This is a genomic window from Hahella sp. KA22, assembly GCF_004135205.1.
In the GTDB taxonomy this organism is placed as follows: domain Bacteria; phylum Pseudomonadota; class Gammaproteobacteria; order Pseudomonadales; family Oleiphilaceae; genus Hahella.
In genome coordinates this window covers 4217324-4274994 of the sequence record NZ_CP035490.1, presented here as the reverse complement: position 1 = coordinate 4274994, position 57671 = coordinate 4217324, and the positions used below count along the sequence as shown (strand labels likewise).

Sequence of the window (57671 nt, the reverse complement as noted above, 5' to 3'; positions counted from 1 at the left end):
AAAAGGCGCCGTCTCTTTCAAGCGAATCCAATATGGTCAGTAATTCTATTAGGACTGTTCACACCTAATACCCCGACGGCGCCACCCCAAACGCCTGTCTGAAACTCCGGTTAAAGTGGCTTTGGTCGTAGAAGCCGACGCGTTGGGCGATGTGTGCGATGGAGAGGGAGCCTTGGGTCAGCAGGGCGCAGGCTTGTTCCAGGCGGAGTCGCAATAGCCAGGCTTGGGGCGTCATGCCTACAGTGCGCTTGAACTGGCGGAGAAAGAGGAAACGACCCAGGCCGCATAGGGTCGCTAAATCGTCCAGGGTGATTTTTTCGGATAGATTCGCCAGACAGTAATCATGGATGCGTCGCCACTGTGCATGGGAAAGGGTATTGGGATCGCGTCTGGGCTTGATGGCCCGCGTCTGCGTGAATAATGCGTCCAGCACTGACAGCCATTCTGACTGTATCGCCAGCGTGGAAACTCTCTCTGAGCACATGGCGTTGTGCAGATGGAACAGACGCGTCGCAGTCGCTGAATCCTCAATGACATTGCCAAACAGTTCCGGGCCAAGATGCGCGTCGCTGAGTTCTGCGCTGGCTTCCTGCATCAAGTCCTGTGAGACCCGAAAGGTTCTCAATGTGTAGGCGTCGCTATCGCAGGCGCCATCAGTGAAATAAAACCGGGGCCCAGAACCTGTGTCTCCCCCTTATATTGCTGACGCTGCACGCCTTCCGTGACGATGCCGATGTGATAATCGAGATGGTAATGGCGGCCGAAATCAAACTGGGCGAAGCGACCTGCGCCGAGCACCAGTCCGGGGATGTCGGCGCAGCGTTGATACTGAATGCTGTCATTCATGGGCGATTGGAAAAGTTGGAGTCAGACGTGAAACCTACGGAGCAAAAGGACTATAACAACCCTTACCATCTGCGGGAAGGCCGGGCCAGGCGTCAATATTTTACAAGGCAGGAGTTTCTTTCTGAGCTATCGTCGGATCGGGTCGGTCGTCACGATCTCACTAGTGGCCTGACAGGATTATTTTCCATACAAAATCACAAGAAGATGAGGGGAGCATAATGAGCCTGCATATCGAAACGCCTTTGCTGGAATCGCGGCCATTGAGCGTGGCGTCGCAACGTTCGATCTGGTTAAAGCTGGAGGCGTTGCAGCCGCCGGGCTCTTTCAAGATTCGCGGCGTAGGCGCCGCCTGCGAGCATCACAAAAAGCAGGGTGCGCAACGTTTTATCAGCTCCTCCGGCGGCAATGCAGGATTGGCGGTCGCCTATGCGGGGCGTTGTTTGGGCGTTCCCGCCCTCGTGGTCGTGCCGGAAACCACGACCGCGAGAGCCAAAGAGCTGCTGCGTCAGGAACAGGCGGAAGTGATCGTTCACGGCGGAAGCTGGCAGGAGGCGAATGAGCATGCGCTAGCGCTGGTTGGCGCCACGGACGCCTTTATTCATCCCTTCGATGATCCTCTGCTGTGGCGGGGACATGCGACCATGATAGATGAAGTCGCTAGAGCGGGAATGAAGCCGGACGCGGTGCTGCTCTGTGTGGGGGGAGGCGGCATGCTCTCTGGCGTGGTCGAGGGCTTGCAGCGTAATCAGTGGGCGGATGTTCCCGTTATCGCTGTTGAAACTCAAGGCGCAGCGTCCTTTCACGCGGCGTTGGAGGTGGGACATAGCATAGAGCTGGAGCGTATCGACAGCATCGCTACGTCCTTGGGCGCCAAGCGGGTATCGGCGAGAGCCCTGGAATGTGCGAAGCAACATAGTATTCTCAGCGTTGTTGTTTCTGACCCCAGCGCGTTATCCGCCTGTGAGCGGTTTCTGACGGATCATCGCATTTTGGTCGAGCCGGCATGCGGGGCCAGTCTGGCGGTTGTGTATGAAAACCATCCTGTTCTGGCGACATTCGACAGGATTTTGGTGATTGTGTGCGGCGGGGCGACAGCGACGATTGATCAGATTCGCAAGTGGGCGGAAACGGGATAAGTTTGTCGCTCTGGGAGGCCCTTCGACAGGCTCAGGGCGAACGGGGTTGCCTAGTCGATTAGTCTTCAGGATGGCTTCGACAGGCCTAGGGCTATACTCGGGTAGTCTCTCAGGATGGCCTTCGACGGGCTCCGGGCGAACAGGGTGTCGTTTGTGGTTTGCTTACGTGTCCTCTCCTTTATCGGAAAGGCGGCAGTGATCTGGCTGTCTGGATAATAACCACCACCAAGAAACCGTTCGCCCTGAGCTTGTCGAAGGGCGGCAGTCTCGCAGTGGCCTTGAACCAAAACTGACCCAACGAGAAATAACGTCCACTTGAGCCGACTGGGTTGGAGGCGCTCTGGAAAGCCCTTCGACAGGCTCAGGGCGAACGGGGTTGCCTAGTCGAGTAGTCTTCAGGATGGCCTTCGACGGGCTCCGGACGAAAGGGGGGGGGCGTTTGTGGTTTGCTTACTTGTCCTCTCCTTTATCGGAAAGGCGGCAGCGATCTGGCTGTCTGGATAATAACCACCACCAAGAAACCGTTCGCCCTGAGCTTGTCGAAGGGCGGCAGTCTAGCAGTGACCTTGAGCCAAAATTGACCCAACGGGAAATAACGTCCACTTGAGCCGACTGGGGTGGAGGCGCTCTGGGAGGCCCTTCGACAGGCTCAGGGCGAACAGGGTGTCGTTTGTGGTTTGCTTACGTGTCCTCTCCTTTATCGGAAAGGCGGCAGCGATCTGGCTGTCTGGATAATAACCACCACCAAGAAACCGTTCGCCCTGAGCTTGTCGAAGGGCGGCAGTCTAGCAGTGACCTTGAGCCAAAACTGACCCAACGGGAAATAACGTCCACTTGAGCCGACTGGGGTGGAGGCGCTCTGGGAGGCCCTTCGACAGGCTCAGGGCGAACGGGCGCTCTGCGCAGTTGAGTAGTTTTTCAGGGCTGACCAGATTCAAGTTCGGTATACCAATTGTGTTCGCAATGGGGATCAATACGCCTTCGTATTCGGGCTGCAAGCAGGCGGTCCCGCCGGTTTGATTGCTGTAAATCACCCCGGATTTACAACCGATAATGATGGCGGTTCCGACAGAATCGTATAAGGTGATTTTCATGGTTGTGCGGCGTCTCCCCAGCGCTTCTTCGACGCAGAATACTGTTTCGCCAGATTGCGAATGCGTTTATTGGCTCCGTGCTCCGCAAGTGCTTTCATCATGTCCTGGTCCATATCGCTACGTTTCAGCAGGATTTCATGAAGGCTGGAATCCTCCAGTTGCAAACAATCTCGAAAAAGGGACGGGGTTAAGCCGCCGGTTCTCAGGCGTCGCATCAGGGCGACCCGCTCAACCTTGTCGGTTGTCCAGTTTCCCAACTCCTGCGCCCGGCGACTGAGCAAGTCGAATTGCGGGTCTGTCAGCCAGGACGCCGACAGTAACTGAATAAACGCGCTTCCTCCCATCATGCTGTCTGGGTCACTCAGCGTCAGTTCCACGAAGTGGTTGAGCGCCTCATCCGGGGCGGCGGCTCTGGTTGCGATCCAGTGCAAAAAGGCTGCGTAGCGATAGTGCTCTGTATGGCTGTCGCCGTTTTCCTCATAGGCTTGGCATTGTTGTTTGAATAGCTCTGGATCGAGAATCTGATATGCCAGCCACTTTTCGTCATATCCCAGCTTATGTAATTCCATTATTGAGCGCCCTGAAAAAGAGGAGGGATTCTATCACTTCCAGGCGATCAGGGCCCTGTCGTTGTTAAGTTAAATGAAAATGTCAGCGACAAAAGTTCAAGCATAACTCAGCGAAAACGTTAGAAATTCTTAAAACAAATCCCTTTGCAAATTAGGTAGGATTGGCGGTGACGCCAATAAAAATCAGGCGCAGGAAACAAGATAGAATATTACCTATAAGAGTATCCCTATGAGCATAGAATCCCTTGTTGGCACATGGCTGCTGGATGGAAGCATTTCTGTCAGTAGCGACATCGCACAGGAGCCGGGCGGCGTGCATGACGACAGAATCAAATCAGGGCTGCGCGGCTCTGGCGAAGAGTTGGTTGATAGCGTCGCTCCTGCTAGCGGGCTGACTTTAACCATAGAAGAAAACGGTTTCTTTACTGAAGAAAAAGAGGGCGAACCCGAGGTTAAATGGTTCGACACGGACGGTGTTTTGACGCCTCAAGTGGTTCCATTCAGTGGCGTGGTGAAAACACACAGGTCCGGCGTGTTTCTGCAGGCGGACGATATTCCCTCGTGGGCTGCCCCAACCAACCGATATTCAGTCATTCTCCGCTATGACGATGGCGACACCACTATCAGCGATCAGATCTATCGCGTGGACGATAAACTGGTGCGCACGGTGAATGTAGTGACCGATGAAGCCTATCTTGACCGCACGGTGATTGTTTACAGCAGACTCTAAAAAGCAACGCGACGACCATCGATGAACAACGGTCGTGGCGAGCTTGTCACTCATCGAAGAAGGGATGCTTCGATGGAACTAAAAATGCGCGCTTATAACTGTGCGGCTTAATTTCCGCGTTATTGGATATTTGCCTCAATGTCCGCATGCGTCTACTTTTTAATCGATAGCCTGAGTGCAATAACAAACCCTAACTGATGAAGCGGGAGGTTGGTATGAACGTTTCAACAGAAGTCCAGGCCGCTATTCTTGCGGCGGAGAAGGTGTTTATGAACACTTTCAGCCAGGGCGACGCCGCTGGCATCGCCGCCTGCTACACGGATAACGCGCAACTGATGCCTCCCCACGCCGACTTTGTGGAAGGGCAGCCGGCGATTCAAGGCGCGTTTCAAGCCTTCATGGACATGGGCGTTAAGGAAATGAAACTGGAAACCCTCGAAGTAGAGGGATATGGGGACGCCGCGTCGGAAGTCGGTAAGTTCGCGCTTGAAGGCGAGGGCGGGCAAGTGCTCGATCAAGGTAAATACGTCGTTATCTGGAAAAAAGAAGCCGGGAAATGGAAGCTGCATCGGGACATTTTTAACAGCAGCGTGCCGGTTCCTCAGTAATCCGCCAGCCGCTTAAATAATGATCAATAAGGGCGGTTGCGTTTATGCGTGACGCCCTGATTTTATGCCCCTGCGTCATTCCATATTTCAGACTGAGCTGTCCAGGCTTATCTCTCCACTTACGCCTATGTCGGCGATAAAGTCCTGATCATGGCTGACCACTAATAAGCTCCCAGTAAAGTCGCGTAGGGCTTGAGCCAACATCAGCCGGGAATCCAGGTCCAGGTGATTGTCCGGTTCATCCAGCAACAACAGAGTATCGCCGGGTTGATGACTGATCGCCAGCATAGCGACTTTCATTTTTTCGCCGCCACTCAAAGTGGCCACTGCCTGATCCGCTCGCTCTCTTCTTAGTCCAATCCCCGCCAATAGCGTGCGCTGATCTGTTTCCGACAGATGAGGGCAGAAATGCGCAAGGTTTTCCTGTGCGGACTTGGCGCTATCCAGCAGGGTGAAATGCTGATCCAGGTAGCACAGGCCAGCGCGCACCTGAATATCTCCTTGAAGGGGCGACAGGCGGCTGGCGATCGCTTTCAGCAAGGTGGACTTACCGCTGCCATTGGCGCCGGACAGGCGGATTTTTTCTCCGAAATCGACAGAGAAGGTGATGTCGTTTTCCTGTTGGATATAAGGCAGGCGCAATTCGGTGATATCCAGAATGCGGGAGACGCGTTTCTCTGTTTTGCCCAGAGACAGGCTCTGCTGTTTGAGCATTTCATGCTGCTTATTCAGCTTGCTAAGCTGGTCCTGCACCTGCGCCATTTGGCGATTCTGGTTACTTTCTCGGGCGCCGCCGGCGCGTTCTGCGTCCTGCTTTTTGCTGTTCAGTAGAACCTTCGCCTGACTGCCCGAACGCGCAACCTGTTTGCCTTGACCAGCTCGCTGTTGGGCTTTCTCACGATTTCTTTGCATGGTTTGGCGCATCTGCTTGATCTGCGTCTTTGCATGGTCGATGCGTCGTTCCTGGCTGGCCAGCTCATTGGCGCGCTGTTCGGCGTAAATATCGTAGGCTCCGCCGTAGTGACGCACGCCGAGGCTGTTCAGTTCCAGAATGTCATCCACGCAACGCAGAATATCGCGATCATGACTGATGATCAGAACGCCGCCGTGGAAGCGCCGCATTTGTTCGATCAACCAGTGTTTGCCCTGTTCATCCAGATGGTTGCCTGGCTCATCGAGAATGAGATAGCCGTAGTCGGATTGGAAAAGCTGATGTAGCGCGAGTCGGGTCAGCTGACCGCCGCTCAGGGCCTGACAAGGCAAAAAGGGGTCTACAGGCAGCCCCAGCGCCAGCAGTTGCTGCTCTAGTTCTTCCCGCAGCAGCCAGCTATCGCCGATCAATTCAAAGTCATGAGGATCGCATCCGCCTGCAGCGACTCGGGAGAGGGCTTCGAGCTTGGCGCGAACGCCTAGAAAGTCGCTGACAGTCTCATATTGCACAAGCTTTTCTTCTGCGCCAATCTGACGCAACCCGCCCACCCGGCAGAAAGTGCTGACCGAACCGGAATAAGGCGTCTTTTCCCCTGTCAGCAGCGCCGCCAGGATGGATTTACCCGCCCCGTTGCGGCCCACCAGACCAGTGATTTTATCGTCCAGGGTAAACGTCAGATCGGAAAACAGGGTGTCGCCGTTATCGAAGCGATAAGTTAAGTTTTGCACGCTGATGCTGGCCATAAAACCTCCTGTAAATGGCGGAAAGAGACGCGCCTTGAGATAACGTCCGGAATAGTTCGCGCGAATGAGGACAGGGCGAAAATGGCGTTGGGCGGCGCGTGGGAAAAACCGGAAGTAGAGTAGCTTAAACCGGTTTTGGTTGCTATAGCTAACTCATTAACAAATATAGATATTTCATTTATAAATGGCGGCTCAGCGTGTCGCCTCTACGACAGGCAAACTGTCGACAAACTGCTCAAAACAGACGATTTTTCCCTGCTTCAATGTCCAAAGATGCATGACCCGGGCGATAAAGTGTTTACCGCTCTGTTTATGGACCCCGGAATAACTTCCATAGGCTGCGACTTTGTCATCCTGCGCGACATAGCCTTCTACGGTGAATTGATAGTTATCCCAATCCGCCGCCAAACGCTTGAATACATTCTCGACGATCGCCTCAGCGCCAATGTAAGTGCCGGCATAAGGAAACCCGGCGGCCTCCGTCCATCTGACATCCACCGCCAGATACAGCAACAAATTACGGCCATTTTCCTCTGAATTCGCGCCTTCATAAGTGCTTTTGATGATATCCAGATTGGTCATAAACCCTCCGCCTGTATTCTGGGTTAATCGGTATAAATTCAAATCAGGGGAGGGAGTTTAAATTGCGTAAAAGATAGGAAAAACCGGGGAATCGTCAATTCACTGTTGCGTAGAGTGAGCAGGTTAACAGGCTGAAATGAGGAGAAGGATTACTTGCTTCTCTCATTTTTGGAACGTCGCGATGCTGCCCTCACGACTTGTCGCCGACAGCGACAAATACCGCGTCGTCGAACCTCCCGTTGAAATACCGGGTTTTGAAATGTCCATGTTCTGGCATGAACGTTCGCACAGAGACCCCGCGCATGAGTGGTTGCGGGGGTACTTCGCCAGGGAAATGGGGAGGACAACAAAACAGTGACGTTTGCAGGCGCAAGAAAAATGGGCGCTTGGCGCCCATTTCGCCAAGTGCTTAATTGCGTTGAGGAAACACGCCGTCTAGCGCAATGCAAAATGGTATGGACAGAAAGGGCTGTTTATTTTCATGTCCTGCCGATGCGCCAGTGACTGCAAGCATCTGGTTGGACATGGTAACCAGCGTGCCCAAAGGAGGCTGCTTGTAGTCTGGCTGGGCGTCACCTCCCTGATACGCAAATAACTGGTTTCCGGGCTCAGGTGTGGTTCCTGCGCTGGTCACCGCGTTTAACGTATGATTATGAGAAGGGATTTGACTGGATGTCAGCTGGATCGTAGAGGCGCCGCCGCTTTGCCCTGGTTGGTAACTACTTAGCCCGACACCTGTCCCCCAGGCGACTGGGGCTCGCCCCTCCAAGTTTGGAAGGCCGAAAGTACTGCTGCCATTTCCTCCGTAAAGAGTGCCAATGACGGCATATAACCCAGGGTTTTGGCTAATCGGATATATTTGTCCGCTGCAGTACGCCCAGTTTGCAGGTGCGAATTGATAGGTGAACATGCGGATTTCGCCGTAAAACGGTTCAGACATGGCTCCTTGCTCCTATGTTTAGTTGCGGGTCGGGTATGTTCCGTTCATGGAAATTATAAAAGCCAGTGCGAGATAGGGCATGATGTTGGAGTGTGCTCCATCTCCGCTGTTGTTGCCGATCGCTTGCGGCGATAAAGTTGTAATGCTTGTCGGGTCTGTCGTCGTTGTATAGAAACTGACGTCTGTGACTCCTGTCACCTGGTTCGACGGACTGACATTCGTCGTCACTGCGTTGTTAGACGCCTGCAGGGCGTGCGTATGAGAAGGGATATTCGCCATGGTCAGCGTCACTGTTTCCGTACCCGTGGCGTTGCCTATTGGTCGAGTGGTCAACCCCGGTCCGGTTCCAGTGTGAATGGGCGCGCGCCCTCGCATGTCCGGTAGCGCAAAACTTACTGTTCCATCTCCTCCGTAGGCTATCCCCAGCAAGCTGAATAGGGCGGACTGCTGAGCAATGGTAAGGACTTGTCCGTTACAAAAGCTCCACTGCACCGGAACAAAAGGTCCTGCGAATATTCTGATTTCACCAAGAAACGATTCTGACATGATGCATCTCCTTTGCTGTGACTAATTACGTGGAGGAAAAACGCCGTCTAGCGCTATGCAGAAGTTAATTGTTAAAGATGGCTGCATATTCGCGTGAGGCGTTGCGCTGCCATTACTTCCGCCATTAAAGCCGACCGCTTGCGAGTTCATCGTTGTCAGATTGTCTGGAGAGCAGTAAATATCTGGCGTTTCAGCCAGTATGCGGTCGTTTTTCGGGCCGCCTTTATCTGCGGGAGAGGATGAGGCGTAAACGGGGTGAATGTGAGCCCCCATGGTGGACTCGGTGATAGTAACCTGCTCTAAACCACCGGCCACACCCACCTGAGAAGAGTAGGACGCGCCGAGGTGAACCGGCGTTCGGCCACGCAGGTCTGGTAGCGCATAGGTGGATGTGCCATTGCCGCCAAAGCGCGTGCCTACGAGCGCAAATAACGCTTGGTTTTGGGTGATTTGTTGGATCTGGCCATTGCACTGCGCCCAGCTTTCAGGCGGAAAGCCAAATCCCATCATGCTTATTTGTCCGAGATACGGAGTCATTGAAGCGTCTCCTTGTTTGATCCATGTACAGCCCCGTTGCGCCGACAGGACGCCAGCCAACAGGGGGTATCGAGAGTACTAAACAGCCGGAATGGTCTGCATTTTAAGTAAATGCGTATCAGCAAGGTTAGTTGACGTTTTTTTAGGCGGCAAGAAAGTCGACGTCCGTCTGTGGAGTACATGTCGCTGCCTATCCTGGTCGTAAGTCGACTTTGTAACCCCTCCTTCGTCATTTGGTAATTTCTTTTTACCGTTCCATTGCGAAATAGCTGGGTGCTCTATACTTGCTCATAATCTGAACACAATAAAAGTCAGGTCGAGATGGTTTGCCGGCGTTCTCAGATGAGACGTCAAATCTCGCTCTCGGGTTGGGAGACAGTGCTTATATCATGGAAAGCCAGGTTCACTTCATCGCAGGCCTGCCTCGGTCAGGGTCTACGCTTCTATCCGGTATTCTCAGACAAAACCCTCGCTTTTACGCCGCCATCAGTAGCCCGGTCTGCGCGTTGATGAACGGATGCCTGGAGCAAATGGGAGCGGAGTCGGAGTTTTACACGCTGTTTGACGCAAACCGGCGCAAGCTGATCTGTCGCGGCATTTTTGACTCGTATTACCAACCGCACTCTGATTTTGCGGTGATTTTCGACACCAATCGCATCTGGCCCTCCCGTCTGCATCAGTTGATAGAGTTGTTCGATGACTTCAAAGTGATCTGTTGCGTGCGCAACCCCGCCTGGGTTATGGACAGCTTCGAAAGGGTCTATCGCGCCAATCCGTTTGATTACAGCCGGATGTTTACGCCGCAGAGTCGACAGACTGTCTATACGCGGTGTGAAGCGCTGGCGGCTGAAAATGGGTCGCTGGGCATGGCGTTGATGGCGCTGAAGGAAGCGTTCTACGGCGAATTTTCGGAACGCTTGCTACTGATCGACTATGACCTGCTGACCCAATACCCGCAAAAGGCGGTCGCTCTGCTGTACCAGTTTATTGGCCAGCGAGAGTTTTCCCATGATTTTGACTGTGTTGAATTCGACGCTGATGAGTTTGACCACGCCATTGGCGTAAAAGGTCTGCACAGGGTGAACAAGAAAGTGGAATTTCGCCCCAGACCCAGCATTTTACCTCCCGATCTCTTCAAGAAATACAGTGAATTGGCGTTTTGGCTTGATACCTCAGGGACCAATGCGAGTTGCATCGCGCCCAAGCAATAGCGGCGTCAGGCGAAGGCTTATGGATTACACAGACATCCGTGATGTCCGATAGCGAGTCAGGCTTATGAGCAGATTTCTGTTGAATGGATTAACCTCCGTCTTTGTTTCACTGGGTCTAAGCAGCGCCTCACATGCCGGCCTGGCGACAGGCGGTGGATATTCCTATCAGGGGGCGCGTAGAGCGGGCGCGGGCGGTTACGCCGGGACGATGTTCGCCTCCCTCGCGACGTTCCCTGGCGCAGAACCGAAGCCTTCAAAGTGGGCGCGCGCGGAGGCCACATCCACAAAAATCGAGCAGCTGGAAATCGCCAACGCAACTGCTATCCGGGAGTTGGTGATCATCGACGCCGCCGTGCCGGAAAAACATCAAATCTATGAAAAGCGGGAGCCAGGCGTGGCGTTTGCGACGTTGCGCGCGGGCGAGGATGGATTGGCGCAGTTGAGAGCGATTTTATCGCGCTATCGCGACCTGCGGGCTCTGCATGTTTTTTCTCATGCCGAAGACGGTGCGTTTTACCTCGGCGACAGCGTGGTGACCAAGGTTACGTTAAGTCGGGAGATCAATACGCTGGCGTCTCTGGATCAGGCCATGCAGGACGGCGCCGACGTCATGTTCTACGGTTGCAATCTGGCGCGCGGCGCAAAAGGCGAAGCGCTGCTGGAGCTGGTGTCCGCCGCCGCTCATGTGGATGTCGCCGCCTCCAATGACCTTACTGGTTCGGAACGGCTTGGCGGCGACTGGGACCTTGAAATCAAAAAAGGCGATATTGACGCCAAACCGCGTTTCGATTCCATCGCCATGGTGGATTTCACTGCCGTATTGCCCTATACCGGCACGCTGGGGCTGGGCAGCGTAACTCCGGGGTACGCCAACGCCAAGAGCTATACGATCGGCGGCACTTCTTACACCATAAAATTCAAATCCGGCGGCAGCGGCTCCAAAGATCTGTACAACTACAGCGCAGGGTATATTTACATCGGCACCAGAGACTCCACGCAAACCTCGTCGAGTGTCTATTTCACCAGTGGAGAAACGTTCTCCCTTAACAGCCTGTACGTCTATCACGGTTTCGGCGCGCCGACCAAAACCATCAGAGTTACCTCCAGCAAAGGAGGAACTCAGGACTCGACTGGCCCGGTGGCGGCCAGCTCAGGGGCCACAATCAATTTTTCCGGCGCACAGTGGACGGACATCACCAGTTTTACGGTGCAATATTCAGACAATGCGAGTCTGGATTGGCTGAAGCTGGATAACATCAGCATCGCCAATCTTCAGAGCAGTATGGACTCTGACGGAACCCTCGTCGCCTCCGCAGTCGTGACGGAGCCGGTCGGCTTGAACTCGACCGTAGATACGACTGGCGAGGCGGTCGATCTGTTTGACTTCACTCTGACGGACGGCGGCGGCGGCGACTCCCTGCCCATGACCGTCAGTCAGATTGTGATTAACGTCTCCGGAACCAGTACGGATACGGAAAGGGATAATATTGTCTGGCGTTTGAATGGAAATGACGCATCCAATGTCACTGGCGTCTATGACGGCGCTTTTGACACCATTACGTTTTCCAGCCTGAGCATTTCCGTTGCGGACAATACTAGCGAAACGTACACCGTCAATGGTTATTACGGTACGCCCTCCGGGTTAACTGAAGATCACACCGTTATCCTCAGTGTGGATGGCGATAGCGATCTGGTCGTGGGATCTTCCGGTACGCAGATGGCGAGCGGGCAAAGCGCCGTCACCAATGGCTCCGGCACAACCTTGGATGTCACTGCTTCCCAGCTGACGTTTTCGACGCAGCCAGCAGGTTCCACCTCTGGCTTGGCGCTGACCACGCAACCGGTAGTGGCGGCGACGGATATTTTCAGTAACGTGGATGTGGATTACGTCAGCGACATCAGTCTGTCGGAATCCAGCAGCGGCATTTTGTCCGGCACAACGACAAAGACGCCCGTCAGTGGCGTAGCCACTTTCACAAATGTGGTCTACACCGCTTCAGCGGACCAGGAAGACTTTGCTTTGACCGCCGCCGCTTCCGGGCTTAGCGATGGGACGTCCAATACCGTCACTTCAGATGTGGTGGCGACCCAGCTGAGATTCTCCACACAGCCGGCGCCGACCAGCATAGATAGCGGCTCTTCCACCAGCTTCACAACGGTTCCGGTGGTGCAGGCGGTGGATGGCTCCAATACGTTGGATGCCGGCTACAGCACGGATATTGTCCTCAGCGTGACGGACCCCAACGATAGCGTATTGGATGGGACCGTCAACAGCATGTCCGGAACCGGCGATGGCGACGGCTCCGGAACCACGGTTACGCTCACACCCAGCAGCGGCTCCGCCACCTTTACCAATCTGGCGTTGCAGTACACCAATGGCGGCGCGACCGATACCATTGCGCTGCAAGCCGCCTCGGGCGGGCTGAGCAGCGCAAACAGCTCGGCCATCACTTCCACCATCAATAACGCACCGGTCATCTCCAATCTAAACGGCGATGCCGTTTCCTGGGCTGGCGTCGGGGGAACCGTGAATCTCGACTCCGGGGGCGACGCCAGCGGCAGCGATACGGAGCTGGATGCGCTCAACGGCGGCAATGGAGACTACTCTGGCGGGACATTGACCGTACAGCGGGTTGGCGGCGCCGTCACCAGCGACCTGTTCGGGTTTGACACCAGCGGCGCTGCGTTTACGGTCAATGGGAGTGACCTGCAATCCTCGGGGCAAAGCTTCGCTTCATTCACCAACGCCAATGGCGTCTTGTCGATCACGTTTAACAGCGCCAGCACTACCGCGACGACGGCGCTGGTGTCGAATGTCATGAGCCGGATCACCTACCGTAATGATACGCCCGGAGGAGACGCTTCGGTCCGCTTCACCTTAAGCGATGGCTCCAAATCCACCACGGCGGACGCCAGTGTGCAGTCCGACAGCATATACATCACCAACACCACCGATACGGCATCTATTGATCAGACCGATGGGGTAAGTTTCAGCGAAGCTATCGCCATCGCCAATGCGGACGCAACGGGGACTCAAACCCTGATTCTCGCCAGCGCCCTGGCGGGGCAGACGATATCCGCCACATCCGCTTCCAGTCTGGCGGAGAGTCTGACTCTGGACCTGGATTCCGCCACCGGCGCGACTATTTCTGGTGGAACGCTGACCCTTGGCGGCGGCGTTACGCTGACAATGAATAACGGCAGCGGCGACACCGGCGCCATCGGAACCCTATTTGCGGGAACCGGCAGCCTGAGCAAGACCGGCGCGGGCGCGCTAACGCTGACAGGAGTTCAGACTTACAGCGGAACCACCACGATCAGCGCAGGCGCGCTCAGCATAGCGTCTGACAGCAATGTGGGAAGCGGGCAGCTGGTGTTGAACGGAGGGACGCTGGCGGTGACCGGGTCGACCACGATCAACAACGCCATCAATATTGCTGCGGACAGTACACTCAGCGTCAGCACTGATATAACAGCGTCCGGTTTGTTTTCCGGCTCTAACACATTGACGAAAACCGGAGCGGCGAAGCTAACTTTGACGAATACCGGTAATGAGGCCTCATACAGTGGCGCGATGACTGTGTCGGCGGGAACGCTGTCGATTTCCAGTGATGAAAATTTATCCAGTGGCGTCATTACCCTGGATAGCGGGACGCTGACTTTGTCTGGCGCAACTTTTACTGTCGATAACTCCATCGTACTCGGCGCCGGAGGCGGCACAGTGGGGGCGGTGAGTGGCGCCAAAGTTCTGTCCGGCGTGATTTCAGGGAGCGGCAGTTTCGGCAAAATCGGCGGTCCCGCATTGACTTTGTCAGGCGCCAATACTTTCTCAGGCGGAGCGTCCGTTAACGGAGTAAACGGCTTGATTATCACAGATAGCTCCAATCTGGGATCAGGGAATGTGACATTAAAACTTAACAGCCTTCTCAGTGTGACAGGGTCGGGCGTCACCATCGCCAATAATCTGACCATGGAAGACAACGCCACGTTGAGCAACGCTAACGATATTACCTGGTCGGGTGTGATCAGCGGCTCTGGAACTCTGAGTAAATCCGGGGCGGGAACGCTGACGCTGTCGGGCTCGCAGACGCAGACTGGCGGGCTAAACATCACCGCAGGAAGCGTCAGCATCGCCGGAGACGGCAACCTCGGGTCTGGGACACTGACGCTGGATGGCGGCTCTCTCATCGTGACCGGGTCCGGGATAACTGTCGACAACGCTCTCAGCCTGGGCGCCAGCAATGGGACGATCAGCCACGCCAACGCGCTAACCTGGTCCGGCGTGATCAGCGGCTCCGGCGGACTGACTAAAACCGGAGCGGGAACGCTGACGCTGAGCGCAACCAATACCAATACCGGCTCCATTGCGCTGTCCGCTGGAACCCTGGATGTCAGCGGCGCTGTTGGAGGCGCAGTCAACGTCGCCAGCGGAACCACCTTGCAGGGCCAGGGCTCCATCAGTGGTCTGGTGACTGTGAACAGCGGCGCTACACTACAAATAGGAAGCTCCCCCGGCGATCTCACCCTGGGCAACGGCCTTACCGTTAACAGCGGCGGCGCGTTGGTGGCGCGCATCAATGGAACCACCGCCGGTTCCGGCTATGACCAATACAATGTCACCGGCGCAGTCACGTTGGGAGGCACGCTCAGCGTTCTCGGCAGTTATTCGGGCAGCGGCGGAGACAGCTTTACGATTATCAGCAATGACGCCAGCGACGCTGTCAGCGGTATTTTCAACGGGCTGTCGGAAGGGGATAAATCCACAACGCTAAATGGCGTTCCGCTGACCGTGAGCTATCTCGGCTCCAGCGGCAACGACGTCACGCTTTCTGTGATCCCGCCAACGGTCACTGACGCCAAGATTTCTATATCCGGCGCCTCAGGAACCAGCGGCGCTTATAAAATCGGCGATACTGTCACCGCCACATGGGACGATACTGGCTCCGGCGACAATAATGGCGATATCACTGGCGTAAACGTTAATTTCTCCGCATTCGGCGGCGGCTCTTCCGTCGCCGCCAGCAATTCGGCGAATACCTGGACCGCGACGTATATCATCACGGCAGGCGCCGTTGATGGAACCAATTTGAATGTCTCCGTCACAGCGACGGACTCGGACGGCGTCAGCAAGACCACGGCGGATACCACCAATGCGACCGTGGATAATATTGCGCCGACGGTGACCTCCGGCAATATTTCCCTGTCAGGCGGCTCTGGAACCAGCGGGGCGTACAAGACTGGCGATATCGTCACCGCCACTTGGAACAATACGACGGGTGGCGAGAATAACAGCGATACTATCAGTGGCGTGAGCGTTGACTTCTCCGCCTTTGGCGGCTCTTCCGTCGCCGCCAGCAATAGCTCCGACACCTGGACGGCCACCTATACCATTCTTGCCGGCGCGGTCGACAGTACCAATCTCAACGTATCGGTGACGGCGACAGACAACGCGGGCAACACTAAAACTACATCAGGGTCGGATAATGTCACCGTGGACAACATCGCGCCGACACTGACCGACGCCAAGGTCTCAATCTCGGGCTCCAGCGGAATCAGCGGCGCCTACATAATCGGCGACATTGTCACCGCCACTTGGGATGACACCGCCGCCACCGGCGACAATAACAGCGACACGATCAGCGCCGTAAGCGTCAACTTCACCGCTTTCGGAGGCGGCGCAGCGGTCAGCGCCTCCAACAGCAGCGACACCTGGACGGCGAGCTACACGCTGGTTGCCGGCGCCATCGACAGCAGTAATCTGAATATCTCAGTGACCGCCACTGACAATGCCGGCAACACCGCCCTGGTAGCGGACACCAGCAATGCGACCGTGGATACCCAGGCGCCGACGGTTTCCTCCGTCACCTCTTCAACCGCCAATGGGTCTTATAAAGCGGGCGATGCCGTATCTATCCAGATCTTGTTCGACCAATCCGTGATCGTCTCCGGCGCGCCGCAATTACAGCTGGAAACCGGCGCAACGGATCGAAACGTCAGTTACGCCTCCGGTTCTGGCGGCGCCACGCTGAATTTCGCCTATACAGTGCAGTCCGGCGATACCAGCGCGGATCTGGATTACACCGGAACCGGCGCGCTCGGCTTGAATGGCGGGACGATCGTCGATGATGCAGGCAACGCAGCGACCCTGACCCTGGCCGCCCCGGGCGCGGCCAATTCCCTGGGCGCCAATAAGGCGTTGGTGATAGACACCACCGCGCCCAGCTTGAGCCTGATTACGCCCGTCACGACCCCCACCAGCGACAATACGCCCGATATCACCTTCAGTACGGATGAAGCGGGCGCACTCAGTCTGGGCGGCAGTTGCGGAACCAGCAGTTCCACCACAATCAGCAGCACTGGCAATCACAGCATTACGCTGACCCAGACCGACAACAGCAGCGCATTGGGAGATGGGACCTATAGCGACTGTACGGTCACAGTCACTGACGCGGTCGGCAACGCCAGCACGGCTTTGGCGATTACGGCGTTCACGGTCGACACCACCGCGCCCAGCGGGCACAGCGTCAGCCTTGATGACAGCACTGTCAACGCCAGCGAAGCCGCCAGCCAAAGCTTCACCTTCGCCAGTGCGGAAGTGGGCGCGAGCTATAGCTACAGCATCAGCAGCTCCGGCGGCGGAACAGCGGTGACCGGAAGTGGAACCATCGCCAGCGCCAGCCAGCAGGTGACCGGGCTCAACCTGTCTGGACTGAACGATGGGACATTAACCCTGTCCGTGACCTTGACCGATCCCGCCGGCAACGCCGCTACAGCGGTCACGGACACGGCGACAATGGATAAAACTGCGCCAACGGGGCATAGCGTGAGCTTTGACGACGGCGTGATCAGCGCCACTGAAGCAACCAGCCAAAGTTTTACCTTCGCCAGCGCGGAGGTGGGCGCCAGTTACAGCTATAGCATCAGCAGCTCCGGCGGCGGAACGGCGGTGACTGGCTCCGGCTCGGTGACCGGCGCCAATCAGCAAATCGCCAGTCTGGATCTGTCTGGTTTGAACGACGGAACGCTCACGCTGTCAGTGACCCTGACCGATACCGCCGGCAACGCCGCCATGGCGGTCACAGATACGGCGACGCTGGATAAAACCGCGCCCAGCGGCCACAGCGTGAGTTTTGACGACAGCACGATCAGTTCCACTGAAGCGACCAGTCAAAGTTTTACCTTCGCCAGCGCGGAGGTGGGCGCCAGTTACAGCTATAGCATCAGCAGCTCCGGCGGCGGAACGGCGGTGACAGGCTCCGGTTCGGTGACCGGCGCCAGTCAGCAAATCGCCAGTCTGGATCTGTCTGGTTTGAACGACGGAACGCTCACGCTGTCGGTGACACTGACCGATACCGCCGGCAATGCGGCCACGGCGGTCACAGATACGGCGACGCTGGATAAAACCGCGCCCAGCGGCCACAGCGTGAGTTTTGACGACAGTACGATCAATGCGACGGAAGCAGCGAGTCAAAGCTTCACCTTCGCCAGCGCGGAAGTGGGGGCCAGTTATAGTTACTCCATTTCCTCCAGCGGGGGCGGAACCTCGGTGACTGGTTCTGGAACAGTGAGCAGCGCAGGGCAGCAGCACACAGATATAAATGTATCAGGTCTCAATGATGGAACGTTGACCCTGTCCGTGACCTTGACCGATCCCGCCGGCAACGCCGCTACAGCGGTCACGAACACCTCCACGCTGGATAAATCGGCTCCGACGGGGCACAGCGTGAGCTTTGACGATAGCGTGATTAACGCCAGTGAAGCCGCGAGCCAAAGTTTTACTTTCGCCAGCGCGGAGGTAGGGGCGAGCTACAGCTATAGCATCAGCAGCGCGGGAGGAGGAACGCCCGTCACAGGATCTGGATCAATCAGCAGCGCCAGCCAACAGATTTCCGGTATTAACCTCAGCGGGCTGTCCGACGGAACTCTGACTCTGTCCGTCACTCTTACTGACGCTGCCGGCAACGCCGCCACGGCGGTCACCAATACGGCGTCTCTGGACCAGACTGCGCCCAGCGGACAGAGTGTAAGCTTTGACGATAGCGTTATTAACGCCAGCGAAGCCAGCAGCCAAAGCATTACTTTCGCCAGCGCGGAAGTAGGGGCGAGCTTCAGCTACAGTGTTTCTTCCAGCGGCGGCGGAACCCCTGTTACCGGTAGCGGTACCGTGACCAGCGCCGGTCAACAGGTTTCCAGTCTAAACCTGTCCGGCTTGAACGATGGAACGCTCACGCTGTCAGTGACCCTGACCGACACGGCCGGCAATGCCGCCAGCGCGGTCACCAATACAGCGACTCTGGACCAGACCGCGCCCAGCGGACATAGCGTCAGCTTTGACGACAGTACGATTAACGCCAGCGAAGCCAGCAGCCAAAGCTTTACTTTCGCCAGTGCGGAGGTGGGCGCGAGCTATAGCTACAGCATCAGCAGCTCCGGCGGCGGAACGGCGGTGAACGGGAGCGGAACCATCGCCAGCGCCAGCCAGCAAATCGCCAGTCTGGATCTGAGCGGTCTTGCCGATGGAACCCTGACCCTGTCCGTCACTTTGACGGATACCGCCGGCAACGCCGCAACGGCTGTCACTAATACCGCTGCGCTGGATGCAACGACCCCCAGCGGGCACAGCGTCAGTTTTGACGATGGGACAATAAACGCCACGGAGGCCGCCAGTCAGAGTTTCACTTTCGCCAGCGCGGAGGCGGGCGCGACATTCAGCTATAGCATCGCCAGCTCTGGCGGCGGTGCCAATGTCACAGGAAGCGGCTCCATCACCAGCGCGGCGCAACAGGTGACCGGTGTAAATGTGAGTGGACTCTCCGACGGGACATTGACCCTGTCTGTGGTGGTCACTGACGCCAGCGGCAACGCCGCTACCGCCGTAACCGCCAACGCTACGCTGGATGCGACAGCCCCGACCCTGGCGGAAACCACCGCCGTGGTGACGCCGACCTCCGACACGACACCGAATGCAGGTTTCTCCACTACCGAAGCCGGCGCCCTGGCGGTAGGCGGCAGTTGCGGCAGCGCAGCGGAAGGCGCTGCGCCTTCGGGAACGCAGACGATCACTTTGACGGGAACGGATAACAGCAGCGCTCTGGCGGATGGAACCTATTCCGACTGTACGTTGACGGTGACCGACGCCGCAGGCAACGCCAGTTCGGCGCTGACCTTAACCAGCTTCACCGTTGACTCCACCGCGCCCTCCGGGTTCTCGGTAGCCTTCAGCGACACGATAATCAACGCCAGCGAAGCCAGCGCGAGCGCCTTCGCATTCACTTCCGGTGAAACCGGCGCAGACTATAACTACAGCGTGACCTCCAGTGGCGGCGGAACCGCCGTGACTGGATCTGGAACCCTGAGCAGCGCAAGCCAGAGCATCGCTCTCGCCAGCCTGTCCGGGCTGAGCGATGGCGCGTTGACGCTGTCCGTGACGCTGACGGACGTCACCGGTAATGTCAGCGCAGCACAGACCGCCGCCGCCACGCTGGACACCACTGCGCCGGCGCCGAGTCTCAGCAGCACGGCCTCTGCCCCCACCAATGCGGCGTTCACCGTCGCCATCAGCTTTGGCGAGACCGTCAGCGGCTTCGTTGTCAGCGATATTGTCGCCGGCAACGCCAGCCTGAGCGGTTTCACTGACAATGGCGGCGGCAGTTACAGCGTGACGGCGACGCCATCCGCAGATGGAGCCGTCACGCTGGACATTTCCGCCAGCGTGGCCCAGGACACGGCCGGCAACAATAATGCGGCGGCGACCCAGTTCAGCATCGTCTACGACGGCACAGCGCCGACGCCGGTGATCAGCTCTTCCGCCAGTAATCCGACAAACGCAGCGTTCACCGCCGCCATTGCATTCGGCGAAAGCGTGAGTGGATTTGCGGTTAGCGATATCGTCGCCAGCAACGCGAGTTTGAGTGGGTTTACTGATAACAGCAGCGGTAACTACAGCGTCACCGTTACACCGACCGCGGATGGTTCCGTCACCCTGGATATCGCCGCCAGCGCGGCCCAGGATAACGCTGGCAACAATAGCGCGGCGGCGACTCAGTTCAGCCTCAGTTACGATGGCAGCGGACCCACACTGGCCAGCTCAACGCCGGCCAACGGCGCCGTGGACGTGGAATATAACGCGACCCTGTCCCTGACCTTCGACGAGGAGGTTGCCATTGGCGGCGGTTCTGCGACACAGATCAGCCTCTATCGCTCCGCCGACGATGAGCTGGTGGAGGCGATTGAAGTCAGCTCTGCTCAGGTGGTGATCAGCGGCGCCACAGTCACCGTTGACCCGACCGATAATTTCACGCCAAACCAGGGCTACTATGTACGTATTGGCGCGGAAGCATTGACTGATACTCTGGGCAACGCCTACGCCGGTTTGACCAGCGGACTCTCTTTCACTGTAGGCAATCATGTCCCGGAAGCAGCGGCGGATACGGCGACGACGGATGAAGATGTCGCCGTTTCCATTAAGGTGCTGGATAACGACAGCGATTTGGACAGCCAGCTCAACCCGGCCAGTGTCCTGGTGACGGTGGCGTCGGAACATGGCTCAGTCAGCGTGAATACCGGCTCTGGCGTAATTACCTATGAGCCCGATGCTGACTATAACGGCGCCGACAGCTTCAGTTATACCGTTGAGGATGTGCATGGCGGGATTTCGTCTGCAGCCCTGGTGTCCATTACCGTGGAGGCGGTCAATGACGCGCCTGTGGCGGTGGCGGATGTGTCTTCCACCAACGAAGATACCCTGGTGACTATTGATGTCGCCGCCAATGACACCGATATTGATGACGCGGTGGATGCGAGTACGCTGGCCCTCGTCGCCACACCGTCTCACGGCGCAGCGGTACTGAACGCAGGTAAGATCGACTACACGCCGGCCGCTGACTTCAACGGCAGTGACAGCTTCACCTACACAGTAAAAGATGAGTCGGGAGCCTTGTCCAATGTGGCGACAGTGATCGTCAATGTTGTTGGCGTGAATGACGTGCCGAGTGCAGCCAATGACAGCGTGACGACGGATGAGGATACCGCCGTCGACATTGCTGTGCTGGATAATGACGTAGATGTAGATGGTTCGCTACAAGCGTCGACGGTCACCATTATTGCGACCGCTAGCCATGGCTCCGTCAGCGTCAATACCAGCACCGGCGTGATTCAGTATGAGCCGACAGCGAACTTCAATGGCTCAGACAGCTTCACTTATATCGTAAAAGATAATGAGGGAGCCGCCTCCAATATCGCGACTGTCGCTATTACCGTTAACAGCGTCAACGACGCGCCAGTGGCGGTGGATGACGCGGCGATGTTGCTGGAAGACAGCGCACATACCATCAATGTATTGGGCAATGACAGCGATGTGGATGGTGCGTTGCAGCCTGCGACGGTTGAAATCGTGGACGCGCCTTTATACGGGAGCGTCAGCATCAACGCCAGCACGGGCGCTATCAGCTACACGCCATCCACTGACTTCAGCGGCATTGATCAGTTCACTTATCGGGTGCAGGACGAAAGCGGCGCATGGTCCAACAGCGCTGTGGTTGCGTTGACGATTGAAGCGCTGAACGACGCGCCACTCGCCAATAACGACAGCGCAACCACCAATGAAGACATCGCCGTAGTGATCGAGGTGCTGGATAATGACCAGGACGTGGACGGCGTACTGGACGCCTCCGCTATCAGTATCGAAAGCGCGCCCGGCATGGGGGCGGTGACGGATAACGGCGACGGCACGTTGACCTACACCCCTGACGCCAATGTGTTTGGCGTCGACAGCTTTGAGTACAGCGTGAAAGATGACGCGGGCGATAGCTCCAACACCGCGACGGTGATGATCGCGATTGCGCCGGTCAACGACGCGCCGATGATCAGTGGAAGCCCGACAACATCTATTTTGGAAGGGCAGGCCTACAGCTTCACGCCGACGCTGGTTGATGTAGACAGCGGCGCACTGACGGTGACCGCGACGAACCGGCCGAGCTGGCTGAGTTTGAACGCGGCGACGGGCGCCTTGACTGGAACGCCCGCCGTCGGCGGCGCCGGCGTCTACAGCGGCATTGTCCTGAGCGTCAGTGATGGCCAAGCCTCTGCGTCTCTGGCGGCGTTCAGCATCACCGTCATTGGCGACAACGATACAGACGGCGTCGCCAACGATGTCGATACGGACGACGACAACGACGGCATGAGCGACAGCTTCGAGTTGCTATATGGCTTTAATCCCTTCGACAGCAACGATGCGGCTGGAGACCTGGATGGAGACACCATCAGCAACTATCAGGAATTCGTGGACAATACGAATCCGAACGACGCCAACGACTATGTCGATACTACGCCGCCGGTCGTAGTCGCGCCGGAAGACATCACGATTGACGCAATTGCGCTGTATACACCGGTCACTTTGAGACAGATGTTGGGCCTGGCGTCCAATGCGTCTGACTCTGACGTAGAAGCCATGCTTGCGGTATTGGCGACGGATAATGTGGATGGCGACAATTGCTGCAGCGTGCGGGCGCAGGGGCTGTTGAACAATACGGTGTTGCTGCCGCCGGGACGCAATCTCATCACCTATCGCGGCGTGGACCGTAAAGGCAACGCGGCGACCGCCATGCAGGTCATCAATATCCGGCCGCTGGTGTCGGTGAATAAAGATCAGATCAGCGTGGAAGGCGCGACCGTACAGTTCAGGGTCATTCTGAACGGACAGTCGCCGTTCTATCCGCTGACGGTTCCTTACGTCATCGATAGTCTGAGCACCGCCTCTTCCAGCGATCACAATCTCGTCGACGGCAGCGTTACCTTCACCAAATCCGGCAATATCGGGCAGACGGAGGTCAGCGTCAGCATTGCGCTAACCGCCGACAGCATTACGGAAAACGATGAGCGCCTGATTATCCGTCTGGATGACCGCACCACTAATGCGGAAGATCTGGCGGGGGGTTACGATCCGACCAATATCTATGACATCAACGCCGGCGCGAAAATCAGGCATGTCATCACCATTGTTGAACGCAATGTGGCCCCTGACGTCACGCTGCGCTTGCGTCAAAACGGTGTAGACGCCATTCAGGTCACCCCTGACGGAGGGCTGGTAACGGTTGTTGCGACAGTCACTGATCCGAACCCTGGCGACACGCACACCTACAACTGGAGCGCCACGGACAATGCCCTGGTGGATACGGATGGCAATACCGGCAATGCTCAACTGGTATTCAGTCCAGTCAGTCTCGCCAGTGGTCGCTATAAAGTGCAACTGACCGTCGCGGACGCCAGCAACGCTACCGATGAAGCCAGGTTGTATTTCCGGGTGGTGGCGGCGTTGCCCACGCTTGACCCGACCGTAGATTCAGACGGCGATGGCGTGAACGATGCGGAAGAGGGCGTTGCTGACGGCGATGACGATGGCATACCGGATTATCTGGATAACATCACCGCCACCAACGTACTGCCGGAAGTGGCGTCGGAAACCAGCTCCTATCTGGTGGAATGTGATCCTGGCGTGCGTTGCAGGCTGGGACAGTTCGCCATCCTGGGCGCCAATGGCGGCGCGCGTCTGGAGCCGGAGGAATTGCCGTCGCTGCCAGACATCAACACGGACGATTTGTTTGAGCCCCAGGGCGGCGTGTTCGACTTCGAAGTGCATGAGTTGGCCACACTGGGACAAAGCGTTCGCGTTGTGTTGCCGCAAGACCAGCCGCTGCCGGCCAACGGCGTCTATCGGAAGTTCCAGAACAATAACTGGACGACATTTGTGGTTGACGCCAACAACGAGCTGCACTCCGCGCCGGGTAATCCGGGGTATTGTCCGCCTCCGGGAGACGACAGTTGGGAGACTGGGCTGATCAGCGGATATTACTGTCTGCAATTGACCATTGAAGATGGCGGCCCCAACGATGCGGACGGATTGGTTAACGCCGCGGTGGAAGATCCTGGCGTGGTGGCGGTGGACAAGCGGACGCCTTCCGACATTGATAGCGAGGGAGGCGGCTCCGGCGGAGGCGCTATCAACTGGACGCTATTGTTAGCCTTGCTGGGGCTAAGCATTCTGTCCCGGCGCTGTTTGCCATTGCGCGCGTCAGTCCTGGCGGTGTTTCTGGTGGTCAGCCTGGGCGCGCCTGACGCCTCCCAGGCGGCGGACTGGGAGACCATGAAAGCGCGCTTGCAGGAGCGCGGATATCTTGAGTTCGGCGCTTATCACGTCAGCGGCTCCCAGGAAGCAGGGGAGTTCAAGCGCGGCCTGGAAAACGAAGACGTCACGGTAAGCATCAACAACTATGACGTCTCCCGCTATGGCTACCAGTTTCTCGCTGGCTATCGCTATCACGAGCATATGGCCGCGGAAATCGGCTTCCTCGACCTGGGGAACGTCAAAGTCAGCATGAGCGCCAGCGCACTGACCCCAGGCGCCTTGGAAGACGCCGTGGAAAAAAACTATCCCGTCAGCGGCTCCGGCTGGACCCTCTCCAACCGCTTCTTCTGGCCCGTGCGCGAAAAAATCACCCTTTCGGCGGAAGTCGGACTGTTCCTCTGGGAAGGCGACATCCAACTCAGCGGCGCCGACATCAATCCCGACCTCAAAGGCGACACCGACCCACTACTGGGCCTGGGCCTAAACTACCGCCTCCACAAAAACATCGACGCCTCCGTACGCCTGAAACGCGCGTTCTTCGATGGCCAACATGCGGATTTGATGGGAGTGGGAGTGATTTGGCGGTTTAAGGGGTATTGATTTTTGTGTGGAGATATCTAGTAGTAGCGTTCTACCTGATATCTAACCAACTACTTGCACATGCTGGGGTCTGACCCAGGGAAAACCCTATCGGATAATCGGCTGATTGGCAGGCGAAGAAATATCGATAGCATGTGTTTTTTAATCAAAATATGGGTCCCAGCATGCAAGAAAGCAGTCTTCCAGAACATCATCAAATTATACCTCTAGAAAATCCCGTTAATGGCTGGGGCCCCAAACATAAGCCTAATGGGAAAAAGCTTCTTATCACAAAAGAAGCAAATTACTTTTTGCGCAACTTAAACACTTATCAACGTAATGAAGTTTATCGTGCGGTTTCAAGGCTTGTTACCGAGGGCGGTTATGGTGCGTCTAGTGGAGGCTTTAAACTGAAGCCTATGTTTATGCGCGCTAAGACTGATGGAATTGCAGCAGCAGGTAACCTAAATCTTGTGTACTGTGTTAACTCAGACGAAATAGTGATTAGTTCAATAGGAATTAATAAGGATGCAGTTGGTAGCAAAATACCTTCAAGTAATGAAAGTGCACAGTTATATGAAGTGCAAAGAAAAAACAGAGTTAGATATCATGAGAAAACTTCTGTAGCAGATCTAAAAGAGATAGAGAACTCATGGGGCTTTCCGGTTCCGACAGTCGAAATTAAGACCGAGCATGCAGCTGTGAATGGAATGCTTAACGATCTTAACAAGGCGACTTGGCTAATGGGAACCCATTTGGACACGGCATACTGGGGAGACTCTCCTGAGCAATATACTTTGTTTCATAACCCAACACAGGGAGTCTTTATAGATCTTTTCGAGTGTGTTCAGGATAAAATCAGCACCTCCAAAGTTTGTCGTCATTTGGCTTCCGTGCTGACGGACTGTCAAAGGAAGGGGCGTAAAGTAAAGTGGATTTGCCACAGTCAAGGAGGAATAATATTCACCCGTGCAGTGGAACTGGTAAATGATATGGGTATTAGCCTGCAAGGACATAAAGTTGTTATTCATGCTGGAGGTAATGACCGTGATAGGGCGATAGAAGCCTTCAAAAAAGCAGGAATTGAAGTTATCGATATTGACAGAGATAGCCCATTTGATATGGTGCCGAACTTAGCAGGAGGAAAAGATCGGTCATGGTCCTCCTTCAAGCGATGTTTGAGATTCACTTTGTATGTCGCAGGGTTTGGAGACAGACCAATGCAAACGAGCCCACATACACTGCCTTATCTAAACTTGGAGTGCAGCATTAGGCATTTACAAATGCATGGAAAACATAAAGCTGCCAAGAAACTTATAGACGAGCAAAACAGGTTAGGCGGATGCTAAAAAAGCTGTTTGGAAAGCTAATGACTGGCAAAGGGCCTGATTTCTCAGTAAGAAATACCAAGGTATGTCATATTGGCGGCTATGAGTTACGTTTTACGGTGCCGGGTAATGTTTATATGCCCGGTACACCAAGAGATGCGCTGCCTTCTCAAGTGAACTTGAAATCAGACTATTTTGAGCCGTATTCGACAGAAAAGCTAAATAGGACTTTTATTCAAGTTGCATTTGAATGGTGGGCTTATAAAGGAACGATTGTTCAAGGTGACCTTGGCCAATTAGGAAAGTTATGCTTAACAATAGATGTTAACAAGATTGAGTCCCACTCAACCGTAAAGAAAGATGATCTTGATTCTTTCACTCAGTATTTAAAGAAAGACTATTGGCGCTACTATGAAGCTGAGGATGGCGTTAATCAGGAAGTCAGGAGGAGGTTTGCAAAAAATGGAATGGACCCTGATGACGTTCCCAGTCAGTTTCTGGTGCAAACTCCCGATGAATATACACGGGAGAAAATAAACGGCGTTACTTGGCTTTCATATAGCTTGACAGGTGAAGGAACGGCGGGGTTACGTAAATCATATTATTGGGCAGTTCCTCTTAGTGACGACTATTATTTGACGGTCTCTTTTGACATGACCTTTGAGCAAGGGGATAAGGACGATCGTTTACATAGAATGCTGGATGATGCTCGCAGGATCATGTCCGCCGTTGAGCTGCGTGAATAAAGCGTTGTCCTAATGAGTGGAGCGGCAAGGCGGCGTAATCCTATCACTATGCTTGCTCACTGAGGCGGTAAAGCTGTTTGCGGTATTATGACGCTAAGTTATGAACAAGCTATTCGGAGACTGTAATTTAATTTGCGCTCCACCAAAGCCGCCTCCCGACACACCTCCAATAACGATCCCGCCAGTTCTTCATCATTAATCGCCCGGGCGATGGCCATGCCGCCGATCATGACGACGGCTGTACGCATGGCTTGTTGTTCCGATGCGGCGTCTTCCGGGTTCAGGTGTTGTTGCAGGGCGTTGACGAAGCCTTTGAATACCCGGGTGTAGGTGTCGCGGACTTGCTCTTCCCGTTGCGCGATGTCGGTGGTGAGGAAGGCCAGCGGGCAGCGCACTTGTTCTCCCTGGCGATGTTCCAGGCTTAGGTAACCATTAATTAATGCCTCTAACTGTGGCGGCTGATTTTCGTCGGGGTGCAACATCGCCCGGCCCTGCAGGGCGGAGGTGACGATGGCCTCTGCGTAGAGTTGGGTTTTGGAAGAGAAGTGGGCGTAGAAGGCGCCGCGGGTCAGACCGGCGTCGGCCATCACGTCATTGATGCCTACTTTATCAAAGCCATTGAGCGCGAAGAGTCTCGCTGCGCTGTCCAGAATGCGTTCTCGGGTTTGTTGTTTATGTTCGGGCTTCCAGGGCATTTCAGACTCGCTTTAAGGTTCGTGTGTGGTGGATGACAGCATAAAACAATCGAAAAATATGTTCTTGATCATATTGTGCTGAAGGCTAGCATGTTGTCCGACACTAACAAAGACAGGAAATTCGATAATGAGCGCACAAGTACATATTCTGGGACCGCAATTCAGCACCTTTGTCCGTACCGTCATGCTGTGCTGTGAGGAAAAAGGCGTTTCCTATAGCCTGGGCTTCAGCATCAATGGCGAGGAGGTGGAGTATAAAGGCCTCGAACACCTCAAACTCAACCCATTTGGCAAAGTACCTGTGCTGATTCACGGCGACCGTAAGCTGTACGAAACCGCATCCATTTGTCGCTATCTGGACGCGCAGTTCGATGGCCCCGCACTGCAACCGGAAGACGTCTATCTGCGAGCGTTGGTAGACCAATGGTCAGCCGCGCTCTCCCTCTATGTTGATCAGGCGATTGTGCGGGAATATCTGCTGGAGTTGGCCTTTCCTAAAGGCGAAAATGGCGAGGTGCGCTGGAATAAAGTGTCCGAAGCGCAACCTAATGTGATCAAAATGCTGCAGGTATTGCAGGCTCAACTGGGCGAGTCCGACTTCATTTGCGGCGCGCAGTACAGCATCGCCGACGCCCTGGTGACGCCGATGTTGGATTACCTCTCCAATCTGCCGCATGCCGCCGAACTGATTGCGCCAGGTTCGAACCTTGAGGCGTATGTCGGGCGAATGAGGCAGCGCCCGGCCGCTAAAACCGTACTGACGGCGATGGCGAAATAGGCTGGAAATTACAGAGCTGAGATGCAAGCGCCTTGAACCGGATTGAGGGAGATCTTCCTGGGTTCAAGGCTTCGCCGCGATACCGATGCGTCCGTTCGTCATGTCTTGCTGAACGCAGGCTATACTCAGGAAGAATGCTGGAAAGAAAGTTTTCAGGACGAATAGTGAGGAGTCGTAGGATGCTGGCAAAGACCCACGCAAAGGCGATTTTTCTACTGGCGACAATCTTATCTCTGCAGGCGTCAGGCGCGGACAATACCGTCAAGCTCACCAACGGCGAATGGATGCCTTATACCTCAGAAACACTCAAGCATGGCGGGGTGTTTACCCATATTGTCACTGAAGCCCTCGCACTGTCAGGATATAAGGCCGAATATCAATACCATCCCTGGAAACGCAGTTATCAATTGGCGCAGGAAGGGAAAGCCGATGGCTCGTTGACCTGGGCTCCCACGCCTGAACGGGAACGGGATTTTATTTTTTCCAACCCTGTCACCTATAACAAAAAGGTGATATTCCACCTGAAAAGTTTTGATTTTAACTGGAAGGGCGTTGATGACCTGACTGGATTGCGTATCGGCGCCACCGACGGCTACACCTATGGCGAAGCGTTCGATCGCGCAGCGAAAGAAGGCGTGTTGTCCGTGGAGTATGTTGTTTCTGACAAGCTGAACATCCGCAAACTGCTGGCGGGCAGGATTCAGGTTTTCCCGATGGAGATTGAGGTGGGGTATTCGCTTATTAATCAGGAACTGTCGCCAGTGCAGACTCTGTTGATCACGAATCACCATCGTCCCATTATGGAGACGCCTATCTGCGTTGCGGTGTCCCGAAAAATTGATCCTGACCGGGCGAAATTAATACTTAAAGCTCTTAATGACGGACTGGAAAGTCTCCGAAACTCTGGGCGTTACGAAGAAATGCTATGGCAGTCGCGCATCGGAAAATACCGACTCAAGAGCAATACCCGTTCACCGGGTGAAAGCGTGGAGATTCCTGGGCTTTCAAAAGGAAGCTGGCCGCTCATAAAGGTTGCGGCGTCAACACCAAGTGCGACAAAGCGTGCGTTGGCGGAACAATAGCGCATTTAGCCGATACAAGGCGCACTCGTCATTGGCATAGAATTCAGGTTCGCCCAATTAAGAGACCTTCCTTTTCCGCCAGCGGCTAATAGCATTAAGGATAATCGCGAATGACAGTGTTCTACTACCAATCATTTAATTCAAACGCCAGTAAAACCCGAGACGCCATCGCCGCCTTGTCGCAAGCACATGCGCGCAGCACGCATGACAAAATGGCTTCTGGAGAAATCTTGACCGCACGCAAAAGACCGGCGCCGGACGACGGGCATGCTTCCGGTCCGCCCAAGAAAGTGGCGAAGCTGGCCGCGCCCACCGCACATGGCGCGTCGCCAACCATTCCTGTTTTTGGTCCGCCCATGCGTTTGTTTATGGAGCCGGCAGGGGCTATGAACAAAGGCTCGCTGACGGTGGTGCAGTTTCAATCACTGGTGCAGGGCAAGGCGCGTGAAATCCATCAGGATGTGATCAGGTCCATCGGGGCTCCTATCGATCTGGGCGTATTTGGAGAAATCGACGGCAACCATTCCGACTGGAATTTCCTGAAGGACCACTTCGGAGACCTGCAACACGCGGTTTCAACAGGAAAAGCCTGCAATAGTTTTAGCGTCTATGACTGCGCCAAGCTCAAAGCCGAAATAATCGGGTCAGGGGATGGCTGGATAGCGGTTAAGAAGGACTGGGTCAACATTGCGTTTGTGCATGTTCCCAATGCAATCGCCAAAGATAAAGCGCGCGTCCAGCAGTTTTACAGGGATATCAACCAGGCCTTCATGTCAAAAGGAAAAGGGGGGCTGGATGTCGTGATGGGGGACACGAATCAGAGCAGCAGGGGATTTACCGCAACGGCGATCTCCGAAGCGCTTGATATCCCATTCACCAATGCCGGCGATTCACACGAATTCACCACCGCCGATACTCATGACAATCTCTTTCACGGCACGAACAGCAATGGCAAGGATGTCTACGATGTCGCGGTTTACAATACGCGTTCGATAGAGTTCAAAAAGTTCGACTATATCTCCCAGGCGACGACTTCCACCAACTCTGCGGTGGCTTTCACCGATCATATGGGCATGGCGATTTCCGTCAGCAAAAGAATACCCTTTATCTAAGTAAACCCATGGACGGCAATCGTGGTGAACGCCGCTCATCGCTCGACCACTCTCCGTAAAACTACACAAACTTTAATGACGCATATTGTGCAACCAAAAAGTTGCGCATATACTTGCAACCGAATAGTTGCATAATTGTTGCGATAATATGAAGCGAGATATTTTTCAGGCGATCGCTGATCCAACACGCAGAGCCATTATGGTGTTGATCGCCGCGCAGGGTATGACCCCCAACGCCATCGCCGATCATTTCGAAATGACCCGCCAGGCGACATCGAAGCACATTCAGATTTTGAATGAGTGCGGTCTGGTGACGCAGCAGAAGCAGGGGCGGGAAATCTTTTACCAACTCAGGCTGGAAAAAATGCAGGAAATTGACGTTTGGCTGGAGCAGTTCCGTAAGCTGTGGGAGGAGCGGTTCAGCCAGCTCGATGCGCTGTTAAACACCCTCAAATCAGGAGATAGAGAGCCATGAACGCGAATCTTCAGTTCGACTTCATCGTTGATAAGGACAACAACACCATTACCGTCAAAAGAGAGTTTCAAGCGAAGCGTCAACTGGTCTGGGATTGCTATACCAAAAGCGAGCTGCTTGACCAGTGGTTTGCGCCCAAGCCGTTCACCACGAAAACCAAAACCATGGACTTTCGCGAAGGCGGTTGCTGGCACTACGCCATGATCGATCCAGAGGGAACAGAATATTGGGGAAGGTTGGACTATCAAACCATCCGACCCATTGAAAACTATACCGCTTTGGACGGCTTCAGCGACGCCACTGGCGAAGTTAACCCTTCCATGCCGCGCTCGAAGTGGGACGTGACCTTTGAAGAAAAAGCGGAGCACGCATTAGTCCACACCGTCATTGCCTATAACACGCTTAAAGACCTGGAAACGGTCATCCAGATGGGGATGAAAGAAGGACTGACGTCGACACTGGAGCGACTGGACGAGCTGCTTTTGACTTTCAAGTAAGCATCCATGGGAACTTCAAGTATAGTGTGATGAAAAACCGGAAGCAGCCTGCTGGTTTGCTTCCGGTTTTTGCTTATCAGCACAGGAAAAAGGAACAGACAGAATGGGGCAGCAGTTTTCAGAAATCTCAGACAAATTGACTCAGTTTATTCAGGAACAAAAGTTGTTTTTCGTAGGTACCGCCGCTCGTGAGGGCAGGGTGAATATTTCTCCCAAAGGCATGGACTCTCTGCGGGTGCTTGGCCCCAATCGCGTCATCTGGCTGAACGTCACGGGCAGCGGCAACGAGACCTCTGCGCATATTCAGGAATGTCCCAGAATGACAGTCATGTTCGCCGCATTCGAAGGAAACCCTTTGATTCTACGCCTGTACGGCGAGGCCAAAGTGATTCATAGAAATGATCCGGAATGGGAAGAACTGCTCGCCCATTTCAACCCCATCCCCGGCGCCAGACAAATCTTCGACCTGAATGTCGACCTGGTGCAATCCTCCTGCGGCATGGCCGTTCCTTTCTACGACTACGTCGAAGACCGTGAACTGCTAAAAAACTGGGCCGCCAAAAAAGGCGACGAAGGCGTCAAAGACTACTGGAAACAAAAGAACGAACTCAGCCTGGACGGCAAAGAGACGCATATTGTTGAGAAGAGTGTTTGATAGTCGTTAGCTAGCTGTTATGTCCAGCCCATCATTAACTGATCTTGTTTATTGCTCTCACCAACTGTTTCTTTCTGTTGCTTTTGTGGGTTTATTGTATTGATTGTTTGGCGGCGCGCATAGAGCGTCTCGTTGTGACTATTGGCCTGCCGGCTGCTTCAGGCGCGGAGTCTGGCGGATCGGGGGCGTCGGTGATGGTGTTTTTAGGTGGTGTCAGGGAAGTTTGCGCGTTCTCACTAATCGAACTATATATTTTGGGGGCTGCGCGCTCCGGTCGCAGGTCTGGATCATTTCTTGTCCAGCCATGGCGTGAACGGAGGCGCGGTTTATCCATTGATTAGTGTGAGTTTATCAGGAAGTTTACTGCGCATAATCGTGGCGGGGTTGCTTCCGACAATATGCAGCACCATGGAGGACTACTCGACATGACATGCAAGAATGAGAAGCAAGGCGCGGTGCATAGCGGTTTGTGCGGTGTTACCTATCCCTGCACCAGAATCGCTTCTTCCACCGATATTCGCGCCTCACACCAACGGGATTGCTCACTGGGCGGCGGTTTCGTAGCTCTGGGCGATGTGCATCAGACGTTAGGTTATGAGGCCAGCATGGACCTCATCAATCTGGACGACCTGATTCAATTTGTCGATAAGCGCGCCAAATTCGGCACCTATTGCAATATTCCCAGGTCCAGCGGCCGCGCCCACTTTTGTGTGGATAAAGGACGTCGGACTGTTGAAGGGCGGCGACTGTCCTGGTTGTGGGTGTTTCCTGACGGGAATGTGCGCCCGGCCCATAAAATTCTGACGGACAACCCCACTTATGTGTGGACCAAGCAGCAAATCATCGACGCCTACCGCGCGGCTAAAAATCCGGGTCTACCCATGTTCACCCGTCACGTGGACAAGCATTCGGAACTGGCGATCACTTTCTGTCTGCCGCTGCCATAAACGGCGCCATACTCATCAAATCCAGATCGCCGCTGACAGCGTAATCATTCTAGTAGGGTGGATACGCTGTCGCGCCCGTCCCAAACGGCCTCAAATGCTAACTCTGCTATCCTGTGACTGATAATAGCTATCGTTATGATCGAGAACCTATATTGGTCAACTCAACTGCGCACGTACTATAACTGAATCACTGGACGAGACCTGTTAATAGCTTGAATACGAATGGAGAGAACGCAATGTCTGATAGCAAATGTCCCTTTCATCACGCGCCAGCGGAGGGAACGTCGAACCGGGATTGGTGGCCCAACCAGTTGCGGCTCGAAATCCTCCACCAGCGCTCTGCTTTATCCAATCCACTGGGTGAAGAATTTAACTACGCGGAAGCTTTCAAAAGTCTGGATCTGGCGGCGGTAAAGCAGGATCTGACGGCTCTGATGACTGACTCTCAGGATTGGTGGCCGGCGGACTTTGGTCACTATGGTCCTTTGTTCATTCGTATGGCATGGCACAGCGCCGGCACCTACCGCACTGGCGATGGCCGTGGCGGCGGCGGAACCGGCAATCAACGCTTCGCGCCGCTGAACAGCTGGCCGGATAACGTCAATCTGGACAAAGCGAGACGCTTGCTGTGGCCGATCAAACAGAAATACGGGCAGAAGATTTCCTGGGCTGACCTGATGATTCTCGCAGGCAACGTGGCGCTGGAGTCTATGGGCTTCAAAACCTTCGGTTTCGGTGGTGGACGTGCGGACATTTGGGAACCGGAGCAGGACATCTATTGGGGCGCCGAGAAAACCTGGCTGGACGACAAGCGCTACTCTGGCGACAGAGACCTTGAGAACCCTCTGGCCGCCGTGCAAATGGGATTGATCTATGTGAATCCGGAAGGCCCTAACGGTAATCCTGACCCGGTTGCGGCGGCCAAAGACATCCGCGAAACCTTCGCGCGCATGGCGATGGATGATGAAGAAACCGTGGCGCTTATTGCTGGCGGACACACTTTCGGTAAAACCCACGGCGCCGGCGATGCGGCGAATGTCGGACCGGAACCAGAAGCGGCGGGCCTGGAAGAGCAGGGCCTGGGATGGAGAAGCAGCTACGGCTCCGGTAAAGCCGGCGACGCTATCAGTAGCGGCCTGGAAGTCACCTGGACCGAAACGCCAACCCAATGGAGCAACAATTTTTTCGAGAACCTGTTCGGCTATGAGTGGGAACTGACCAAGAGCCCTGCCGGCGCTCATCAGTGGGTTCCCAAAGGCGGCGCCGGCGCAGATAAAATCCCCGACGCGCATGATTCCTCGAAGCGTCACGTTCCGACCATGTTAACGACGGATCTGTCACTGAGATTTGACCCGGCGTACGAGAAGATCTCAAGACGTTTTTATGAGCACCCGGATCAGTTCGCGGACGCATTCGCCCGCGCCTGGTTCAAACTGACCCACCGGGATATGGGACCGCGCGCGCGCTACCTCGGACCGGAAGTGCCCGCCGAAGACTTAATCTGGCAAGACCCGATTCCTGCAGTGGATCATCCGCTGATTAACGACCAGGATATCAGTGCGCTGAAGAGCAAGATTCTGGCGTCAGGCTTATCCGTGGCGCAAATGGTATCCACCGCCTGGGCTTCGGCTTCAACTTTCCGCGGTTCCGACATGCGCGGCGGCGCCAACGGCGCGCGCATTCGTCTGGCGCCGCAGAAAGAGTGGGAAGTCAATCAGCCTGATCAGTTGGCGCAAGTATTAAAGACCCTCGAAGGCGTACAGGCAGAGTTCAACAGCGCGCAATCCGGCGGCAAGAAAGTCTCACTGGCGGACCTGATAGTACTGGCGGGTTGCGCGGGAATTGAAAAGGCTGCGCAAAACGCCGGACACCCCATTAAGGTTCCTTTCTCGCCCGGCCGTATGGATGCGTCACAAGATCAAACTGACATTGAGGCGTTTGAGGTGCTGGAGCCCATTGCGGATGGATTCCGTAATTACACGAAAGGCAAATACGCCGTGTCGACGGAAGAGTTACTGGTGGACAGGGCGCAACTGTTGACGCTCACTGCGCCGGAAATGACAGCGCTGATTGGCGGTATGCGAGTTCTTAACACCAATGTTGGCCAGAGCAAACACGGCGTCTTCACCCAGCGTCCAGAGTCGCTGACCAATGACTTCTTTGTTAACCTGCTCGATATGGGCACGGTCTGGAAAGCGACCTCCAAGGAGGAGGATGTGTTTGAAGGGCGTGACCGAGTAACGGGTGACGTAAAATGGACCGGCACGCGCATAGACCTGGTGTTCGGTTCCAACTCGCAACTCAGAGCGCTGGCTGAAGTGTACGCCAGTTCCGATGCGCAGGAGCGCTTTCTGAAGGACTTTGTCGCCGCCTGGACTAAAGTCATGAACCTGGATCGTTTCGACTTGGCCTGAACGTTAGGCTTTCGTTCTTAGATATAGTGCAAACGCCTGCCCTAAGATGGGCGGGCGTTTTGCCGTTATTATTCACATGGCAATGATATTGGCATGTGAATCACCTAAACATACCCGATAGAGATATCCCAGTTGCATCTATAATTGTCTGCATCTGGCGAATGTCCGTCGTTAGACTCTCGTATAAAACCAAAAACGAAGCCTGGGGAGTAACCGCTGTTATTACGTTCAGGACACTTACATTTTTCAGGAGGAATAATGCTCATGTCGAAATACTCACGGGTTTATCGTTCAACGCTTCTATGGCCATTGCTCTGGCTACTGGCGGCCGCCTCGCTGCATGCCGCCCCCCAGGCGTCAAACAGCAGCTATGTGACCGCTATCAATACTCCGCTGGATATCACTCTCGGCGCGGCGCAGGACAGCGCTCTGCTTGAGTTTGGTATTCTGGCGCCGCCGTCTCATGGCGCGCTGACGCCGTCATTCAACTCGCCAGGGCAGCCGTCGGACACCCACAAATGGCGTTACACGCCGCAGACGGAATTCGTTGGCGTAGATGTATTTGAGTTCTATGTTCTGGACCGACAAGGGGAGAGGGCGCAGGCCAGGGTGACCATTTCCATCGAAGATGGGTTGATCAATCGATACTCATTTTCTCCCGCCAACGGCTACAACGGCGTGTCTCATATGTACGGCCCATATGTGGCGGATGCAGTCTACGGAGCAGGCAAACCGGTTAACTTCCCCTATCTGCAGCCGGGAGACCGCATCGAAATTGAGCCGGGAGCCCGCGGCAAAACTCTGCGTATCTGGGGGCTGCAAGGCACAGCGGAACGTCCCATCGTGATCATCAACAAAGGTCTGGTCGATCTGGGCAAAGGCGGTCACACCATTGAGCTGGACGCCTGCAAATATGTGCAGATCATGGGCGCAGGCGACGACGACCTGGAGAAGGGCATTCGCATTCATGACGGCGCCACCAAAGGCATCCGCATGGGGGAAGCCTATACGCAACATATTGAACTGGCGTATCTGGAGATTGACCATACGGTAATGGCGATCAGTTTCGGCAGCAAATATCCTTTGGGTTCCGCGCCGCCTACCGACGGCATTCATATTCATCACAATGATATTCATGACATCTCGGAGGAAGCTTTCTACCTGGGGAAAGCCGCAGATCAGGGTAATGGCTCCTATTCCACCACTCATGACCTGAGGGTCGCATACAACCGCCTGCGCGACATTGGCTATGAAGGCATTCAGATTCGAGGCCTTCGCGGCGCCAATAATCGTATCCATCATAATGAAGTGATCAACACTGGCTGGCTGCATGACGGCGGACCCAATGATATGCACGGGATATACGGATACGACGTGCAGCAGGTGAGCATTTACAACAATCTGGTTAAAGGCTCGGACCGCGCTGGCGTTTATCTGAAAGAGTATGTCCAATCCATAGACTCCCATTTCGAGGTTTTCAACAACCTGATAATCGACTCCGGCAGAGCGAACAACGGAAAGGGACATGGCATATTAATCTCCTCCGGCAGTCGCGCCAGTTTGTACAACAACACTATCGTCGGGGCGCGGGAATATGGGATCAGCTACTACAGCGACTTGCGCAGCGCCCATATCGCCAACAATCTGCTGGCGGACATTCAGGACCTGATCAGCCCGATCCGGGATATCGGCAATGCCGACATTGTGGTGGAAGGCAATGAGTTTTACGCTGATCCGGCGCAAGCGCAGTTTGTGAACGCCGATCAGGATGATTATCGGGTTGCTGCGAGTAATTCCGACATCGTAGACAACGCGACGCCGCCTCTGATCGCATCGTCGGATTACGCCGATCATCCGCGTCCAGGCGGTCCCGCGTCGGATATAGGCGCACACGAAAACCAACTGCCGGTCTCATGGGATCAGGCATTTGTTTATCCATCATCAGGAACGCTCAACGGGACGCTGGCGGGCTATGACCCGGAAACCGACGCGATCGCCTACACAGTGGCGACGCCGCCGCAGTATGGAAATGTGACGCTGCAGGGCCCTGATTTTATCTATGTCGCCGACCCAGGCTTCCCGGGGCAGGATCAGTTTACGATAGCGCTGAGCGATGGCGTGGGGCGGTCGACTGTTGCGACCGTCACTGTTGTCGGCGAGTAGACTGATTTGTTGGACGGTGGTCCCGGTATGACGCCTGACGTTGTATCGGGTCCGCCCTGTATTATTAATCCGGCAGACAAATAGCTTCCTTCTATTTGTCTGCAACGACAGGGCCTGCACAGGTCAGGCCCTGTCTCCCGCGGCTTGTCGCCGCGCAGGCGCGTCCATGCGCCTGGTGATTACATGCCAATATCATTGCCATGTTAATAAATCGGCTCAATATGCTCATTTATTCACGATAAACTGCGCTTTTTCACCGACGTTTTCAGAGGTTCCTTAGATGCCAGAGAGTCTTGAATATACCGGGCGCACCACAGATAGAAAAAGCGCCATCGCCTCCGTTGAACGGGCGCTGTTGCGGCATGGCGATTGGGGACCTTACGGCGACTTCTCCAGACCGCTTAATGAGCTATCAGGCGAATATAAAATAACCATTGAAGAGCGGCCTGATAGTTTCTCCGTCACGTGTATTTCCGCTGTATCCAATAGTGGGTTTGAAGTTTCTTTTTCTGTTTTAAAGAAAGACCTGTCTATCGATTTGCATAGCGTGGTTATTGGCGTTGATTGCCCCCCGCCAGAGATAGGCGAATAACTTTTATAATTCCCCGTCTTACGCTATAAATCGCCGCCCTCAGTGCGCCTGTGTTGTGGTACTCTACGCGGCCGTAGATATCCATCGAGTTACAAGCAAACAAGTCAAGGAAATACGATTCCGACCTATGCATCGGAGATTATGATAACAGGACGTTATTTATGACATTTGCAGTCGTCAAAGCGGAAGTCGAGTATTGCTTTAAAGAACTTATCGCCTCTCTCACCATCGCCTACCCAATATTGATTTCTCTCAGTCTCAGCATGATAGCGGGGCTGACGGATATGATCGTCTTAGGGCGATTCTCAACGGTTTCACTCTCCGCTGCTGTCGTCGGCAACAGTGTTTTTATTATCTTTGCGACGGCGATAAACGGTTTAATCAGGGGAATGGTCCCGCTTTATTTTCAATCTGCAGAGGCTGCGGGTAAGCATCGGGTGATACGCAGTGGCGCGCAGCTGGCGCTGTGTTCCGGAGTCGTGGGATGCCTGCTGCTACAGTTGCACGGGGTAGCGTTGACGTTTTTGAACCTGCCTGAGGACATCGCCCTCGCCGCCAGTCGCTATCTGGACATACTGGCCCTGGGCCTGATTCCGCTTTCGCTCAGTATGCTGGTGACCAATCTGTTTGTGGTGACTAAAAACACCCAACCTCTATTAAAAATAAGCGTCTTATCTTTTGTGGTGAACGCCCTGAGCACAGTAACCCTGGTATACGGCTGGGCAGGGTTCGCGCCAATGGGAGAGCAGGGAGCGGCGATAGGGACGGTCATTGGATATGTCATTGCGCTGGTGTTTGGCTATCGCTTGTGCGGCGCAAGACTATTCAACTCGCAGGCGGTAAAAGACGCGTTGCGCGTGGAGATGAATATGCTGATGCGCATCATCCGAATCGGCGCGCCTATCTCCGCCTCGGTGATAGCCAAATTTGCAGCCATGTCGGTTCTTGCGATGATAGCGGCATACTCTGGAGCAGACTCCGTCGCCGCCTTCGGCATTCTTAACAGTATCGCCTCTATGGCGTTCATTTTCGCCATCGCCTACGGACAATCGCAAATGACCCGCGTTGGGAGCGCCAAGGAGGGACAAACGGAACCGCTGCGCTGGTTTATCGCCTTTTTGTTTAACGGCTGTGTAGTGATGTCGTCTTTAATCGCCGTCGTTTATTTATTCAGCGAAGAGCTGGTCTATTTTTATACATCGGATAGCCGTGTCGCGGAGTTGGCGCTTGAGATTGTTCCTCTTATGCTGCTGGCCTGCTTGTTCGACGGCGTGCAGGCGTCGGCGGGAATTGTACTGACCGCTTTCAAAGACACGTTTTTTTCATTCGTATCACTACTTATATCTTATTTCGGAATCTGCATCCCCATGGTATTAGTATGGGGTAACGTTCAGGGTGAGGGGATCGTCTACGATCTGTTTTTCTCCATGACGGTAGGCTTGTTTATTTTATGCATTTTGCAGGTTGCGCGTTTACATTACGTCTCAACCTATGGGCGGAATACTCTTATAGCTAACCGGCCTAAACAGAGTCGCGCTGTATAGCCTACTCTTATCGATCAAATCCACCCTGTAGAAGAAGAGTTTCTTGACAATTGGCGTCGTTGTGAACAGCGGTAAGTTGTTCCCGCCTTTAATACAACTTATATAAAATAAGTGTGGTTTTCAGGTATAATGCGGCGCCAAAAATTTACACTGCCTTTTGTGTATAAAAAAGCGGCGGCCAAAAGCTGTTCGTTTTTCCACACTGGGTGACCTTGCCACAAACCTAGGGGGACTTAATGCCTAGTAATACCAAAATCGTCTATACACTTACTGACGAAGCGCCTCTACTAGCAACCTATTCTTTTTTGCCGATCATTAAGAAATTCGCCTCAGCTGCTGGCGTAGACGTAGAAACCAGCGATATTTCTTTGGCGGCGCGAGTTCTCGCTAATTTCCCTGAATGTCTCTCTGAAGAACAGAAAGTGCCTGACGCGCTGGCGGAGTTGGGAGAGTTGGTAAAACAAGCCGACGCCAACGTTATCAAGCTGCCGAACATCAGCGCCTCCATTCCGCAGTTGAAAGCGACGATCAAAGAACTGCAGCAGCAGGGCTTCAACGTGCCGAACTATCCAGAAGAGGCGGTGACTGAAGAAGAGAAGAAAATCGAGCAGACCTACACCAAAGTGCTGGGCAGTGCGGTAAACCCGGTGCTGCGTGAAGGCAACTCCGATCGTCGCGCGCCTGCGGCGGTTAAACAATACGCCCGTAAGCACCCCCACAAAATGGGCAAATGGAGCCAGGCTTCCCGCACTCACGTTGCGCACATGCGTGAAGGCGATTTCCACGCGACTGAAAAATCCGTGATCATCGATCGCCCCATGGTCGCCAGAATTGAATTTGTCGGCAAAGATGGCGCGGTTGAATTGAAGCGCGAACTGAAGCTGCAGAAAGACGAAATCCTGGACAGCATGCGTCTGAGCGTCAGAGAGTTGTGCAAGTTCCTGGAGCAGGAAATGGAAGGCGCGCGCCGTGTCGGCATCCTGCTGTCTCTGCACGTTAAAGCGACTATGATGAAGGTGTCTCACCCCATCGTATTCGGTCACGCGGTGAAGGTGTTCTTCAAGGACGTGTTCAAGAAGCACGCGGAAACCTTCAAAGAGCTTGGCGTTGAACCCAACAACGGCATGGGCAACGTATACGAAAAAATTCAACAGCTGCCGATGTCCAAGCGCGAGGAAATCGAGAAAGATATCCTCAACTGCTTTGAGCACCGTCCCGAACTGGCGATGGTGAACTCTGACAAGGGCATCTCCAACCTGCACGTGCCTTCGGACGTTATCGTTGACGCTTCTATGCCTGCGATGATCCGTGAAGGCGGCAAGATGTGGGGCGCGGATGGCAAGCTGAAGGACACCAAAGCGGTTATCCCGGACTCCAACTACGCCACCATCTACCAGGAAGTCATCAACTTCTGTAAGCACCACGATGCGTTCGATCCCACCACCATGGGCACCGTACCTAATGTGGGTCTGATGGCGCAGAAAGCGGAAGAATACGGCTCGCACGACAAGACCTATGAACTGGACGCAGACGGCGTGATGCGCATCGTCGACGACCAGGGCAATGTGCTGATGCAGCACGAAGTGGAGAAGGGCGATATTTGGCGCGCATGTCAAACCAAAGATCTGCCTGTTCGCGACTGGGTGAAACTGGCCGTAACCCGCGCTCGTCTGTCCGGCATGCCTGCCATTTTCTGGCTGGACGAAGACCGTCCCCACGATATGAACCTGAAATCCAAAGTTGTCGAGTACCTGAAAGAGCACGACACTGACGGTCTGGACATCCATATCATGGGCTACGACGTCGCTATGCGCACCACGCTGGAGCGTCTGCGTCGCGGCAAAGACACCATCTCCGTCACCGGTAACGTTCTGCGCGACTACCTGACTGACTTGTTCCCCATTCTGGAACTGGGCACCAGCGCGAAAATGTTGTCTGTCGTTCCTTTGATGGCGGGCGGCGGTCTGTTCGAGACCGGCGCTGGCGGTTCTGCGCCTAAGCACGTACAGCAGTTCGCGGAAGAGAACCACCTGCGTTGGGACTCCCTGGGTGAATTCCTGGCGCTGGCGGTTTCTTTCGAAGACATCGCGGTCAAAACCGGCAACAAGAAAGCCGAAATTCTGGCCAAGACGCTGGACAAAGCGACAGAAAAACTGCTGATGAACGACAAATCGCCTTCCCGTAAGGTGGGTGAGTTGGACAACCGCGGTAGCCATTACTATCTCGCGATGTACTGGGCGGAAGCCGTTGCTGCGCAGACCGACGACGCTGAACTGGCGGCTCAGTTCGCACCGTTGGCCAAAGAGCTGGCGGCGAACGAAGACAAAATCGTCAGCGAACTGCTGGCCAAAGAAGGCACCCCAGTGGAAATGGGTGGTTACTACCACGCAGATCCCAAACTGGTCAGCAAAGCCATGCGTCCAAGCGACACACTGAACGCGCTGATCGACGGCTAAGCGACTTTCGGCGCGACGTTGCTTATGTAAGTCGTAAGTGACGTCCGCCGAACAGGCTTAAGAAAAAGGGAGCATTCGTTGCTCCCTTTTTTTGTTGGAAATATTAAACCATTGGCTAGGGCCTGTTGACGTTTCACATCGGCAGCCATAAATACCCACAAGCCATGGCTACCATACTTTCATAGTTCCTCTTCAACTTGTCATACCTCGTCGCGATGGCCCGGTACTGTTTGAGTCGGGCGAAGGCGTTCTCCACCAAATGGCGACACTTGTATAAACCCCAATCCATATCGCCATTGCCTTTGACAGAGTTTCGCTTTCTCGGTATCACGGCCCTGGCTCCCTTTCTTTCGATCTGTGCCCGCACTCGTTCACTGTTGTAGCCTTTGTCTCCGACAACCGCTTCTGACGAGGGAAGCTTTTCAATCAACTCCGCCGCTGCCGTACAGTCATTGACTTCGCCTCCTGTGATCTCAAATTCCACAGGAAGACCATAGGCATCCACGGCCAGATGCACTTTCGTGGTATTGCCCGCCCGACTCTTACCAATCGCCTGAGGCTCTTCCGTACAAGCTCCAGCGCTGTGCTGATGAGCCTTCACATAGCTGCCATCAATAAACTTCCATTCCAGATCCGGCTCGCGGATCAAGCCCCGGAAGATCCTCAACCACTTGCCTTGAACAGACCAGGAATTGAATTTTTTGAACACCGAATTCCAGTCGCCAAACTGCCCAGGCAAGTCTCGCCAGGGGCACCCCGTCCGCATTCGGTACAACATGCCTTCCTACCATCATTCGTAGTGTGGGCTTGTTATAATTCGCTCTTGCAGCATGATCTCTTTCAGCTTCGACCAAAGCCCGTCACTGAGCATCAATCGGGGCATCGCAAACTCGTCTTGTTGTTGGTGTGGGAACCGCAATATGACGGGTTTGCGCCTATCTATCACCTATGACGAAACGTCAACACGCCCTAGGGAGAGGGCGAAATTTGCCTAAAAAAGCGATACTACGAAGAAATTTTAGCAAGTTATTAGGATAGCACGTTGCCCTAATTTCTGTCTGGTTTCATAGGAACTGAGATCTCAGAGGAGCTCTCGAAAGCCTTCAATATTTATGAAGGGTTTAATATATGAAAATCGCCTTATCCAAATGTAAAAGCGAGAATACTTGAGAGTGACGGACTATCACACTTTCTAATTTTAGTGCTAATGGGCAGAGTTGCATAAAATGAAACTATATGGAGAATAATTGTGGGCAAGAAGCTTATATTTGAATATCAAAACTTGAGAAATGAGGTAACTAAGGAATCCGTTTATACAGCTAATGATTTAACACTCGCAAGAGCAAGGTGGGGTCTTTCTAAGCTCAATGATGACTACCTTTTTAAGTTAAAACGTGATTTAGGGCCGCCATATATCTCTGGGCCGATTGTGAGTGAGTTTCAATTTAAAAGCTGGAGCCAAAGAGCAAAGCAACTTAATGACCTCGCAGACATCATTACACAAGGGCTAGACCAATATAGAAATGGAGGGTTTCGGCCCATAGATAGGGGGTGTCGGGGAGGGGGGTTATTTTATCTCCCAATAGATATTCTTTGGGAATATAATAACAATTTTTATCATAAGCGTGGTGGCAGTGGACCCTATACATTTAAGATAGATGGTAAAGAATTTCTGTTAACAGGATCAGTTACATCTGATTCGGGAGCAGCGCTACATCACTCCCTAAGAGGGTACCTCGACTACATTGTCCACTTAAAAGGAAAACTGGCCGGGTAAACAGAGTGAACTGCTTGTCGTCTTGATATATTCGTAATTTTTCGCCCGTTATTAGGCAAGACGAGAGCGGGGAAGTCGCTTAATGTAATGAATACTGGTCCAAATATACCGTGGGAAGAGGAAGAAAGTTTGAACAAATTATTAGAGTGAGCCCTTTTCCCTTATTTTCTTATGAGTTTAATAAGATCACGGCTTTAGTAAATATCTTCACGCCTAGATAGCCTTGTAAATCACCTCAATGACTAAACCGCGTCGCCGCAAACTGGTTCAATATGCGATGCACCAGGTAAGTAGCGAGTAAGGTCGCCACGATGGCGAAAAAGGTGCTGCTGATTCGGTAGAGTCCGCTGAAAACCAGGTCGCTGGTGGGGGAGAGGTACTGGCCGAATAAAATGCCCAGAGTGGTTAGCCCGACAAACCCGGCGCCAGAGCCGCTGGTTTCTTTGACATGCAGATAGCTGAAGAATAACGCGCCGATCCATAGTAGCGGGATCACCAGCAGCAATACGCCAGTCCAATCATACAGAATCACCTGACACAGCAAGCCAAAGGCGACGCCCAGCAGCGTTCCCATGGCGCGTTTGCGGGCGTAGCCCAGGGCGCCGTTCCAGTGCATGGGGAACAGCAGCAATAAGGTGGTGGCTTGAGCGGACATGGAGTCATTCAGATCGAAAATCTGGAACGCCAGGAATGATAGCGTCGCCAGCGTCGCGCCCATCAGCGCCTCATGGCGCATGCGATGTGAGCCTTTTGGCTCCGCCGGTTGCTGGGGCGGCTGGCGAGGGGAGGCGTCTGGTATTAGAAAGGTGGCCAGGTAAGCGATCAATACGGACAACACTCCCGCCAGGATGTTGCTGACCACCAGATCATTCAGGTCCACCCCAGGATAGCTGGCGAAGTGCAGCATGATGCTTAAACTGAGCACGCTGTTGGCGCCGAACAGAAACAATGGGCCTTTGGACATGCAGGCGAATTTATACAGAAACAGCCCGAAAGCGATCAGGGTCATGATTCCAGGATGTGCGCCGAACCAACCGCCTAACAGTGCGACTTCCAGTCCGCAGATCACCGATGACGCAACAAGCTGACGCGCCAGGTGCGCGTTCATCACTGGCGCCAGGCCAAGCAGCAAAACCGGCGTGACGGTGAAGAAGACGCCATAGTTCCAGCCAAACAACTTACTGATGGTGAACCCCAGCACCGCCCCAGTGGCGATGCGCAGGCTCTGGCGCAAGTCATTCTCTGAGAGGGGATGATCCCATAATCGCATAACGGGCCTGCTTAGTAGATGTAGTGCAACAAACTGAGGAAACGAATCTGCGCCTTGGCGAAGGTAGAGAAAATCGCTCCATCCGGCAGCAGTTGCACCGTGGCGCGTGCGCCAGAGGGCAGTTGTTGTGCGTCGGCGGAGTCCAGTTGCAGATGCAGGCGCATACGCTGCGCGTCGCGCACCCAGCGGTTAGATTGCGTGGGCGTCGCCAGACGACCGTCCGCATCGAACTGGCCGGCGCTGACGCCAGCGTCAAGACTGGTGAGGCGGGCCTGGAATACTTGCCCAGGTTTGCCGTCGAAGGCGACCAGCGCTTCATTGTTCAAGTCAAAGTTACGCAGACTTTTTTCGCGAAAGTCAGCGATGACGTCCAGATTGTCGGATACCAGGGCTACCAACGGCGCTCCCGCGACGGCGTAGGCGCCCGTCTCAAGTTGCAGGTTCGTGATGACGCCATCTTCCTCTGCCTTTATCCGGGTGTAGGAGAGATTCAATTGCGCCTGTTTCAACTGGGTTTCTGCAGTGCGAACGGTCAGGTTGGCGTCGCTCAGTTCGCCTCGACTGACTTCCAGTTCCTTCAGATGCGCCTTCACTGACGTCAATTTCGCCTGCGCTGTCGTCGCATCGCTTTCCGCTTTGTCTAGTTGCTGTTGAGAGACGACATTGCGTTGAAACAAGGTTTTCAGACGCAGGGCTTCGCGGCTTTTCTGACTCAACGTCGCCGATGCGGCTTCCACATCCGCCTTGGCGGCGGCGATTGAGGCATCCAGTTGCGCGTTGTTCTGTTTGACCCGCTCCAGATTCAGCTGCGCCTGCTCGACGGCGATCTTGAAAGGCTCAGGGTCAATGTCGAAGAGAATATCGCCTTTGTGCACTGGCTGATTATTCTCCACATAGACCGCTGTGATAGGCCCGCTGATGCGCGGCGCCACCTTGGTGACGATACGCGTCGCCATGGCCTGGGGAGTCAGCGGCATGGCGATGTCAGCGATAAGAAAGTAGACGAAAACAAGAACGAATGCGATGCAGGAGTATTTTATCCACTGCGCGAATTTTTGATCGGGGGTCATACACTCTTACTTCTTTCAATAAAGGGACTACGGGTTCTGAAACTCAAGGGCGTTTAAGGCGATTTGCTCCAGCATGGCGCCGAGCTTTTTCTGATCGTCTTCATCAATCTGGTTCAGCAAGCGCCGGCGCACTTTGAGTATGTGGGCTTCCATTTGCGCGATCAGTGATTTGCCTGCATCCGTCAGGCTCACGATGCGCGCCCGTTTGTCGTGAGCGCAGCAATGCCGCTGAACGAGAGACTGATCCTCCAACTGCTTTAGCGTGCGCATCAGCGACGCCAACTCAATTTCCAGCGCCTCCGCCAACTGCTTCTGGCTGATGTTGTCGCCCAGACGCTGCAGCTTCAATAACGCGGTCCAGCGCGGATAGGTCAGGCCCAGCGGGGCCAGCTCCCGGTCAGCGGTCATCTTCCAAAGGCGTGAAACGCGGCCAAGCTGCTCCGCAAGGGAAAGATCTTTGAAGGTATTGGAAGGTGGGTTCATGGCGAGGTGCTCAATTTAGTTAGCATGCTAAACAATATAATATGCTTAGCAAGCTAAGTAAATGAGCGGAAACGTATCTTTACAATTCTACTCAGGGGCTAAACGGCTGCTGAAAAGCCGCCGTTCTCTGGCTCAAACAAATCCTCCATTGACTCTGATTACCTGAGCATTGACCCAGGCTCCGCCGTCGCTGGCGAGAAAGCAGACCGCCCGAGCAATGTCTTGCGGCGTACCCAGGCGCTCAAGAGGGGCGGCGACGGCCAAAGCGTCGAGCTGTTCCTGGGATTTTCCAGACAAGAAAAGGTCAGTCGCGACGGGGCCTGGCGCCACGGCGTTTACCGTTACGCCTCTGCCGCGCAGTTCATTGGCGAGCACCGGAACCAAGCTCTCCAATGCCGCCTTGGAGGCGATATAGGGGCCGTATTCCGGGGTCGCTTTTGCGATTACGCTGGATGACATTACGATGATGCGCCCGCCTGCGGATAGCCGCTGGGCGGCCTCCGCCATGACCAGGAAGCTGCCTCGCAAGTTGGTGGCGATTATTCGATCCAATGCCGCAACGCTGGTTGACATAATTGGCGCCGGCTCCATGACGCCGGCATTGCTGACCACGACATCCACCGCGCCGAAGCACTCGTGCGCTTGTTCAAATAGCGCCGACACTTGGGAAGGGGAGGACACATCTCCCTGGATCGCCATGGCTTCACCTTGTGAGGACCTAATTAGATCAACTAAATCATTAGCTTGTGATTGGTTTTTAACGTAGTTAATCACTACGCTAAATCCTTCTTCGGCAAGTGTTTTAGCTATTTCACGGCCTATTCCACGGGAACTTCCCGTCACGATAGCGACACGTTTTCTATTCATTCTCATCGGTTCTCCCTGGCGTTTATTCCGCTTTAAGCTGCTCAAGGGCGCCGAGCCAGTCCTCTACGTGATAGCTCATGACGATCCTGCTGTTCTCAACCGTGTGAATATCAATGGCCATTATTTCGAAAGACTTGCCGCTCGGGATGGCGCCCAGAAAGGGTTTGACCGGCGTAGCAAAAGCGCGTCCGCGGACAATGAAGCGGTTGCCGTCCTGAAGAATCTCCTCAATGGTCCAAGTTAAATCCGGTGCGGTAGTTCCCATCGCTTGCAGTTGCGACAGAAAACGGTCGCGGGTTTTCTCGGGGCTGGCGTAGTCGCCGATACTGCGCCAGTCTGGCGACAGCACCGCCGCCATCCGTTCTGCGAGGTCGGGAGTGGAGGTCGCGCTCAACACACTTTGGTAGAAGTTGCGCACTACATCGATATCCGCTGCTTGGGTGGAACTTGCTGTGGCCGCCAGCGTAGCGGCGGCGATCTGTGAGGCAATTTTGTTCATGATGTCATCTCGTTTATTCAGAAGGTGGCGGAAAGCAGGGAAGAGTCAACAGCGTGAAGGTCGCTGAATGATGCGCCTTACCGTGACGTCCGTATTATCACTTTGCCCCTGGTGTGTCCGGCGGCGACCTGTTGTAGCGCGGCGTGCGCCTGGTCGAGCGGATGAATGGCGTCAAGAACGATCTGCAACCTTCGTTCACTGAAGCGGGTGATAATCTTTTTCAGGGAGGTCGCGTCGTTTTGGAAGAACACTGCCGTTCCCCGTATATCGCCTTGCGACTGAATGCTGTGATCCACTAGCGACGCCAGAACGCCCCCAGGCCTGATCAGGCTCCAGGAGCGCTCCGTCGCTGCGCCGCCCACCCCGTCGAGAACCAGATCCACGGAACCCTCGAACTGAGTAAAGGAGCCGTCCTGCCGGTAATCAATGCACTCATCGGCGCCAAGCTCTTTCAACAAGGGATGGTTTTTCGCGGAGGCGGTGGCGATCACATAGGCTCCCGCCTGCTTGGCGAACTGCACTGCGAAAGCGCCCACACCGCCGGCTGCTGCGTGAATCAACACCCGGATTCCAGCGCGCAGCTCGCCAACGTCGAACAACGCCAGCCAGGCCGTACCAGCGGCAGTGGGCAGGGCGGCGGCCTGTTCGAAGCTCATATCCGCCGGCATCAGACAAAAATCATGGGCTGGCGCAACAGCGGCCTCCGCGAAGCCGCCGCCGGCGGAGGGCGTCAGGCGGCCGCAAACCCGGTCGCCTGCTTTAAAGGTTTCCACGTCAGGACCTGTCTCCGCCACTACACCGGCGATATCTGTGCCGGGCGTGTAGGGAAGATCTACGGGAAACACCGGCTGCATGTATCCGCCGATCATTTTGATATCCAGCGGGTTAATGCTGGCGGCTTCGGTTCTGATAAGGATTTCGCCGGGTCCGGGATGTGACGGCGTGAAATCTTGCAACTGAGCTTGATCTGGGGTTCCGAATGAATGGATTCGTAATGCTTTCATCGTCATACCTGTGTGCTGATTGGGTTGACTGATTCTGAAATGAGGAAGAATATTTATCCAACAAATAAACGATATAGAGCTTTATCAGTTTTATGGATTTTCATGGTATAGATCTGAATCTGCTGGCCGCCTTTGACGCCTTGATGAAAGAAAGAAACGTCAGCCGGGCGGCGACGCAAGTGGGCGTCAGCCAGCCCGCCATGAGCGCGGCGCTGGCCCGCCTGCGTAAACTGACTGGCGATCCGCTTTTCATTCGCAGCAGCGAAGGGCTGCTTCCAACGGCTCGGGCCAGAGACTTGGAAGCGCCGGTGGCGCAAGCGTTGCGACACATTGAAACGGCGCTGGTCAAACAGCCCGCCTTTGCGCCGGAGGAGGCCGCCATTACCTTCACTTTGGGACTGTCGGATTACCCTGCATTTGTGCTGCTGCCGCTGTTGCAAAAGGCCCTTAAACAGCAGGCGAGGGGGGTGGAGTTGAAGGTGGTTGAGTTCACCTCCCGCGATAGCGCCGTTGATCTTCTGGATGCGGGAGAAATCGATGCGGCGATTGGCGTTCCGCCCACTCAGCAGGAGGGCCGCATCATTACGCAGCCTATTCTGAAGGACGAGTTTGTGACGGCTATTCGTCGCGACCATCCAGCCGCCCGTCGGGGCATGGATTTACAGACTTATCTGTCTTTGGAGCATGTTCTGGTGTCGCCGGAAGGGGACCGTCATGGCGTAGTGGACCAGGCGCTGGCGTTGATGAATCTAAGGCGCGAGATTGCTTTGTCGCTGCCGCAGATGTTCGCCGCGCCAATGATCGTGGCGCAAACCGACCTGGTGACGACCTTGTTGAAAAGGGTGGCGCTGAACTCGCCAGCTCAGGGTGCATTGGCGTTGTTTCCACCCCCTGTCGTATTGGCGGAAGTCTGGTTTGGGCTGATTTGGCATCGTCGCAACGACACTCACCCCGCGCAAGTCTGGCTGCGTAATCTGATTAAATCCGTCGCGGCGTCATTGGACTGATCAAATAAAAAGTAACAATTTGTAATGGATGTGACGGGGAGTGCTTCTGAAAGCTCGCTACCTGTATTGATAATTTTTATCAAACACATCAACAGAAAGAAAAAGGATAACAATATGGAAGTCTATTTGATTGGACATGGCGGCTGGCTGGAAGAAGATGGTTACTTCGATATGCCGAGGAATGTGGTGCTCCATTTTTACTGTCCTCACACCAAAAAGTTCGACAGCAGTTGGGAGAGTGCGGTCAGAGCCGGACAGGCGGTCGCGCATCCGGACTTCAGCCATGAAAGAGGTCCGCAACGTTGCCGTAACTACCGTCTGGCGCACCCTGGCGGCATCAAGTCCAAAGTTGGTTACGACTCTCTGCATCCCCTGATTCCCCCGCACTATATCGGCGCCAACTTGCGTGATCAGTTGAACTGCGCCGTTAAGGATCGCGTCACCCACTGGTACGTACACCTTAAAGATATCCTGAATTCCATCAGGCCCAACGGCGCTGTCTGTCATGTGCATTGGCTCGCCTGCCGCGACGACCTGAAAGGCATCGCATCGGACTTTGAAAGAGAAGCTCAGGGAATGTATGGCGGCATATACGGCGGTGAGCCGAAAAAAGCCGTTGGCAAACTGGACATGAAAAATTTCCAGCTAAAACTCAGATAAGACATCGATCGCCGGCCAGACTGCTTTCCGGGGAGCATTCCTCGCTCCCTGGACTTAGGTGGTTAGCTGGCGTTTTTTCGATTTGATACGCCTTAGTTCATCCTCCTACGCAGTCCGTCATCTCCTCTCAACCGCTTTTAGTTTCTTGCATAAGCAGCTGATAAATTTAAGGTTGTCGCGAATTTAACGCATCCGTTACACTGGCTTGAATTTATCTCCCCATATTCCTGCGCTAAGCGTGATAGCCAAAGGCTTGGGCTATGTCGGAATATCAGACAAGGACTAATGAGATGCTGTCAGAACAACAAAAAGCCCAGTATGCAAAGGATGGTTATCTACTGTTTCCGGATTTGGTGACGCAGCCGGAGCGTGAGGCGTTAATCGCACGCGCCTACGCCATCATCGATGAAGACAATCTGGAACAAGCCGCGCGTTTTTCCACCATTGATCGCGCTCAGATCAATAACGCGTATTTTCTTGGTTCCGCGGAAACGATTCGCTGCTTTTTCGAAGAGGAAGCCTTTAGTCTCGAAGGAGAGTTGCTGCAGCCGCGGGCGCAGTCCATCAACAAAATCGGTCACGCGCTGCATGACTTGGACCCGGTCTTTAAACGCTTCGCGCAGCGCCGCGAGTTCGGCGATATCGCCCGAGATTTGGGGCAATCACACCCCTCGCTGTATCAGACCATGGTGATCTTCAAGCAACCGCGCATCGGCGGGGAAGTCACCTGGCATCAGGACGCCACTTTTTTCTACACCGAACCGACCAGCGTTATTACCTACTGGTTCGCCCTGGAGGACGCCACCTTGCAAAACGGCTGTCTCTGGCTGGAGCCCGGCGGTCATCAAGGCCCCTTGCGCGAACGCTACTTGTGCGAACAGGGCGATCTAAGCATGCGACCTCTGAGCGATCAGCCCTGGCCAACTGAAAGCGGAACCCCTATGCCCGTCAAGGCCGGCAGTTTGCTGGTATTTCATGGTCATCTGCCACACTACAGCGCTCCCAACCGCTCCGACAAATCCCGCATCGCCCTGACGTTTCATGTGGTCGACGGGGCTTGTGAGTATGCGCAGGAGAATTGGTTGCAGCGGGGGAGGTTGGGTCGTTTTTCAATATGAGGTTGTGAGCGTTTGATAAAGCATAAGAGACAGTCTTCGAGCCCTGCTTACGCCGCCATGACATAGGGCAGGCAAGCCGGTAATAAAGTTCTGCGTGGAGAACTCAAATCCCTATACTGTATGCAACCGTCCCTGGCCCGAGAAAATGTTACTCATTTATACCGCCGTCAGGGGCTGATCACCGTCGTTTTATAGATGTATTGTCGATATGAGGGACAAGCCCATGTCTGGTCAGGACGCGTCGCTGCTCAAAATCCACGCAACCTTAGTCGAAAAGATCAATTTTGCTTGCCACCAGAGCGCTTATGCCGTGTTGCGCGAGTTAAAAATCGAGAATTCGAGCGCTGATGATCTCCATAATCTGGTCGTCACATTGGACGCCGCTCCAGCGTTCCTCAAAAAGAAAACCTGGACGATAGACAGTCTCTCCGCAGACGGACAAATCGTGATAAAGGATCGTGACTTGGAGTTGGACGGCGGCTTTTTATTTGGTTTGTCCGAGTCTATGCGTGGAAGCCTCAATATTCGCGTCAACCGTGCAGATGAGCTTCTTGCAGAGCAGGCGGTTGACGTTGAGCTACTGGCCTCCAATGAATGGGGCGGCGCAGGCTTTATGCCGGAACTGTTAGCCGCTTTTTGTACGCCTAATGACTCCGCTGTAGATCGCTTGCTGGGACAGGCAGGCAAAGTGTTGCGAACGGCGGGCAAGCCGGACGCTATTGACGGCTATCACTCTAAAAGCCGGGAGCGGGTATGGCTGATCGCCTCCGCGATTTACTCCGCCATTGTCAAACTACAAATAGGGTATGCGCTTCCTCCCGCCAGCTTTGAGCGCAACGGCCAAAAAATTCGGCTGCCGAATCAGATAGAGGCCAATAAGGTGGCTACCTGCCTGGACACAACCCTGTTGTTCGCCGCGGCGTTGGAGCAGGCCGGGCTTAATCCCATTGTGGTGTTAACAAGAGGGCATGCGTTGGTTGGGCTGTGGCTGCAGCCTGAGGATCTATCAAGCGTCGTGGTGTATGAAGCAGAGGTATTTCGCCAGCGTATCCCTCTGAAAGAGCTTATTTTAATAGAAACCACGCTGGTGACGGCGAATCCCGCTGCGCCATTCTCCAAAGCGGTGCAGGCCGGGAGTCTGGCTGTGTCTTTGGAAAAAGATAACGAATTCATCGCGGCCATTGATATTCGTCGGGCCCGGGCGCATCGCATAAATCCAGTCAGTCTGCAGACTCCGCGATCCCAGTTTGATGAGTCAGGCAGTGAGGCTGAGAGCATAGAGCCCGGGTTAGAAGAGGCGCCGTCGTTGCCTTCATACTCCGTTCCAGACGAGGAAGATCTGTCCGATAGCAGCCCAAGCGGTCGTCTAGAACGCTGGCAGCGCAAGTTACTGGATTTATCCGCGCGTAATCCGCTGCTTAATCACAGGCCCGGCAAAACCAGTCTGGCTTTTGTCTGCAACGACCCTGGCGCTTTGGAAGATGTGCTGGCGACAGGGGCGAGAATTTCTATTGCGCCGTTCCCCAAGTTTCAGACGCAGGAACAAGATCAGGATATCTACCGTCAGCGCACCGGCGACGATTTGAAGGAGGAGTATGCCCGGGACGCGTTGTCGAAAAAGCAGTTGCTGGTTGAAATTCCGCAAGAAGAACTGGACAAGCGTGCGGTTGAAATATATCGCAAAGCGCAGACCTCTCTTAAAGAAGGCGGCTCTAACACCCTGTTTCTGGCGATTGGTTTTCTGCTCTGGAAACAGAAAGACAAGGACGACCGTCGCTACCGCGCGCCGTTGATCTTGCTGCCCGTTTCTCTGGAGCGAAAATCCGTTCGCAGTGGCGTCAAAATGACCGCCAGCGAAGACGACCCCAGATTTAATACCACGTTGCTGGAAATGCTGAAGAAAGACTTCGGCATTGACATTAGCGGCCTGCATGGGCCCTTGCCGCAGGATCATAGCGGGATCGATGTAGAGGGCGTCTGGAATAAAATCAGGCATGCGATTAAAGATGTGCCGGGATTCGAAGTGGTGGAAGATGTCGTCCTGGGCCATTTCTCTTTCGCCAAGTATTTAATGTGGAAAGATCTGGTGGATCGTTCCGAGTCCCTGAAACACAGCGCGGTGGTGAAGCATCTTTTGGAGACGCCAAGAGAGCCCTACGAAAGCGATATCCGCTTTGTTGACCCTGGCGATATTGATAAAGAATATACGCCAGCGGATTTGCTGACGCCTTTGCCGGCGGACTCGTCTCAGATGTCCGCTATCGCCACGGCGGATCGGGGTAAGAATTTCGTCATCATCGGGCCGCCGGGAACCGGGAAAAGCCAGACCATCGGCAACCTTATCGCCCACATGATGGGCAAAGGCAAGAAAGTGCTGTTTGTGTCAGAAAAAACCGCGGCGCTGGAAGTGGTTCACCGGCGTCTGAAAGACATTGGTCTGGGACATTTCTGTCTGGAGCTGCATTCCAATAAGGCGAAAAAAGCCGATGTTCTGAACCAGCTGCGCACTTCCTGGGAGAGTTTTTCGCAATCGAAAGTCAACGCATGGCAAGCGGAGGCGGAGCGACTGAAGGCGCTTCGCGACCGTTTAAACCAGGTCGTCAACGCGCTACACAAACGTCGCCGAAACGGTTTGACCGCTCATTACGCCATCGGCGTCAAAGTTCGGGATAACGAGCTTGCGGCGAAGGTGAAGCTTAACTGGCCGAACGCGGACTATCATGATGACTCGCAGCTGCAAAAGCTGCGGGAAGCCGCTGAGTTGCTGGGTATTCAGGCAAAGGCGGTGGGCGATATAGTTGATCACCCATTAAAAGTTATCGCTCATTTCGATTGGCGTCCCCAATGGCAGGAAGAAGTGGTCGGCGCCGCCAGACAGTTACAGGCCTGCGCCAAACAAGCGGCGAAAGACCTGACTGCTTTTGAAGGCGCCTTGGGAGTCAGCTTTGGAGACGCCGACTTATCTAAACTCAGTGCGGTGGAAGAGCTGGGGCAGGTATTACTGGACTCCTACAGGACACAGGCGTCGTTCGCCCTGGAGCCGGACGGCCCTGACCGTCTGGAGGCGCTGGAAGAGGCCGTTGGACAACTAAAAATCTATATCGACGCGCAATCCAGGTTAAGTTGTAAGTATGAAGCTCTGGCATGGAAGAAGCTTGATGCTGACAGTCTCGACATACAGTGGCGAGACGCCAATCAGACATGGTGGCCAAAAAGCTTTTTCGCCAAGCGAAAAGTGCTGAAACAGATGCGCCAGAACGGCGCTCTGGGTGATCCAGATCCCAACAACGATATCCCTGTCTTGAAGCAGCTGCGGACCACCGGCGAATACATTGATCGTCTGGATGGAATGCTGAAAGGGTTGCGCGACTGGAATGCCCATGACTCAGATCCCGATGTGATCGCCTCTCTCAAACTGCTGGGGTCTCGCGCCCGTATTGCGGTGAGCAAGCTCGCCGATGATGCGGACGCCCTGATTTTCTTGCGATCGAAAATCAGAGGGCTGTTGTACGAAGCGAATGACCTCCTGGCGCCGGAGGCTTCCGTGGGAAGAGGGATATCGGATTTCATATCGTCACTGGAGCGATTCAAGACTATCAGTGAGCAATTTGAAGGCTTGATCGGCAATACTCTGAGCGGTCACCTACAGGGCGAGCAGTCAGCTCTGAATGCGATAGACGAGCTTTGTAAAGGGCTGATAGAGCGCCATCATTCTATGAAAGACTGGTGCGGCTGGGTGCGCAGACGTTCTGAAGCCCTGGATCACCAGATGGGGCCGTTGGTGGAAGCGCTTGAAAACGGCGATGTAAATCCTGAGGACGTTATCGAAGTTTTCGAGGCGGCCTATTGCGCCTGGTGGTCTTCTGCGGTCATCGGGGAAGATGAAGTCCTCAGAACTTTCTCATCGCCGGAACATGAGTCGGCCATTCTCCACTTCAGAGATCTGGATACCCAGTTCAGTGAACTCACGGCGCAGTATATTGCGGCGAAACTGGCAGGCGAGATTCCAGACCCGGACGACATCAAACGCAGTTCCTCCTGGGGCGTTTTACGCCATGAGTTGCAGAAGAAAACCCGTCATAAGCCGGTTCGGGAGATGATGGAGGAAATTCCCGATGTGGTGACCTCTCTGGCTCCCTGTCTGATGATGTCGCCGCTATCCATCGCCCAGTTTTTATCGGCGGAGCAAGCGTTGTTTGATGTGGTGATTTTTGACGAAGCCTCGCAGATTACGGTTTGGGACGCGGTAGGCTCTCTGGCGCGGGGCAAACAGGTTATTGTCGCGGGCGACCCGAAACAGATGCCCCCCACTAACTTTTTTGCTCGCTCCGACGATGATCCTGATGGAGATATCGACGCTGAGGGCGATCTTGAAAGTATCCTTGATGAACTGATCGGCGCCAGTATCCCGCAACGGGTGCTGAACCTGCATTATCGCTCGCGCCGGGAGAGTTTGATCGCTTTCTCCAACAGCCGATATTACGACAGCTCCCTGATTACCTTTCCGGCGCCGGTGCATCCGGACAAAGGCGTTTCACTGGTTCGCCCGGAAGGCTTCTACGCCCGAGGCAAGGCCCGTCACAATCAAGGCGAAGCGAAGGCCATCGTGGCGGAAATTGTACGCAGAATTACCTCCACAGATCCGAAAGTGCGCACTCAATCCATTGGCGTGGTCACATTCAATACGGAACAGCAGACCCTGATTGAGGACCTGCTGGATAAGGCCCGTTCCGATGATCCTTCCATTGAGTGGGCGTTCTCCGAGGAGTCGACCCTGGAGCCCGTATTCGTGAAGAACCTGGAGACGGTTCAGGGGGATGAGAGGGACGTCATACTGTTCAGCATTACTTATGGCCCGGATGAAAGCGACCATGTGACGATGAACTTCGGGCCGCTGAACCGCAATGGCGGGGAGCGTCGTTTGAATGTGGCGATGACCCGGGCGCGCTCTGAAATGATTGTCTTTTCGACAATGAAGCCGGAGCGTATTGATCTCTCCAGAACACAGGCCCGAGCGGTCGCTGATCTCAAGCATTTTCTTGAGTACGCAGAGCGGGGCGCTTCCGCCTTGGGCGCCGCCGTGCATGGTTCAATTGGCGATTTCGAATCGCCCTTTGAAATTGCGGTGGCGAGGGCCTTACAGGATAAAGGCTGGATCATTCACCCGCAGATTGGCGTTTCCGCATACCGTATCGATCTGGGGATCGTGCACCCTGATGCGCCGGGCCTGTATCTGGCGGGCGTCGAATGCGACGGAG

Annotated in this window: 41 protein-coding genes and 1 pseudogene (2 of these 42 running past the window's edge); 25 read left to right on the top strand and 17 right to left on the bottom strand. The window is 54.6% G+C overall.

Annotated features, from left to right (window positions below):
- Positions 1-43, top strand: the 3' end of a protein-coding gene (locus EUZ85_RS18895) for a hypothetical protein (RefSeq protein WP_127970857.1). It extends 482 nt beyond the left edge of the window; 43 of the gene's 525 nt are visible here — the last part of the coding sequence; the start codon falls outside the window, past its left edge; the stop codon is at positions 41-43.
- A gap of 21 nt (positions 44-64) precedes the next feature.
- On the opposite strand, the gene EUZ85_RS18890 is transcribed toward EUZ85_RS18895, so the two are convergent.
- A complete protein-coding gene (locus EUZ85_RS18890) occupies positions 65-595 on the bottom strand; it encodes a helix-turn-helix domain-containing protein (RefSeq protein WP_206617922.1) in 531 nt (176 codons plus the stop codon).
- Positions 596-621: 26 nt separating this feature from the next.
- The gene (locus EUZ85_RS31405) at positions 622-846 is read right to left on the bottom strand and encodes an AraC family ligand binding domain-containing protein (RefSeq protein WP_206617921.1); all 225 of its coding nucleotides are present in this window, start codon (positions 844-846) and stop codon (positions 622-624) included.
- A gap of 218 nt (positions 847-1064) precedes the next feature.
- Here EUZ85_RS31405 and EUZ85_RS18885 point away from each other — a divergent pair, with 218 nt between their 5' ends.
- The gene (locus tag EUZ85_RS18885) at positions 1065-1982 is read left to right on the top strand and encodes a pyridoxal-phosphate dependent enzyme (RefSeq protein ID WP_127970855.1); all 918 of its coding nucleotides are present in this window, start codon (positions 1065-1067) and stop codon (positions 1980-1982) included.
- Positions 1983-2767: 785 nt separating this feature from the next.
- On the opposite strand, the gene EUZ85_RS18880 is transcribed toward EUZ85_RS18885, so the two are convergent.
- Positions 2768-3076 (bottom strand): DUF6210 family protein, encoded by a 309-nt coding sequence (locus EUZ85_RS18880; RefSeq protein ID WP_127970853.1) that lies wholly within the window; start codon positions 3074-3076, stop codon positions 2768-2770.
- Positions 3073-3645 carry a hypothetical protein gene (locus tag EUZ85_RS18875; RefSeq protein ID WP_127970851.1) on the bottom strand — a complete coding sequence of 191 codons (573 nt, stop codon included), beginning with the start codon at positions 3643-3645 and terminating at the stop codon, positions 3073-3075. The genes EUZ85_RS18880 and EUZ85_RS18875 overlap by 4 nt, the downstream gene beginning before the upstream one ends.
- Positions 3646-3874: 229 nt before the next feature.
- Here EUZ85_RS18875 and EUZ85_RS18870 point away from each other — a divergent pair, with 229 nt between their 5' ends.
- Together EUZ85_RS18870 and EUZ85_RS18865 are read left to right on the top strand one after the other, a co-directional pair.
- A complete protein-coding gene (locus tag EUZ85_RS18870; protein ID WP_127970849.1) occupies positions 3875-4375 on the top strand; it encodes a hypothetical protein in 501 nt (166 codons plus the stop codon).
- Between the two features lie 215 nt (positions 4376-4590).
- Positions 4591-4983, top strand: a complete 393-nt coding sequence (locus EUZ85_RS18865) for a DUF4440 domain-containing protein (RefSeq protein WP_127970847.1) — start codon at positions 4591-4593, stop codon at positions 4981-4983.
- A gap of 87 nt (positions 4984-5070) precedes the next feature.
- Here the strand turns inward: EUZ85_RS18865 and EUZ85_RS18860 are convergent, their stop codons facing one another.
- The 5 genes from EUZ85_RS18860 to EUZ85_RS18835 all read right to left on the bottom strand — a co-directional run bounded on the left by EUZ85_RS18860 (position 5071) and on the right by EUZ85_RS18835 (position 9262).
- A complete protein-coding gene (locus tag EUZ85_RS18860; RefSeq protein WP_127970845.1) occupies positions 5071-6657 on the bottom strand; it encodes an ABC-F family ATP-binding cassette domain-containing protein in 1587 nt (528 codons plus the stop codon).
- 192 nt (positions 6658-6849) lie between these two features.
- On the bottom strand, positions 6850-7239 hold the full coding sequence (locus EUZ85_RS18855) for a nuclear transport factor 2 family protein (RefSeq protein ID WP_127970843.1): 390 nt from the start codon (positions 7237-7239) through the stop codon (positions 6850-6852).
- Between the two features lie 409 nt (positions 7240-7648).
- On the bottom strand, positions 7649-8179 hold the full coding sequence (locus tag EUZ85_RS18845) for a phage tail protein (protein ID WP_127970839.1): 531 nt from the start codon (positions 8177-8179) through the stop codon (positions 7649-7651).
- Between the two features lie 18 nt (positions 8180-8197).
- The gene (locus tag EUZ85_RS18840) at positions 8198-8725 is read right to left on the bottom strand and encodes a phage tail protein (RefSeq protein ID WP_127970837.1); all 528 of its coding nucleotides are present in this window, start codon (positions 8723-8725) and stop codon (positions 8198-8200) included.
- A gap of 21 nt (positions 8726-8746) precedes the next feature.
- Entirely contained in the window at positions 8747-9262 is a 516-nt protein-coding gene (locus EUZ85_RS18835) for a phage tail protein (protein ID WP_127970835.1), read from the bottom strand.
- A 389-nt stretch (positions 9263-9651) separates the two neighbouring features.
- On the opposite strand from EUZ85_RS18835, the gene EUZ85_RS18830 reads away from it, so the two are divergent.
- The 4 genes from EUZ85_RS18830 (at position 9652) to EUZ85_RS18815 (ending at position 27248) form a co-directional block, all read left to right on the top strand.
- Positions 9652-10473 carry a sulfotransferase gene (locus EUZ85_RS18830; RefSeq protein WP_127970833.1) on the top strand — a complete coding sequence of 274 codons (822 nt, stop codon included), beginning with the start codon at positions 9652-9654 and terminating at the stop codon, positions 10471-10473.
- A gap of 64 nt (positions 10474-10537) precedes the next feature.
- Positions 10538-25195, top strand: a complete 14658-nt coding sequence (locus EUZ85_RS18825; protein ID WP_127970831.1) for a tandem-95 repeat protein — start codon at positions 10538-10540, stop codon at positions 25193-25195.
- 164 nt (positions 25196-25359) lie between these two features.
- A complete protein-coding gene (locus EUZ85_RS18820; protein WP_127970829.1) occupies positions 25360-26523 on the top strand; it encodes a hypothetical protein in 1164 nt (387 codons plus the stop codon).
- Positions 26517-27248: a hypothetical protein gene (locus EUZ85_RS18815; RefSeq protein ID WP_127970827.1), complete on the top strand. Its 732-nt coding sequence runs from the start codon at positions 26517-26519 to the stop codon at positions 27246-27248. Before EUZ85_RS18820 ends, EUZ85_RS18815 begins: the two co-directional genes overlap by 7 nt.
- A 98-nt stretch (positions 27249-27346) precedes the next feature.
- Here EUZ85_RS18815 and EUZ85_RS18810 read toward each other — a convergent pair whose 3' ends face one another.
- On the bottom strand, positions 27347-27943 hold the full coding sequence (locus EUZ85_RS18810) for a TetR/AcrR family transcriptional regulator (RefSeq protein ID WP_127970825.1): 597 nt from the start codon (positions 27941-27943) through the stop codon (positions 27347-27349).
- A 127-nt stretch (positions 27944-28070) separates the two neighbouring features.
- Between EUZ85_RS18810 and EUZ85_RS18805 the strand changes: the two genes are divergently transcribed.
- The 12 genes from EUZ85_RS18805 (at position 28071) to EUZ85_RS18750 (ending at position 42658) form a co-directional block, all read left to right on the top strand.
- Entirely contained in the window at positions 28071-28721 is a 651-nt protein-coding gene (locus EUZ85_RS18805) for a glutathione S-transferase family protein (protein ID WP_127970823.1), read from the top strand.
- A 179-nt stretch (positions 28722-28900) separates the two neighbouring features.
- On the top strand, positions 28901-29803 hold the full coding sequence (locus tag EUZ85_RS18800; RefSeq protein ID WP_127970821.1) for an ABC transporter substrate-binding protein: 903 nt from the start codon (positions 28901-28903) through the stop codon (positions 29801-29803).
- Positions 29804-29913: 110 nt separating this feature from the next.
- The gene (locus tag EUZ85_RS18795) at positions 29914-30915 is read left to right on the top strand and encodes a hypothetical protein (RefSeq protein WP_127970819.1); all 1002 of its coding nucleotides are present in this window, start codon (positions 29914-29916) and stop codon (positions 30913-30915) included.
- 148 nt (positions 30916-31063) lie between these two features.
- Entirely contained in the window at positions 31064-31390 is a 327-nt protein-coding gene (locus EUZ85_RS18790) for a helix-turn-helix transcriptional regulator (RefSeq protein WP_127970817.1), read from the top strand.
- Positions 31387-31887, top strand: coding sequence for an SRPBCC domain-containing protein (locus EUZ85_RS18785; protein ID WP_127970815.1), 501 nt, complete (start codon positions 31387-31389; stop codon positions 31885-31887). The genes EUZ85_RS18790 and EUZ85_RS18785 overlap by 4 nt, the downstream gene beginning before the upstream one ends.
- 103 nt (positions 31888-31990) lie before the next feature.
- Positions 31991-32542 carry a pyridoxamine 5'-phosphate oxidase family protein gene (locus EUZ85_RS18780; RefSeq protein ID WP_127970813.1) on the top strand — a complete coding sequence of 184 codons (552 nt, stop codon included), beginning with the start codon at positions 31991-31993 and terminating at the stop codon, positions 32540-32542.
- A gap of 425 nt (positions 32543-32967) precedes the next feature.
- A complete protein-coding gene (locus EUZ85_RS18775) occupies positions 32968-33489 on the top strand; it encodes a hypothetical protein (protein ID WP_127970811.1) in 522 nt (173 codons plus the stop codon).
- A gap of 236 nt (positions 33490-33725) precedes the next feature.
- Positions 33726-35903, top strand: coding sequence for a catalase/peroxidase HPI (gene katG, locus EUZ85_RS18770; RefSeq protein WP_127970809.1), 2178 nt, complete (start codon positions 33726-33728; stop codon positions 35901-35903).
- A 264-nt stretch (positions 35904-36167) separates the two neighbouring features.
- Positions 36168-38066, top strand: coding sequence for an Ig-like domain-containing protein (locus EUZ85_RS18765; protein WP_164887291.1), 1899 nt, complete (start codon positions 36168-36170; stop codon positions 38064-38066).
- Between the two features lie 280 nt (positions 38067-38346).
- Complete coding sequence (locus EUZ85_RS18760) at positions 38347-38658, top strand: hypothetical protein (protein ID WP_127970805.1); 312 nt, start codon at positions 38347-38349, stop codon at positions 38656-38658.
- Between the two features lie 161 nt (positions 38659-38819).
- The gene (locus tag EUZ85_RS18755) at positions 38820-40202 is read left to right on the top strand and encodes an MATE family efflux transporter (protein WP_127970803.1); all 1383 of its coding nucleotides are present in this window, start codon (positions 38820-38822) and stop codon (positions 40200-40202) included.
- Positions 40203-40438: 236 nt separating this feature from the next.
- The gene (locus EUZ85_RS18750) at positions 40439-42658 is read left to right on the top strand and encodes an NADP-dependent isocitrate dehydrogenase (protein ID WP_127970801.1); all 2220 of its coding nucleotides are present in this window, start codon (positions 40439-40441) and stop codon (positions 42656-42658) included.
- Between the two features lie 133 nt (positions 42659-42791).
- On the opposite strand, the pseudogene EUZ85_RS18745 reads toward EUZ85_RS18750, so the two are convergent.
- Positions 42792-43541 (bottom strand): annotated as a pseudogene (locus EUZ85_RS18745) (IS5 family transposase).
- A gap of 366 nt (positions 43542-43907) precedes the next feature.
- Between EUZ85_RS18745 and EUZ85_RS18740 the strand changes: the two are divergent.
- The gene (locus EUZ85_RS18740) at positions 43908-44435 is read left to right on the top strand and encodes a hypothetical protein (RefSeq protein ID WP_127970799.1); all 528 of its coding nucleotides are present in this window, start codon (positions 43908-43910) and stop codon (positions 44433-44435) included.
- 235 nt (positions 44436-44670) lie between these two features.
- Here EUZ85_RS18740 and EUZ85_RS18735 read toward each other — a convergent pair whose 3' ends face one another.
- The 6 genes from EUZ85_RS18735 to EUZ85_RS18710 all read right to left on the bottom strand — a co-directional run bounded on the left by EUZ85_RS18735 (position 44671) and on the right by EUZ85_RS18710 (position 49628).
- The gene (locus EUZ85_RS18735) at positions 44671-45705 is read right to left on the bottom strand and encodes a DUF2955 domain-containing protein (protein WP_127970797.1); all 1035 of its coding nucleotides are present in this window, start codon (positions 45703-45705) and stop codon (positions 44671-44673) included.
- Between the two features lie 11 nt (positions 45706-45716).
- Positions 45717-46775 carry an HlyD family secretion protein gene (locus EUZ85_RS18730; protein ID WP_127970795.1) on the bottom strand — a complete coding sequence of 353 codons (1059 nt, stop codon included), beginning with the start codon at positions 46773-46775 and terminating at the stop codon, positions 45717-45719.
- Between the two features lie 27 nt (positions 46776-46802).
- Complete coding sequence (locus EUZ85_RS18725; protein WP_127970793.1) at positions 46803-47258, bottom strand: MarR family transcriptional regulator; 456 nt, start codon at positions 47256-47258, stop codon at positions 46803-46805.
- Between the two features lie 132 nt (positions 47259-47390).
- Complete coding sequence (locus EUZ85_RS18720) at positions 47391-48125, bottom strand: SDR family oxidoreductase (protein ID WP_241566804.1); 735 nt, start codon at positions 48123-48125, stop codon at positions 47391-47393.
- A gap of 22 nt (positions 48126-48147) precedes the next feature.
- Positions 48148-48624 carry an ester cyclase gene (locus EUZ85_RS18715; RefSeq protein WP_127970789.1) on the bottom strand — a complete coding sequence of 159 codons (477 nt, stop codon included), beginning with the start codon at positions 48622-48624 and terminating at the stop codon, positions 48148-48150.
- Positions 48625-48701: 77 nt separating this feature from the next.
- Complete coding sequence (locus EUZ85_RS18710) at positions 48702-49628, bottom strand: NADP-dependent oxidoreductase (protein ID WP_127970787.1); 927 nt, start codon at positions 49626-49628, stop codon at positions 48702-48704.
- 92 nt (positions 49629-49720) lie between these two features.
- Between EUZ85_RS18710 and EUZ85_RS18705 the strand changes: the two genes are divergently transcribed.
- The 4 genes from EUZ85_RS18705 to EUZ85_RS18690 all read left to right on the top strand — a co-directional run.
- Entirely contained in the window at positions 49721-50635 is a 915-nt protein-coding gene (locus EUZ85_RS18705; RefSeq protein ID WP_127970785.1) for a LysR family transcriptional regulator, read from the top strand.
- Positions 50636-50749: 114 nt separating this feature from the next.
- On the top strand, positions 50750-51295 hold the full coding sequence (locus EUZ85_RS18700) for a putative adhesin (RefSeq protein WP_127970783.1): 546 nt from the start codon (positions 50750-50752) through the stop codon (positions 51293-51295).
- A gap of 290 nt (positions 51296-51585) precedes the next feature.
- Positions 51586-52413 (top strand): phytanoyl-CoA dioxygenase family protein, encoded by an 828-nt coding sequence (locus tag EUZ85_RS18695; RefSeq protein WP_127970781.1) that lies wholly within the window; start codon positions 51586-51588, stop codon positions 52411-52413.
- A gap of 223 nt (positions 52414-52636) precedes the next feature.
- On the top strand, positions 52637-57671 hold the 5' portion of the coding sequence (locus EUZ85_RS18690) for a DUF4011 domain-containing protein (RefSeq protein ID WP_127970779.1). Its footprint extends 218 nt past the window's final position; the window shows 5035 of its 5253 coding nt (coding positions 1-5035); it begins with the start codon at positions 52637-52639; the stop codon falls past the right edge of the window.

What these genes read in the sequence shown, in the direction of transcription:
- EUZ85_RS18775 (WP_127970811.1), top strand. Translation starts at nt 32,968, where the DNA reads ATGACATGCAAGAATGAGAAGCAAGGCGCGGTGCATAGCGGTTTGTGC.
- EUZ85_RS18695 (WP_127970781.1), top strand. Translation starts at nt 51,586, where the DNA reads ATGCTGTCAGAACAACAAAAAGCCCAGTATGCAAAGGATGGTTATCTA.
- EUZ85_RS18755 (WP_127970803.1), top strand. Translation starts at nt 38,820, where the DNA reads ATGACATTTGCAGTCGTCAAAGCGGAAGTCGAGTATTGCTTTAAAGAA.
- EUZ85_RS18880 (WP_127970853.1), bottom strand. Translation starts at nt 3,076, where the DNA reads ATGAAAATCACCTTATACGATTCTGTCGGAACCGCCATCATTATCGGT.
- EUZ85_RS18875 (WP_127970851.1), bottom strand. Translation starts at nt 3,645, where the DNA reads ATGGAATTACATAAGCTGGGATATGACGAAAAGTGGCTGGCATATCAG.
- EUZ85_RS18805 (WP_127970823.1), top strand. Translation starts at nt 28,071, where the DNA reads ATGAGCGCACAAGTACATATTCTGGGACCGCAATTCAGCACCTTTGTC.
- EUZ85_RS18730 (WP_127970795.1), bottom strand. Translation starts at nt 46,775, where the DNA reads ATGACCCCCGATCAAAAATTCGCGCAGTGGATAAAATACTCCTGCATC.
- EUZ85_RS18820 (WP_127970829.1), top strand. Translation starts at nt 25,360, where the DNA reads ATGCAAGAAAGCAGTCTTCCAGAACATCATCAAATTATACCTCTAGAA.
- katG (WP_127970809.1), top strand. Translation starts at nt 33,726, where the DNA reads ATGTCTGATAGCAAATGTCCCTTTCATCACGCGCCAGCGGAGGGAACG.
- EUZ85_RS18780 (WP_127970813.1), top strand. Translation starts at nt 31,991, where the DNA reads ATGGGGCAGCAGTTTTCAGAAATCTCAGACAAATTGACTCAGTTTATT.
- EUZ85_RS18800 (WP_127970821.1), top strand. Translation starts at nt 28,901, where the DNA reads ATGCTGGCAAAGACCCACGCAAAGGCGATTTTTCTACTGGCGACAATC.
- EUZ85_RS18855 (WP_127970843.1), bottom strand. Translation starts at nt 7,239, where the DNA reads ATGACCAATCTGGATATCATCAAAAGCACTTATGAAGGCGCGAATTCA.
- EUZ85_RS18870 (WP_127970849.1), top strand. Translation starts at nt 3,875, where the DNA reads ATGAGCATAGAATCCCTTGTTGGCACATGGCTGCTGGATGGAAGCATT.
- EUZ85_RS18705 (WP_127970785.1), top strand. Translation starts at nt 49,721, where the DNA reads ATGGATTTTCATGGTATAGATCTGAATCTGCTGGCCGCCTTTGACGCC.
- EUZ85_RS18815 (WP_127970827.1), top strand. Translation starts at nt 26,517, where the DNA reads ATGCTAAAAAAGCTGTTTGGAAAGCTAATGACTGGCAAAGGGCCTGAT.
- EUZ85_RS18765 (WP_164887291.1), top strand. Translation starts at nt 36,168, where the DNA reads ATGTCGAAATACTCACGGGTTTATCGTTCAACGCTTCTATGGCCATTG.
- EUZ85_RS18830 (WP_127970833.1), top strand. Translation starts at nt 9,652, where the DNA reads ATGGAAAGCCAGGTTCACTTCATCGCAGGCCTGCCTCGGTCAGGGTCT.
- EUZ85_RS18885 (WP_127970855.1), top strand. Translation starts at nt 1,065, where the DNA reads ATGAGCCTGCATATCGAAACGCCTTTGCTGGAATCGCGGCCATTGAGC.
- EUZ85_RS18825 (WP_127970831.1), top strand. Translation starts at nt 10,538, where the DNA reads ATGAGCAGATTTCTGTTGAATGGATTAACCTCCGTCTTTGTTTCACTG.
- EUZ85_RS18835 (WP_127970835.1), bottom strand. Translation starts at nt 9,262, where the DNA reads ATGACTCCGTATCTCGGACAAATAAGCATGATGGGATTTGGCTTTCCG.
- EUZ85_RS18790 (WP_127970817.1), top strand. Translation starts at nt 31,064, where the DNA reads ATGAAGCGAGATATTTTTCAGGCGATCGCTGATCCAACACGCAGAGCC.
- EUZ85_RS18785 (WP_127970815.1), top strand. Translation starts at nt 31,387, where the DNA reads ATGAACGCGAATCTTCAGTTCGACTTCATCGTTGATAAGGACAACAAC.
- EUZ85_RS18725 (WP_127970793.1), bottom strand. Translation starts at nt 47,258, where the DNA reads ATGAACCCACCTTCCAATACCTTCAAAGATCTTTCCCTTGCGGAGCAG.
- EUZ85_RS18795 (WP_127970819.1), top strand. Translation starts at nt 29,914, where the DNA reads ATGACAGTGTTCTACTACCAATCATTTAATTCAAACGCCAGTAAAACC.
- EUZ85_RS31405 (WP_206617921.1), bottom strand. Translation starts at nt 846, where the DNA reads ATGAATGACAGCATTCAGTATCAACGCTGCGCCGACATCCCCGGACTG.
- EUZ85_RS18715 (WP_127970789.1), bottom strand. Translation starts at nt 48,624, where the DNA reads ATGAACAAAATTGCCTCACAGATCGCCGCCGCTACGCTGGCGGCCACA.
- EUZ85_RS18865 (WP_127970847.1), top strand. Translation starts at nt 4,591, where the DNA reads ATGAACGTTTCAACAGAAGTCCAGGCCGCTATTCTTGCGGCGGAGAAG.
- EUZ85_RS18735 (WP_127970797.1), bottom strand. Translation starts at nt 45,705, where the DNA reads ATGCGATTATGGGATCATCCCCTCTCAGAGAATGACTTGCGCCAGAGC.
- EUZ85_RS18890 (WP_206617922.1), bottom strand. Translation starts at nt 595, where the DNA reads ATGCAGGAAGCCAGCGCAGAACTCAGCGACGCGCATCTTGGCCCGGAA.
- EUZ85_RS18860 (WP_127970845.1), bottom strand. Translation starts at nt 6,657, where the DNA reads ATGGCCAGCATCAGCGTGCAAAACTTAACTTATCGCTTCGATAACGGC.
- EUZ85_RS18700 (WP_127970783.1), top strand. Translation starts at nt 50,750, where the DNA reads ATGGAAGTCTATTTGATTGGACATGGCGGCTGGCTGGAAGAAGATGGT.
- EUZ85_RS18710 (WP_127970787.1), bottom strand. Translation starts at nt 49,628, where the DNA reads ATGAAAGCATTACGAATCCATTCATTCGGAACCCCAGATCAAGCTCAG.
- EUZ85_RS18845 (WP_127970839.1), bottom strand. Translation starts at nt 8,179, where the DNA reads ATGTCTGAACCGTTTTACGGCGAAATCCGCATGTTCACCTATCAATTC.
- EUZ85_RS18810 (WP_127970825.1), bottom strand. Translation starts at nt 27,943, where the DNA reads ATGCCCTGGAAGCCCGAACATAAACAACAAACCCGAGAACGCATTCTG.
- EUZ85_RS18760 (WP_127970805.1), top strand. Translation starts at nt 38,347, where the DNA reads ATGCCAGAGAGTCTTGAATATACCGGGCGCACCACAGATAGAAAAAGC.
- EUZ85_RS18840 (WP_127970837.1), bottom strand. Translation starts at nt 8,725, where the DNA reads ATGTCAGAATCGTTTCTTGGTGAAATCAGAATATTCGCAGGACCTTTT.
- EUZ85_RS18720 (WP_241566804.1), bottom strand. Translation starts at nt 48,125, where the DNA reads ATGAATAGAAAACGTGTCGCTATCGTGACGGGAAGTTCCCGTGGAATA.
- EUZ85_RS18750 (WP_127970801.1), top strand. Translation starts at nt 40,439, where the DNA reads ATGCCTAGTAATACCAAAATCGTCTATACACTTACTGACGAAGCGCCT.